Origin of the sequence: Nocardia brasiliensis NBRC 14402 (assembly GCF_000308475.2) — a bacterium.
Taxonomy (GTDB): domain Bacteria; phylum Actinomycetota; class Actinomycetes; order Mycobacteriales; family Mycobacteriaceae; genus Nocardia; species Nocardia brasiliensis.
On record NZ_BAFT02000023.1, the window covers coordinates 1 to 57,052 of the forward strand.

The window sequence follows — 57,052 nt, forward strand, 5'->3', positions numbered from 1 at the left end:
TGGACCGACCGCATCGAACCGCTGCCCGGCCTCGAACTGATCCACGTCGGCGGCCACATGCGCGGCAGCTCGGTCGCCCGCACCGCCGACGGCACCCTGCTCACCGGCGACACCGTCAGCGGCAGCCTCGCGCCCGGCTGGGTGACGTTCCAGCGCAACTTCCCCAAGCACGTGCCGCTCTCCCCCGCCGTCGTGCGGCGCATCGTCGACCGGCTGGACCAGTTCGAGTACGACCGGCTCTACACGCTGGGCGGCGACACCGTGGACCAGGACGCCAAACAGGCCGTGCACCGCTCCGCCGAACGCCATATCCGCTGGGTCAGCGGCGAATTCGACCACCTGACCTGACCCGCCCACGCGGCGCGCGGGCCGGTCCGGGGTCGGCTACGCGAGGGCGAAGCGGAGCAGGGCCTGCTTGTCGCCCTGCTTGATCTTGCCCTTGCGGTTGAGCACTTCCAGCTGCCAGTTCGCGCCGTTGCGGAACGCACGGGCGACGGCGTTCGCGTTGTCCGCGCCGAGCAGCGACGGCCAGATGTCGGCGACCTGCTGGCTGCTGCCACCGCTCGCGTCGTACACCTTGAAGCTGATGTTGTTGGCCTTCTCGAAGGAGCTGCCCTTCTTGAAAGCCGCGGCGACGAACACGATCGCGTCGATGCCGCCCGGCACGTCCGCGAACGTCACGTGCACCGTCTCGTCGTCGCCGGTGGCGGCGCCGGTCTGCTCGTCCCCGGAGTGCAGCACCGAGCCGTTGCCGAGCGGGTCCAGCGAATCGAGTCCGGCGAACCGAACCGGCTCGCTGCCCTGCATCAGGATGGCGATCAAATCGAGGTCGACGCCGCGCTTACGCCGCGCCCAGCCCAGTGCGCCGCCGCTGGTGCCCCCGGAAGGATCCCAGCTCACGCCGACACTCAGCTTGGTGACACCGGCAAGATCTGCGGCGCCGTCTTCTTTCTTGAGCGTGATCATAGGCTTCAGACTAGCGGCGGTTTCGTAAATCCAAGGGGGCGAGAAAGTCTCGTTCCGGCCGCGGACAGCACCACGAAAATGTGTGATACGCATCGGCTCTCAATACTTGGCTATTTACAAGAGCGAACCCACGAGAGTTCGGTAGAGGTATGGCCGATCCGTTGAAAGAACAGGAATTCGCCGCACGCGCAATGGAGCTGGTGCGCGCGGCCGCCGGACCGTATCTCGACAGCCTGCCGCAACGCCTGGTGCACGACGGCGCCGCCGATCCGCTGATCGATGAACTCACCGGCCCGCTACCCGAGCACGGCGACGGCACCCTGGCCGCTGTCGAACAACTGCTGCGGGTCGGCACCGAGGCGGCGGTGCACAGCGCCGGACCGCGCTTCTTCCACCTCGTGGTGGGCGGGGCGACACCCGCCGCGCTGGCCGGCGACTGGATCACCACTCTGCTGGACCAGAATGCGGGCCTCTGGGTCACTTCGCCGTTGGCCGCGCGCACCGAAACCGTGGTGCTCGGATGGCTCAAAGACCTTTTCGGCCTGCCCGCGGACTTCGGCGCGGTGCTCACGCCGAGCGCCACCTTCGCGAACCTCACCGGGCTCGCCGCGGCCCGCTACTGGTGGGCCGGGCGGCACGGGCACGACGTCGTCGCCGAGGGTTTGGCGGGACTGCCGCGGATGCCGGTGTTCACCAGCGGTCTCGTGCACGCCAGCACCCGTAAGGCGTTGCAGATACTCGGCTGCGGCCGGGATACGCTGCGCACCTTCGTCCGTGACGACGCGGGCCGGCTCGACCTACGGGCGCTGGAGCAAGCCCTGATCGAACTCGACGGGGCGCCCGCCGTACTCGTCGGCAACCTCGGCGAGGTGAACGCGGGCGATTGCGATCCGCTCGCGGACCTGGCCGAACTCGCCGAGAAGTACCGCGCCTGGTTCCACGTCGACGGCGCGTTCGGGCTGTTCGCCACCGTGTCACCGCGCACCGCGCAGCTCGCCGCGGGAGTGGAGCGGGCCGACTCGATCACCGCCGACGGTCACAAATGGCTCAATGTGCCGCAGGAGAGCGGATTCTCGTTCGTCAAGGACAAGTCCGTGCTCGGCAAGACCTTCGGCAGCTGGGGCGCGGACTACCTGCCGACCCTCGATGACGAACAGCTCAGCTACAACATGCACGGCCCCGAATCCTCCCGCCGCGCACGCGCGTTCCCGATCTGGGCCACGCTGCGCGCCTACGGCCGGACCGGGTATCGGGAGATGGTCGAACGTCACCTCGACGTGGCCGCGCATCTCGGCCTGGTGGTCGACGCGGCCGCCGACTTCGAGCTGCTGGCTCCGGTGCAGTTGTGCGTCACCTGTTTCCGCTACCGGCCACCCGGCGTCGCCGAAGCCGATCTCGATGATCTCAACGCTCGGCTCGGTGCGGCCGTTCTCGCGGACGGGCGGGTCTACGTGGGCACCACGAAATACCGTGGTGTGACCGCGTTGCGCCCGACTTTCGTCAACTGGCGCATCACCGAGCCCGAAGCGGATCTGCTGATCGAGGTGATCCGCGAACTCGGCCCCACGCTGTAATCGGCGAATCGCACTGCCGCCCTGAGCTGTTCGCCGAACTCAGGCGAGGAACTGGAGCGCCGAGGGCTCACCCCGGTGCAGCGCATCGGCGTGCGCGGCGACATTGAGTCCGTCGCTGAGAGTGGCTCCCGCAGCCAATTTCGCGACGAGCCTGGTCTCGGCCTCTTTGACGGCCGCGGCGTCGTCGAGCAGTGTCTCGATGCGGTCGGGGGCGACCACGATGACGCCTTCCTCGTCGGCGAGGATCAGATCACCGGGCACCACCGGAACGCCGCCGCAGGTCACCGGGATCTGCAACTCGCCGAGTTCGGTTGTGCTGCCTGCCATCGGGGTGACGAAGCGGCTGTAGATCGGCAGCGGGCAGGACCGGACGTAGGCGATATCGCGGTATCCGCCGTCGACGACGATGCCGCCGAGCTGACGAACGAGCGCACCCCGCGCGAACAACTCACCGGCGAAGGCGATCTCGCTGCCACCGCCGTCGACGACCAGCACATCGCCGGGCGCCGCGGTCTCGATCGCCCGGAGCACCGCGAAGAAGTCGCCGGTGCAGCGGACGGTGAACGCTGGACCGAAAATCCGCACGGCACCCGAACGGGGCCGAATCGCACTGTCCAGCACCCGCGTCGATTTATCGGCATCGCACAGCGCGGTGGTATCGACAGCACGGAATTTCTCGACAAGCTGGTCGGCCGGCATCGGTACCGCCCCTTCACGGGTAGGAATATGCAATTGACCTGACCTTACCCCGGCCGGGACGCGGCTACGGAAACCCCAGTGGTTCTTGCATATTGATGGTGTAGAGCTCGCCGAGATACCAGAACAAGACTCCCGTCGCGGGCTCCGCCTCGTCGACCACGCAATATTCGAGCCCGGTGAGCAGGATGGATCGCCGCTCGGTCAGGCACTGCACCGGCCCCCGCGTTTGGTCGTAGGCGCCCGCGACCGCGAACCGCTGTCCCGATATCGCAATTGTCTTGGGCCCGTTCCACAACCAATCCGGCCTGCCGAAAACGTACCAGTAGCAACCGAACGCGAAAGTGGCGGCGACAATGACGGTAGCCAGCAATCCTCGGGCCATGTTCGCCATCTCGCACCTTTCCCCGGGCCATGGATTCGCGCAAACAACTGGTTCGAGACGACGCCGGGAGATCATACGACGGGCACCGCCGCGATCCGCGGCGCCGAACGCTCCCGCAGGTCGGAGCGGCGTGCTGCGCCGGGTGCGCGCGCTCAGTCCGGGGCGAAGGCGCGCAGCACCGCGTCGACCAGGGCGTCGGCGAACGCCGCGTCGAGCGGGCCGGAACGCAGCAGCCAGCGCTGGGTGATCGGCGCGTACAGCAGGTCGAGGATCAGCTCGAGGTCGGCGTCCGCCCGTAGCTGCCCCACCTGCTGGGCGCTGCGCAGCCGATCCAGCTTCGCCGCCTTGATCGGCTGTTCCATCCGGTCCCGATAAGTTCGCGCCAGCTCCGGATCGTTGATGATCTCGAGGTTGAGCGCACGGATCGGCGCCTCGAACGCCGGGTCGGCGAACTCGGCGACCGTGGCGCGCAACACCGTTCGCAGATCCGCCGCCAGATCACCGGTGTCCGGCAACGCGATATCGCCGTCCGCGCCCTCGCTCAGCGCGGCCAGCGCGTCGAAAACCACCGCCCCTTTCGACGGCCACCACCGATAGATTGTCTGCTTCCCCACCCCCGCCCGCGCCGCGATCGCCTCGATCGACAACTTCCCGTACCCGACCTCCGAGATCAGCTCGTACGTCGCGGTCAGAATCGCACTCCGCGACCGCTCACTCCGCCGCCCCGGATCCGGCCCACCAGCTCCCGCCATCTCCCCACCCTACAGCGAAACGAGACGGTCCGTCTTGATTTGCGTGCTCAGGTCAGGGATTGGAGGGTGGTGTGCAGGCGGTCGAGGGCGGTGGCTATCCACGGGAGGGCGGTGGGGTCGGTGCTGGTCAGGGCTTGGCGGCGTTGGTCGGGAGTACTGCCGTAGAGGAGGCTGGTCGCGGCGCGGAAGCGTAGCGCGGTGGGGGTATCGCCGAAATGTGCGCCGGCCAGGACGCCGATGCCGAAATCGTCGAGCAGGTGATCGGCCAGGGCGACACCGGTTTCGATGCCGCGGCGAGCGAGTGCGGGCCGGAGGCTTTCCAGGTCCGGGTAGAGATAGAAGCCGGCCTGCGGTACGCGGCAAGCGATTCCGGCCTTGGTGAAGATCGCGTGGGCGGTGGTGGCGACGGCGGCGTGCAGTCGCCGGCTGGCCACGATGCGCTCGGTCACCACCGTCGGCGCCTCGAAGACGAACGTCGCCGCCGCCTGCATGGGGCCGGACAGGCAGGACCAGATTTCGCTGCCGAGTCCGCTGATCCGTTGCGCCAGTTGCTGTCCGGCGCGACCGGGCGGCGTGCGGAGGTATCCGATACGCCAGCCGCCGAGAGCCATCGACTTGCTCAGGCCGCCGGTCACGATGGTGCGCTGCGGCAGCAGCAGCGCCGGACTGCACAGTGTCGCAGGGTCATACGCGAGGTCACGATAGATCTCGTCGCAGAGAATCGTCAGCCCGTGCCGATCGGCGATCTCACACACCCGCCCCATGACGGCCGCGCCGGCCACCGTTCCCGTGGGATTGTCCGGCACGGTCAGGATGAGTATTCGCGGATCGGCGCCCTCGGCACGGGCGCTCGCGAGCGCCGCCTCGAGCAGGTCGGGGTCCGGCACGCCACCCACCTCACGGGGAATCGGCACCCCGATGGCACGCTTGCCGATCACCCCGATCTGCGCCGGATAACTCACCCACGACGGAATCGGCAGCACGACATCGCCCGGCAGCACCGCGATCGCGGCGAACAGCAACGCCTTACTCCCCGGCGCGAGCAGCACCTGCTCGGGACCCGTGGGCAGTCCGCCTCGCGAGAGATACGCTGCGGCAGCCGTCCGCGCGGGCATGGTCCCGGCCACAGGCGTATACGAATTCGCCGTCGCCCCTTCGGCCAGTGCCGCGGCGACTTCCGGCAGTACCGGCAGGCCGGCTTCGCCGAACCCGAGGTGCAGGATGTCGTCGCCGGCCGCCCGCCGGGCATTGATCTTCTCGTTCAGGGCCAGCGTGGCGGAGGGCGCAACGATCGCGTCCATCAGGCGTCCGCGATGGGCAGGCGGTATTCCCGGCGCACGCTGGTACCGAGTTTGCCGATGTGCGCGCCGTAGATATGGATCGAAATCACCGTTGTCGTACCGGTATTGCGCACCAGGTGGATATCTCCGGGCGGCGCGAAACCCACCGCCGTGCCTGCCGCGTTGGTCGCATCGGCCGCTACCACCAGCCGCGCGCTCGGTCCCGCACCGCGCAACTCGTACCGCTGTTCGGTCTCGGTGCCCTCGTAAACGCCTGCGACACACCAGGCTACGTGATCATGGATCGGGGTCTGCTGTCCCGGCCGCCAGACGATGGCCACCACCGAGAAGCTGCCGTCGTCCTCGGTGTGCACGAGGTGCTGCCGGTACCGCTGCGGATCACCCTCGCGGTACTGCTCGGGCAGCAGATCCGGCTGCCGCAAGAAGGGCTCGAGCCGTTCGGCGACGAGCCGGGCCGCCTCGGCGGGCGGACGTTCGAGCAGCACGACTTCCCTTACCGCGCAGACGAGATCGGCGAGCTGTGGCGTGCTGGGTGCGGCTGTGCTGGTCGTCATACGGACCAGGATGCGGTCGGCGGACCGGTGCGGTCTACTTAGACAATTTTGCCGATACCCAAGTATCACTTATAGATGGAACAGGGCGGCACACAACAGGTTTCATGTCAGTGTCATGGCGTTGGCGGCGCACTGGATGGCTTCCATCATCAGCTGGGTGACCGGGATCTTCTGATGACCCGATAGCGTGTACGCCGCCACCGTCCGCGAGTCCGCGGGAATCACCGGCCGGCTGACCACCTTCGGGTGCCGGATGAACGACTGCACCATGCTCGGCATCATCGCGACGCCGGTGCCCTCCGCCACCAGGCTCTGCACCGCGAGATTGTCGTCGGTGGTGAAATCGATGTGCGGTTCGAAACCCGCGGTCGCGCACGATTCGATGAAATGGCTTCGGCAGCGCACACATCCCGCGATCCAGCGTTCTTCAGCCAGCTGCGCCAGCTCGACCGTGCGGCGCCGGGCCAGCGCGTGCCCGCGGGGCAACAGCACGATCAGCGGGTCGTCGAGCAGCGAAACCTTGTACAGGTCATCGAATTCCGGCTGTTCACCCGCGTCATAGGTGAAAGCGAGGGTGATATCGCAGTCGCCGCGCCGCAATGCCTCCACCGATTCGGGCGGCTCCGCGTCGAACAGCTCGATCCGGATGCCCGGATGCCGCGACTTGATCGAGGCCACCGCCGACGGAACGAGCGTCGCGCACGCACTGGGGAACGCGCAGACCCGGACCCGCCCGGACTTGAGCCGGGTGATCGCCGTCATCTGCTGCTGCGCCGCCGAGATCGTGCCGAGAATCCCGGCCGCGTGCCTGGCCAGGATCTCGCCCGCGTCGGTCAGCCGCAAACCCCGGCCCACCCGGACGAACAGCGGCGTGCCCACCGAGCGTTCGAGCGCCTTCATCTGCTGGCTGATCGCGGGCTGCGTGTAACCGAGGTGCCGCGCCGCCGCGGCGAAGGAACCGGTCCGTACGACCTCGTCGAAAACCCGAATGTGCCGTGAGTCGAACATGGCCAAGAATAAGCATCGCTTTGCCCCTCAGAACAATCCATGCAGGCCGGATGCTACGACCTGCTCGCTCTGATCGCGGCCAGGCTGAAGTAGCCGAGCACACCGAACGCCGGGGCGACCCACCACAGCCACGTCGGGTACGGCCAAGCACCGTTACTGTCGAACGCTTGCCAGAGGAAAATCACGGCCCCCAGCACAAACCCGGCGAGGTATCCCTCGCTGCCGTCGGCCCCCAGCCGACGGTCGATCTCGAACCTGGCGGCCAGCGCCGCCAGCAACGGCAACGCGATGAGGACGAGTATGCCGTCGGGTTGATAGCCCGCGGGATGTCCCATGCCCGCGATGGCAATGAGGATCAGGCCGAACAACCACAGGCCGACGTCCACCGCGAGCCGTTTGGGAAGCACCCGCCAGGGCGAAATCGGTTCCTGTGTAACCCTTCTCGCGGGTGTCCTCCCGGTTCTGACCATGGCATCACGACGCTCAGTGATCGCCGGGTTGTCGAACAGGACCGAGAGTGGAACCAGATCGCTCGAAGCGAAGATCTCCGCGAACCCGGCGGGAACGCTGGCGCCGGCCGGCGGATTCGCGCCGGGCTGCACCGGCACGCCCATCCCCCACCGCCACGGTTCTCGCAGCTCACGCAACGGCATCGCGAGCTCGGTGGTGGTGAAGTCCGTATCGGCCCCGGAAACGACCAGTGTCGCGATACCGGAGCCCTGCGGACCGGTCAGCGCGAACCAGTACACGTTGCCGTGCTGTGGAAACTCCGCGAGCCACTCGTATTTCGGGCCCGCGGTCAGATAGGCCGGTGCGACCGCACTCAAAGCCTCGAAGGTTTCGACGATGCCCGCCCGCCCCCACACGAGGTTGCTGAACGCCGCGTGCGAGAACAACGTATAAGCGATCTGGCGCGGATCCTGGTCACCGGCACCCGGATTGGGCAGACCGACCTGCTGCTCGCGGTCGCTGCGCCCGGACATCATCGACGCCTTTGCGGCAGTTCGGCTTTCATCGCTGACTCCGATCGTGCGGTGACTGTTCCCACGTCCATGGTGGCAACCGTCACCGCACCTCGGTATCAGCCGTTCAGCCGACTACGGAGCGATCCGATGACACAACCAGGCGAGCGAGAGGGGGTAGCGGTAGTCGATTCCGCCGTGCCCCGCATCGAACAGCTCGAACTCGATGATCTCCGCGGGCACGTCGGCGGCGAGCAACGCGGCACGGAACGCCTGGCCGCCGATGTCGAGGTACCACTCGTCCCTGGTGCCGCCGTCGATCCAGATCCCGCGCAGACCGCGCAGGGCCTCCGCGTATTTCGGGACCATGCGGACGGGATCCCAATCCAGCCAACGCTCCCACGCCGCAGCGTCGAGCACCCCGGTAACCGGATCGAAAGGCAGGTCCACCGTGCCGTCTTCGCGCGCGGAGAAGCAGGCCGATACGCCCAGCAGGCCGAGCAGGTCGCTGTCCTCCGGTTTGGTGAAGGCGACGCGCGACCGGAAGTCGTCCCACCAGCGCTGGATATCCCCGTCATAGGCGCGCAGATGCCGCACCGCCTTGGCGAACTCCGGGATATAGCAGAACTCGTAGAGCGCGTCACCGGCGTGCGTGGCCAACGCGCCGAACAGATCCGGCCGCAGCATCGGTGTGATCATCGCGCCGAAGCCACCGCTCGACTTGCCTGTGATGGCCCGATGCGCCGCGCTCGGCAGGGTCCGATAGTGGGCGTCGACCCACGGCACCACTTCGTCGCACAGGTAGGTGTGGTACTTACCGGTGCCGGGCGAGTCGACGAATTGGCTACCGCCGTAAGCGGTCCAGGCGTCGACGAACACCACGATGGCCGGCGGCGCCGCGCCGTCGGCGAACACCCGGTCGGCTGTCTCCGGGAACGGCCGCCGGAACGGCTGCCGGTTGCGCCACATGGTGACGTCTCCCGTATAGCCCTGGATCACGTAAACGGCTGGATAACGCCGCTGCGGCTCGTCGTCGTAACCCGGTGGCAGATAGACCAGCACCGGCCGCTCATGTGGGTCGCCCAGCGGATTCCCTTGCAACACAGTGCTGTTGATCACCGATTCATCGATTCGTCCGGCCAGCTCAGCGGACCACGGCAGCATTCGACCTCCCAATGGAATACCTGCGTTACTTCCGATCAGAACCGTACTGCCGCCGCCGGACGAGCACACCGCAACGCGAAAACCAGTGGCAGGACGCCCACTTCAACGGCGCGAGCGCAGTCGGTTGGCGGCCGCCAGCACCGGCCCGCCCGCCACGGTGACGGCCGAACCCAGCCGGGTGTCGGTGGCCAGTATCCAGCGCACCGTCTGCATCGCCATGATCAGCACTTCACTGCCGCGCAGCCGCATGCCCGCCTCGAAATCGCGGACCGCCACCGGCAAATTCACGGTTCCGGCGGCAACCGCACCGAGTTGCTCGACCAGGCTCGCGGCGTCGCGAATGGCCGCTCCGGCACCCATCCCGGCCGTCGGCGGCGTCGCGTGCACGGCGTCCCCGAGCGCGGTGATCGGCCCGGCCGGCCACGGCGCGAGGTCCCGCGCCCGCGTCGACGCCGCGTTGAACCGGAACGCGGCGACACTGTCCGGATCGGCACGGGCGACGACCTCGAGCGTTCGCTCGCACCACCCGTGGTGCCGGAAGCGGTCCAGCAGCGCGGTCCGCACCGCGACGCCGCGCGCGGTCCGGATCGAATCGGTGGCCGCGGACTCGGGAAACATCGCTCCCCAGATGTAGGTCGGGCCGGTCGTGATCGCGGCTCGAAGCTCGGGTGCGTCGAGTACGGCGTTGCCCACCGGGTCGAGATAGCCGACGTACAGCGCTGAACCGCGTGGTCCCACCGCCAGCCCGGAGCGCGGTCCGAGGCGGAGCTGTTCAGCGGCGCCGAGGTCGTCGACCGAGGTCCGACCGGAAAAACCGATGACACCGGCGGGCGAGTTCGTCGGGCGACCGGCGAGATGGCGGGCCACCAGCGAGTGCGCGCCGTCCGCACCGACCAGCAGGTCGCCCGCGGCAGGCGGTTCGTCGGCGAAATTCGCCACCGGTCTGCCGTCCGCGCCGCGATCGACCCCGGTGACCGAGCGGCCGAGCCGCAGGTCCGCACCGACCGCGTCGGCCAGCACCGTCCGCAAGGTGATGCGATCGATGTCCACGCTCGGGTCGTCGCCGAGATCCCGGCCGTGGCCGAGCAACCGCCCACGCCGGTCCCACATCGCGTCTCGTTCGCGCAGCCGCAGCGCCGAAGCCGACGCCAGCACCCGCTCGAAGATCTCCGGCGCGACCAGGCCGCGCAGTGCCGCCTGTGCCCTGCCGTCCAGCGTGATGTGATAGCCGCCGGTCGCCGCCACATCCGTATCACGTTCGTAGACAACCACTTCGAACCCATTCCTCCGCAGACCGGCGGCCAGTGCCAACCCGCCGATCCCGCCGCCCACGACGATGATGCGCATCCTGTTTCGACTCCTCTACCTGCTGCCGGGCAACCTCGGAGGCGACGATCGCACCAGTACCGGCCATCGAGTGGCCACAATGGTGCGGTGGCCGATACCTCCCGGCGCGCACTGCGCCTGCTGTCCCTGCTCGCCGCGCGCCGCCGGTGGTCGCTGGACGAACTGGTCGCGCAGCTCGATGTCAGCGCGCGCACCGTCCGGCGCGATATCGAAACCCTGCGAGCGCTCGACTACCCGGTCACGACCGTGCACGGTCCCGCGGGCGGCTACGAACTGGGCACCGGCCACACGCTGCCGCCCCTGCTGTTCGACGACGAGCAGGCCTTGGCCGTCGCGGTAGCGCTACAGACCGCGCCTGGTTCGGTTTTCGGCCTCGGTGCCGACGCCGCCCGGGCACTGAAGACACTCGAACAGGTCATGCCCACGCGCCTGCGCACCGCGATGGAATCGCTGAAACTCACCAGACTCCAGAACTATTGGGAGTTTCCGGCCCCACCCATCGCCGCCGACGCGCTGAAAGTCGTCGGCAGCGCGGTCCGCAAACATCATCTGCTGACCGTCGAAGCGCTACGACCCGACGGCTCGCGCCCCCACCCCCGCGACCGGGACTTCACGCCCCCACGACGTATCGAGCCCCATCATCTCGTGGTCTGGGCCGGCCGGTGGTACCTCGTCGCCCACCACCCCGCCGACAGCACCTGGCGCGTACACCGCGTCGACCGACTCCACCTGCACACACCCCCCGGCCCCGCCTTCACCCCGCGCGGCCTCCCCGGCAACGACGTCGCCCACTTCGTCATGACCAGCCACAACCGCGGCGACACCCCCGCCGCCTGGAAATGCCTCGGATCCGCCCGCCTCGACCTCCCCACCGAAACCGTAGCCCGTTGGGCGCCAGGCGGTTCCGTCGTCGAACACCTCGACCCCCACCACTGCCGCCTCACCCTCGGCGCCTGGTCCTGGGCAGGTATCGCCGGCCTCCTCGCCACCTTCGACACCGAGCTGAGCGAGGTGGAGCCGCCGGAGTTGGTCGACGCCTGTCGTCGGCTTGCGCAGCGGTGGAGGGCAATTGGCAATTGAGCGGGTCTCCTCGATCGACCTCACGCCAGGTTTCCCGACCCGCGACCCTTGTCGTAAGCGTTACGAAAGCGCACCCCGGCCAGCTTCGCTACCCCGATGCGCCTACTGCCCGCGCTCAGACGTGATCACCTTCCGAGCCAGTGCTCCGGTGCAATACCGAGCGCGAGAACCCGCTGCGGGCCCGCAGCCATGACCGAAAACACCTGGTCACGGGCGGTACCACAGTAGTACCATTAGTAATATGGCGATGAATCTAAGACTGACCGACGACAACGAGAACGCCGTTCGCGACCAAGCCGAGCGGGAAGGCGTGAGCATGAACGCGCTCATCAACCGGGCCGTGGCCGAGTACGTCGCACGCTGGCAGCACCGCGACACTGTACGCACCGAGATCGGATTCGCTATCGCCGAGCATCGCGAACTGCTGGACAAGCTCAAGTGACCGAGGTCCGATACCTCGACCTCGAGGACGTACTCGAAATCGCGTCAGCAGCCACCGACGGCGCAGCCATCGTGCGCGATCCGGGTCTACTGCAAGCTGCCGTGTTCCGTTACCGCACTACAGTATTTGGTGAGGACGCGTACCCGACAGTGTTCGACAAGGCAGCGGCATTGCTCGAATCACTAGCGCGCAATCACGCGTTCGTAGACGGCAACAAACGAACCGCGTGGACCTCAGCCGTCGTGTTCCTTGGTATCAACGGCCATAGAGTCACCCTCCAAAACGCGCCACTGCTCGAAACCTATCCGTTCGTAATTGCAGTGGCGACGGGCGAACTCAACAGCATCGACGAGATCGCGATCCGACTGGCTAAGTTCACAAACGAGCAACAAAGACCGGTTTGACCCCAGATCTAGTCTGAACGCCACGGGCCAGTGGCCAATTCGGCTCATAGCTAGCGTCCGTTTCGACGGTGCACATGTTCGTTTTTGAGATCCGGTTGACGATGACGAAGTCGAATGCTGATCGACGCTCGGACGAGCCTGCGGTGTTACTCATCGAGTCGGCCTGGACCGCGTGGGAACGCATTCTGCAGGCACAACACCTGCCAGTGCATCGAGTAGCGGTACGTTGAGCCTGCGAGGATCCCCTTGAGCCTCACGCGGCGAGGGCCCCGAAGGCCACGCAGGCCGTTCCAAATCCGCGGGGGTATGCCACCCTCTCCGAATACTTGCGGCCACTGGCTCGAGCGGCGGCCTGCGAGACTACTCCTAATCTTCCGACCTTCTTCGCATAGCGCCTCAGAGGCACTGTGACACAACGCGATAGGCGTGAGACAGGTTCGAACTTCACTATCCCATCGACCCATTGGCAATTTTTGAGCATGCCCGAGTTGTGGCAGCGGCGATCAACGGATACGCCCGGATGCGTAACCGCGAGACTGCGGACGTGTTATCCCTGCGCACCGCCCATACTCCGCCCTTCCCTCACCCCCAACACCAAATTCCCCCCTCAAACCCCTGTACGCCATACGAATCCGAAATTCGTCCCCCCATCAACCGACACAAACCACAAATCCACCACCCCCAAACCCAACCGTCCAGGATCCAAACCATTGGCGCGGCAGCTGGACCCCGTATCGCGAGTCAACCATGGGTCACAGCAGCTCAGCACCACTACCGCTACCGGACCTCATCACAATCTCTTGGTCGTAGACAGCAACGGGCCATCAACATGATCATTGTGCCGCGTAAATCTTCGGGCCCCTCCGAAACCCAAACTCCACACACCCCGAGCAGCAAATGCGCCCCTGAAAATGAGTGAATATGCCTGGACCAGGCGAATTCAACTGTTGGTGCAGTGCACCTGCGGTTACTCCCCGAGCGCGCGGACTGGAATAAAAGCTGCTAGCTCACAAGGATCTCGGTGCCTATCGTATTCACGCAGCAGGGCGATATACCGGGGCTTGTCGAGTTCCCAATCATATTGCTCCACCACCTCACCGTCTTGAGCGGCGAAGAAGATGAGGTCAGCGAGCAGTCGAGTCGTCCGACCGTTCCCATCTGTGAACGGGTGAACTCTGACCGTCTCGGCGTGCACCGCGATACCTAGCTGTCGTGCGGTCCAATCATTCGTGTGCTCCCAACGGTAGCGAATGGTCCCCAACGAGTCGTGGAGTTCAACGGCAATCCGCTCCGGCGCAACGCCGATATTCAACTCCCGCAAGCGGAACTTCCCGGCCCATGCCCAGATGTCACCGTAGAGCCGGTTATGGAGTTCGCGCAGAAAATAGGCACTCAGCATCTCATCCAGGGTGAGCGTTTCATCGAGCACTGCGTTCAGCAGCGTCTCACTTGCTTCTTCCTGCACGGCCTGCTCGAGGTCATAAACGGCGGCCTTACTGACTGGCTCCCCGAGCAATTCCCGGATGTCTGGGAGCAGCGCATCTGCCTCATCGTCGGGGACCGGTGTCTCGCCATAGCCCGGCGTCAGATGCATCAGACCTGCGATCGCCGCTTCACCAAGAACTTCTCGACCCGCGCTGACCGCGTATAGCCAGCGGGCACGACACGGTTCTCGAGCCGTGCGGAAGCCTTGGTCGATCGGACAACGCCTCGCTTGACAGCCTCTTTGGACACTGCACGACGCTCCACGACCCGCACCTCCTATTCGTTCTGTGTTCTGCTCTCCGATGTTACCGACCGACTGCCTACAGGAATATCCCGGCATATCCAGTCTGACATCGACTCGACGGGCCGGGCGGTTTCCGCGCTGGACCGGTCCAGGGCGAGGCATAGAGACCAGCAGACGGATAGCGTCTGAGAGGGGGTCCGGAGGCGAGGCATGGGGACTGGCAACCGAGGAGGGGGCCGGGGCACGCCGTAGGGACTGGCAACAGGGAGGGGTCCGGGGCGAGGCATAGGGACCGGCATCCGGGAGCGGGTCCGGCGGCGAGGCATAGGGACCGGCATCCGGGAGGGGGTCCGGGGCGAAGCCCGCCGGGCGGGGTGTGGGGGTTGCACCCCCACAAACATGACGAAACGAGCAAGGCCCATGCTCTCCATGAGCATGGGCCTCGCACGAGTGAAGTGGAGCTGCCGGGAATCGAACCCGGGTCCTCCGCCGCGTCTCCAGGGCTTCTCCGTGTGCAGTTCGCTGTGTCTCTACTTGGATCTCCGAGTCTCGCGAACAAGCTCAGATGACGATCCCAGTCGCTGTTTGATTTTCCGTCCGGGTCCGCGACCGGCTCGGACGGTAAGTCCCTCTAGCTGATGCCAGTACCCGGGTCGAGGGACGAACCCGGACTGACAGAGACGACCTACTGCTTAGGCAGCGAGGGCGTACTCGCGCTGATTGGAATCGGCGCTTAATTGGTTGCAATGACGCTTACGGTGGTCTCTTGCCTGCACCGACACGCTTCCCCTAGATCTACGTACGCAGTCGAAACCGTTCAGCCCCGTACGTCCCAGCACCTTGCCGGGCTGTTCATATTAACACCGGCCGATGCCGGGTTCTTCCCATTATTCGGCGGGTGTCACGCCACCGCGATGAGTCCGACGGCGGTGAGCGCCAGCACCATCCCTACCTGCTGCAACCGTCCGACGCGCTCGCCGAGCAGCACCATGGCGAGCAGGACGGTCGCGGCGGGGTAGAGCGAGCCGAGCACGCTGACCAGCGAGAGCATGGAGCCGTGGAAGGCGTACAGCAGAGCTGCGTTGCTGATCACATCGAGGACGCTGATGTAGCAGGCGAGGCGGAGCGGTTCGCCGCGGAGCCGTTGGAATTGCCCGGCCGCGGCGGCGACCAGCCAGATCACCAGGCTGGCGGCGATGCGCTGCGCGAGCAGCGGCCACAGTCCGGCCGAGGCGGCGGTTTCGTGCAGGAACACGAAGGTGAACCCGTAGGCGACGCCGGAGCCGACGGTGAGCAGCGCGACCCGTTTGGTGAAGCGCAGTTCCCGGCCGCCGGTGATCTCCTCGGTTACCTCGTCCGGTGATTCGCGGCTGACCAGCAGCACCGCGACGAGCGCGAAGACGATGCCCGCGTATGCGAGCGGGCTGGGACGTTCGCCGATCATGAGGCCGATCAGCACCGGGATCCCGGCGACGAGCAGCGCGGTGAGCGGGGACACCACGGCCATCGGACCTGCGGCCAGCGCCGCGTAGAACCACCAGACGGCGAATCCGCTGGCGACACCGGCGGCGAGTCCCCACATCATCGAGGCCATGTCGATGTCCCCGGCGACGAACGGCAGCACCGCGAGGACCAGGACGACCGACAGTGGATAGGAGTAGATGACTACGCGCAGCGCGTTCACCCGCCGGGCCGCGACCCCACCGAAGAAGTCGCTGACGCCGTAACCCAGCGCAGCGACCAGCCCCAGCAGGACCGCCGTCAACGCATGCCTTTGATCCGCCGCCCTAGCTCGCGGGTGACCTCACGCTCTGCGGTGCGCTTCGCCATGTCCTGGCGCTTGTCGTAGTCCTGTTTGCCTTTGGCGAGGGCCAGTTCGACCTTCACCTTACCGTCGGAGAAGTACATGGACAGCGGGACCAGCGTCTGGTTGCCTTCCCGCGACTTGCCGACCAGGCGATCGATCTCACGCTTGTGCAGCAACAACTTCCGCACCCGGCGCGGGGAATGGTTGGTCCAGGTGCCGTGGCTGAACTCCGGGATGTGCAGCCCGCGCAGCCACACCTCGCCGTTGTCGACCGTCGCGAACGCGTCCACCAGCGAGGCTTTGCCCTCACGCAGGCTCTTGACCTCGGTACCAACCAGCGCGATCCCGGCCTCGTAGACGTCCAGGATCGTGTAGTTGTGCCGCGCCCGGCGATTGGTCGCGATGACCTTACGCCCCTGTTCCTTCATAACGATCAACCTTAAGTGACGCGGCAACCCGATTATTCCCAGGTTGTGGCGTGGCACTCAGCGATCAGCCACCAGGACGGAACAGCACCCAGACCGTGAACAGGGCGATGAAGGCGAGCACGAGCAACACCGTGGAGATCCGGGGTCTGCCCGGCCGCGGCGGTAGTCGGTGCCGCAACCACACGCTCTCCACACTGGGGTCGATGCCGCGGCCGACGATCGGCGGCGCATCGGGGGCCTCGGCGCTCGGGGAGCTGCCGGCCGCGTCGTCGTCCGGGCCATCACCGCTAGCCATAGCGAGCACGGTAACCCGGACGACGGCGACACGCCTCGATTACCGCGCGCCGCAACAGAGTTGGTACTCAGGCGAGACGTCGGGCGAAGGCCTCCCGCCCGGCGGAGGTGGCCGGGTCGACGGTGAATACTCGCAGGTCCGTACGGCTTTCAGTGAGGTCGAGGACCATGAAGCCGAGCTCGTGATAGTTCTCGAACAGCGCGGGGTGCCCGGCGCGTGGCGTGATCACGGGTTCGGCGCCGACGGTTTTGGCGGCCGCGCCGGACACGAGCTGGCGGGTGCCCTTGGAGCCGATGGTCGGCTCGAGCACCTGCAGCGAATGGTCGTGGCCGGACAGCAGGTACTGGCATGCGCCGAGCACGTGATCTTCGAAGAACCGCTTCACGTGGACGCCGTTGATCGGCTCGATCGGCAGGTTCTCGTAGTTTCCGGCGTCGCCGTGCGGCCCGTTGTTGAGGTACGGGTGGTGGGTGCAGGCGATCTTCCAGGTGGCGGTCGACTCCGCGAGCGCCCGATCCAGCCAGGCGCGCTGCTCGTTCATGAACTGACCGTCGACGGCCCAGTACGGCGAGAAGATCGGCGGCACATAGGCGGCGATCGGGTTGAGGTCGAGAACGAAGAACTCGACGACCGGGTTCTCCTCCGGCACCCGGACCGAGTAATACCGGCTGGGCATCCACCAGCGGGGCGAATTGGCGTGGTATTCGACCTCGTGGTTGCCGCGGAGCAACCAGCCACCGTCGCCGGGCAGCACGGAACTGGTGTCGTGGTTGCCGAGCACCATCAACCACGGGAAATCCAGTCCGGCATTGGGGTTTTCGAATTTGTCCGCGAACTGGCGGTCGGTGCCGCTGTTCGGGCCGCTCTCATAGATGTTGTCGCCGAGCCCGAGCGCCAGCGACACGGGTTCGCGGCGGTGGAACTCCCGCATCGCGTCGGCGACCGCCCACTGGGTGCGGGTTCCGGTGCCCGCGTCGCCGGTCACCAGCACCCGCAGCCTGCGCTCGGTCGGAAAGTCGAACTTGGTGACCCCGGGCGCCACCGGTACCGCCTGCGCGGGTGACAGACCGACCAGCGACGCACCCGCCGCGATGCCCGCCGCACCGGCCAGGAAACCCCGGCGGCCGAAGTTGTTGTCAGGCATCTGAAATCCTCCACGATCCGGCGCCCCGCCCCGGCACCTATCTTCGCCCATCGGGGCGCGTACGGCGATGCGGGGCGGGGCGAACCGGAACCGTGTCGCCTACTTCGCCGCTACGACCGGCTTCTTGCTGCGATCCAAGCCGAGCGCGTCGGAGATGGTGAAGAACATGTCCGTCTGATCGGTGAGGCCGACCACGTTCGCGGCGCGCGGGCCGTAGGCGGCGATGCGCAGCTGGGTGCCGGTGTGTTCCTGCGAACCGGCGACATCGGAGGTGCCGTAGGAGACGCCGATCTCGGCACCGTCCTTGGTGACGACCTTGCTGGTCAGCGCCGGGGACTTGGTCTCGAGCGGCACGATCTGGCTGCTGTGCGCGTGATCGGCGGTGACGATCACCAGGGTGTTGCCGTCGTTCTTCGCGAATTCGAGTGCGGCCTGCACGGCCTCGTCCAGGTCAACGGTCTCACCGATCTGGCCGCACGGGTTGGCGGCATGGTCCTGCTTGTCGATGGACGCGCCTTCGACCTGGAGGAAGAAGCCGTCCTTGCGATCCTTGAGCAGGTCGATCGCCTTGCGCGTCATGCTCGCCAGGTCGGGCACGGTGGCCGCGCGCTCCGGGTTCGGCCGACAGGTCTGCGCGGGCAGGCTCAGTCCGTTCGGGACCGCGGTGTCGCCGGCCCACCGAATCGGCATGTTGCCGGGCGAGAACAGGCCGAGCACCGGCGCGTCCTGGTCCGCCTTGGTGACACCGTCGAGGCCGGCCTTGTCCGAGACCAGGTTGTAGCCCCGGGCCTTGGCCTGGTCGCGCAGGGTCTGGCCCTGCCACTGGCCCGCGACCGCCTTCTGTTCGAAGCTCTTCGCGCCGCCACCCAGGGTGACGTCGGCGCGGGTGTTCAGCAGTTGCTCGCTGATCGAGCCCAGACCGCCGTTCTCCAGCGCGTTGGTCGGACATTTCGCGGTGGTCTCTTCCGGGCCGTAGCACTTGCGCTCGGTGACGTGCGCGGCCTGCACGGCCGGGGTGGCGTCCTGGATCTCGGCGGTGCTGACATTGCCGGTGGCCTTGCCGTTCGCCTTGGCGATCTCGGTGAGGTTGGTCTGCGGCTGACCCGCGAGGTCCACGCTGATCGCGCCGTTGTAGGTCTTCGTGCCGGTCGCCCAGGCGCTGGCGCTGGCCGCGGACTCGGTGACGTAATCCGGCTTGCCGGTCTTCTTGTCCAGCGAATAGTGCGTATATGAGCCGGTGAGCGGCAGCGCGTCGATGCCCTTGAAGTACCCGCCCGCGCCCTCGGCGACATTGCGCGCGAGCGTGATTTCGGAGTCGCCCATGCCGTCACCGATCAGCAGGATGACGTTCTTGGCCTGGTTGCCGTTGAGCGAGGCGCGCAGGGCCTCGGTGCGATCACCGGTGGTCCGGCGCGCGCCGCCGTTGTCGCTCAGCGTCCCTTGGGCTTTGGGGCTGATGAGCTCGCCGTTGCCCTGCTTCGTGGAGTCCGAGGATCCGCAGGCGGCCAGAACTCCGACGAGAACGGCGGCGCCCATGACTGCGCCCGCACGGAACCGGCGGGGCATGGAGCGCGACGAGACAGGGGGCATGAGCGAAAACTCCATTGTTCGTAGAGACATGGGATGTGCGGAGCTTTACGAGGTCTTCTGAACGAAAAGGACACAACGGGCAACCACTCGGTTACCAACCGCTGTCTTATACGCATGTCCGCATGCATGAATACGCCACGTCGTACACGAATACCGCTGTCACACAGGGAGTTTCCCGCGAGCCCGAGCCGTGGTCAGGCCCGCGGGACAAATGCCGGGAAGGTGCAGAATGTCACTCTCCGGCCAGTACCTCGAGCACTCCTTCGCCATACTTGGCCAGCTTGTTCTCGCCGACGCCGCCCACGCTCCCGAGTTCGGTCAGGCTCGATGGTTTGCGCGCCGCGATCTCGCGCAGCGTGGCGTCGTGGAACACGACGTAGGCCGGAACGCCCTGCTCCTTGGCGGTCGCCGCCCGCCATTCCCGCAACCGCTCGAACACCGGCACATCCGCGGGCGCCATATCGACCGCGGCCTTGGCCGCCTTCGCGGCACGGGCGGGTCTGGTGACCCGTTCCGGTTCGCGACGCAGCAGCACCTGGCGTCCGTCGAACAGCACCTCGTTGCTCGCTTCGGTCAGCGTCAGCACGCCGTAGTCGCCGTGCACGGCGAGCAGCCCACCGGCGAGCAATTGCCGCACCACGCCACGCCATTCGATATCGCGCAGATCGGTGCCGATCCCGAACACCTTCAGCTCGTGGTGATCGTGTTGCAGCACCTTGGGATTCTTCTTGCCGAGCAGGATGTCGACGATATGGCCCGCACCGAAGCTCTGGCCGCGTTCGCGCTTGAGCCGCAGCACCGTGGACAGGAGCTTCTGCGCCGGCACGGTGCCGTCCCAGGATTCCGGCGGCGTGAGGCAGGTATCGCAGTTGCCGCACGAAGCGCCCGGCTGATCGAAGTAGTTGAGCAGCTGTACCCGGCGGCAACTGACCGTCTCGCACAGTGCGAGCATCGCGTCCAGGTGCAGTTGTAGTTGCCGCCGATGAGCCGCGTCACCCTCGGACGAATCGATCATCTTGCGTTGCTGCACAACATCGTTGAGGCCGTACACCATCCAGGCCGTCGATGGCAGCCCGTCACGGCCCGCGCGACCGGTCTCCTGGTAGTAGCCCTCGACCGATTTCGGCAGGTCCAGGTGCGCGACGAAGCGCACATCCGGTTTGTCGATGCCCATGCCGAACGCGATGGTGGCGACCACGACCAGGCCGTCCTCGCGCAGGAAGCGCGCCTGGTTCTGCGCGCGGGTGCGGTTGTCCAGTCCGGCGTGATACGGCACCGCGCGAATACCGTTCTCGGTGAGGAAGGCAGCGGTCTTCTCCACGGAATTGCGCGACAGGCAGTAGACGATGCCCGCGTCGCCCGCGTGCTCGGTGTTGATGAACTCCAGCAGCTGACGATCCGGCTTGTTCTTCGGTTCGATCCGGTACTGGATATTCGGCCGGTCGAAGCTGGCGACGAACCGGCGGGCGGAGCCGAGGTCCAAGCGCTGCACGATCTCGTCCCGGGTCTTGCCGGTGGCGGTCGCGGTCAGCGCGATGCGCGGCACGTCCGGCCAGCGCTCGTGCAGCACCGACAGCGCCAGGTAGTCGGGCCGGAAGTCGTGGCCCCACTGCGAGACACAGTGCGCCTCGTCGATGGCGAACAGCGCGACTTTGCCCCGGTCGAACAGCTGTGCCGTCGATTCCAACCGCAATCGCTCCGGTGCCAGGTACAGCAGGTCGAGTTCGCCCGCGACGAACTGGGCCTCCACCGTGCGACGCTCGTCCGGGTACTGAGTCGAGTTCAAGAATCCGGCGCGCACGCCGAGCGCGCTGAGCGCGTCCACCTGATCCTGCATCAGCGCGATCAGCGGTGAGATCACCACACCGACACCCGGACGAACCAGCGCGGGGACCTGGTAGCAGAGCGACTTACCGCCACCGGTCGGCATGAGCACCAGCGCGTCACCACCCGCGACCACGTGTTCCACGATCTCGCGCTGATCGCCGCGGAAGCTGTCGTAACCGAAGACCCGGCGTAGAACCTCTTGCGCCGCACCGGATCCGGCGTCCACACCGGGTTCGGTGTCGGTCGCCACGGCCGCGAATGCATCGGGGGGAGTCACCCGGCCCATCCTACGAGTGCCCGCGCGCGGCGCCACCGGTACGTCGACCGATTCCCCAGCTCGGGTCTCGATTACTCCACCTGTGGACAAACCAGGATCCCCCGGCCCCGGGCCACCGCTCCGACCTGCGACCGCACCGAATCACCCGGAATTCGTCCGGATGAGCCGCCGACCCGCCCCTGTTAGGTTGGCGCACATGGCAATAGGGCTGGGGAGCAACCGAATCAGGACCGCCGTGTTCACGGTCGCACTCGCGGCGGGACTCGCCGCGGCCACGCCGACCGCGGCCGCGGCGCCGACGACGCCGCAGTGCGCGGACGGCTGGCAGGTGAGCACCGTGGTCGAGGGCGTGGGAAATCTGGAGAATCTCGACTCCGACGGCGCGGGCGGGTTCTACGTCACCGGCATCGTCGACGGGTTCCTCGCCCACGTCGACAGCGCCGGCCGTTTCGAGAAGCTGCTCACCGGACTGGACTTTCCCGCGGGCGTGCGGGTCGCGGGGCCGTACGTCTACTTCCTCACCGGCGACGGACTCACCGCCGCTCCGGGCACGCTGCAGCGCTACGAGATCGCGACCGGCACGGTGACCGAGTTGCTCACCGGGCTGAACGGCCCGAACGGCCTGCTGCTGCTACCCGACGGCGATCTGCTCTTCACCACCGTCGGCGTGAAGGCACCGCAGACCGGGATCGGCCGCTACCGCCCCTCGACCGGCGCATACACCCGAACCTGGTCCAGCCTGCCGCTCACCAACGGACTCGCGCTGGCGCCGGACGGGCGGTCGATCTACACCGATAACCTGACCATGCGGATCTTCCGCGTTCCGCTGGACGCACCGGAAAGCCCCGTCGTCATCGCCGGAATACCGAATCTGGTCACCCTTCCCGACGATATGGAAGCCACCCGCTCGGACACCCTGTTCGTCGCCGACCATGCGTTCGGCGCGATCAACAAGGTGGATACCCGCACCGGCGCAGCCTGCGCGATCATCACCGGACTGATCAAACCGGGCTCGACGCGTAACCCGCCCGACGGCACCACCTCCGTCCGGATCGCGCCCGACGGCGACTCCTGGGCGCTGTACTTCACCGCGATGGACGGCGCCCTGCGTCGCCTGCGCCCTCCCGCCGATATCGACCTCACCCCAGCTACCCCCACGCGGTAGAACAGATGTGCAGCACGCCGCAGTTCGGAAAGGAAGCAGCATGCCCGAACCCGCTCCCATGATCGCGGCCACCCGCGCCGACGCCGAAGACATCGCGCACCTGCGGGATCGCCTGGCCCGGTGGATGGTGGACAACGGCATCGACCAGTGGCATCCGGGCGAATACCCGGCCGAACTCGTCGCCGCCGAGGCGGACCGGGGCGAATGGTTCGTCTGGCGCGACGAGACGGGAACCCTGCTCGCCACGGTCCGACTCGTGTGGCGTGATCCGGATTTCTGGGGCGCGGACGACGACACCGAGGCCGGCTACATCCACGGCCTCATGGTCGCGCCGGAGCAGCGCGGTCGCGAACTCGGCAGCCGGATCATCCAGTTCTGCACCGACTACACCCTCGACCAGGGCGTCACCCTGCAACGCCTCGACACTGCCGCCAACAATCCGGTGCTCCGGAAGTACTACACCGCACAGGGTTTCACCGAACTCCGCGAAGTCCCGCTCCCGGCCCACTTCCACGGCAACATCAACGTCGTCCTGATGGAGCGCCTACTGACCCCGCCCGACGCCTGACGACGGACCGGCCGGTAACGGCTCAGGCTGATCAGTCCCGCAGCCGCGCCAACGTCTCGTCGTGCAGCAGAGCGTTGGTGGCGATCGCGTCGCCGCCGTGCGGGCCCGGGGTGCCGTCGAGCGAGGTGAAGCGGCCGCCGGCTTCGCGCACGAGGATGTCGAGGGCGGCCAGATCCCACAGGGACACTTCGGGTTCGGTGGCGATGTCGACGGCGCCCTCGGCGAGCAGGCAGTAGGTGAAGAAGTCGCCGTAGCCGCGGACTCGCCAGACGGCGTCGGTGAGGGCGAGGAACTTGTCCCGCAGGCCGCGTTCCTGCCAGCCGGACAGGCTGGAGAAGGCGAGGCTGGCGGCATCGAGTTCGCCGACCGCGGACACCGCGATCGGTGTCGGCGCCGCGGTGTCGACGCGATGCCAGGCGCCCGCGCCCGCTGCCGCCCACCAGCGCCGCGACAGCGCGGGCGCGCTCACCACGCCGACCACCGGGACACCGTCGTCCAGCAGCGAGATCAAGGTGGCCCAGATCGGCACCCCGCGTACGAAGTTCTTGGTGCCGTCGATCGGGTCGATCACCCACTGCCGCCCCTCGAATTCGACGTCGCCGCCGAACTCCTCCCCCAGCACCGCATCGCTCGGCCGCTGCTCGCTCAGCACCTGGCGGATCGCCTTCTCCACCGCCAGATCCGCGTCCGATACCGGCGTCAGATCCGGTTTGGCGTCCACCCGCAGGTCGAGCGCGCCGAACCGCGCCCGGGTGATCGCGTCGGCCTCGTCCGCCAACCGCAGGGCGAGTTCCAGGTCAGAGGAGTAGTCAGCCACGCACGCACCCTATCGGTCCCGGCATCGAGTGGGGCGACCGCGCGGGCAAGCTGTGCGCCGTCGACGTGGGTTCGCGCCTCGATCCACCGCCGAGCGCTCACCGGGCACGGCCAGGGCGAGCAGGAAGAAGACGAGCCCACGGTGAACCAGGCGGGCACAGGTTCCGTCAATCCCGAACCACGGGAAAGGCTCACGACACCGTGGCGGCGCGAGCCGCGCTCAATGCCTCGGCCCACCAGCGCAGTTGGTCGAGCAGGGCCTGCGCCGCCGCGGCGGGCTCTTCGGGATCACGCAGCTTGCCCTGCTCGTCGAACAGCAGGTAGTAGCGCGGGAACGAGACGTAGTTGCGCACCGTGTGCGCGTTGAGTTCGTTGAAGATCTGCCGCAGGTGCTCGATCGCGAGCAGCCCGCCGCTCAGCCCGCTGTATCCGACGAATCCGATTGCCTTGCTGTCCCATTGGGTGAAATGCCAGTCGATCGCGGCCTTCAGCGCGGCAGGGATGCTGCGGTTGTAGTCGGGCGTGACGATCACGAAGGCGTCGGCCTCGCTCAGCCGCCGGGTGAGATCCGCCATGCCTGCGGGACGCTCGGGATCCGGGTTCAGCGCGGGCGGCACCTCGGGCAGCGCCAGCGGAACATGCGCCTCGGCCAGGTCGATCACGTCCACCTCGAACGCCCCGTGGTTCCTGGCATGCTCGGTGAACCATTCCGCGACAACGGGTCCGAACCGTCCCTCCCGGACGCTGCCGATGATCACCGCGAGTTTCAAAGCCGACATCGTTTTCTCCTCCACAGTTCCAGCGACCGTCCGATCGCCGCGCTGACCAATCTGCTGGCCGTCGCGGCGGCCAGGGAGACCGTCGTGAGAGTGGTAGTGGCAGGGACACCCTCGGCCGGTGACCGCTTGTTACGTTCGACAGGTGAGCGACAACGAGCTGGGCCTGTACCTGCGCACCCGACGCGAGGCGGTCACCCCCGCCGAGGTCGGGCTGCCCACCGGGCCGCGCCGCCGCACGCCCGGGCTGCGCCGCGCTGAGCTGGCGATGTTGGCCGATGTGAGCGTGGAGTACATCACCCGCCTCGAACAGGGTCGCGACCGTCGCCCGTCACCGCAGGTGCTCTCGGCGCTCGCCGATGCGCTGCGGCTCACCCCGAGTGGCCGAATCCACCTGCACCGCCTCACGAAATCGGCCGACAGCGGGTTCACCTGTATGGGTGACGCGCAGCCGCCGCGCGAGGTGCGTCCCGCGGTGCGCGCCGTGCTCGACCGGCTCGAACCCGCGCCCGCGGTGGTGGTCAACCGGCTCACCGAGGTGCTCGCGCACACCGAGGGTTACCACCGGCTGATGGCGCCGACCGGCCTGTTCGACAGCACGCCGGCGAATCTCGCCCGGTTCGTGTTCACCGACCCGCGGGCCCGCACCGCGTACCCGGACTGGCACCACCTCGCCGATCACACGGTCGCCACGCTCAAGCACGGCCCGTTCCGCAACGACGCGCACATCGCGGTGCTCGCCGACGAACTCACCGTCACCGTCGGCCCGGAGTTCACCGAGCGGGTCGACACCGTGCCGAGCCTCCCTGCCGCCACGGGGATCAATCGTTTCGTGCACCCCGAGGCCGGAGCGCTGCGACTGGCCTACGAAACCCTGGAACTGTCCGCCGACGACGATCAGCGCTTGATCGTGCACCTGCCCGCGGACGACGCGACGGCGAGTGCCCTGGACACCCTGACCGGCCGCCGTCCCGGCGCATTGCGCGCGGTCTGAGCACTGCCGGACGACCGCCGGTCCCCGGCACGACCCGGCACGGCCGCACTGCTGCTTCGACAGTGACGCTGTACCAGTAGGCTTGAGCATCGTGCATCCTGACGTTTCCGCTGATCTCGCCGAACTCGACGCCACCCTCAAGACGGTCGAATCGGTCCTCGACATCGAGGAGCTGCGCCGACGTATCGACGAGCTCGAGCACCAAGCCGCAGACCCCGATTTGTGGAACGACCAGGACCACGCGCAGCAGGTGACCAGCGAGCTCTCGCACGCGCAAGGTGAGCTGCGCCGGGTCGAGGAATTGCGCCAGCGCCTCGACGACCTGCCGGTGCTCTACGAGCTGGCCGAGGGCGAAGAGGGCGAATCGCGCACCGCCGCGCTGGCCGATGCCGACGCCGAACGCGCCGCACTGCACGGTGACGTGGAGGCGATGGAGGTGCGCACCCTGCTGTCCGGCGAATACGACAAGCGCGACGCGCTGGTCAACATCCGCTCGGGCGCCGGTGGCGTGGACGCCGCCGACTGGGCCGAGATGCTGATGCGCATGTACATCCGCTGGGCTGATCGGCACAAGTACTCGGTGGAGGTCTACGACACCTCCTACGCCGAAGAGGCCGGCATCAAGAGCGCCACCTTCGCGGTGAAGACGCCCTACGCCTACGGCACGCTCTCGGTGGAGATGGGCACGCACCGTTTGGTGCGGATCAGCCCGTTCGACAACCAGGGCCGGCGCCAGACCTCCTTCGCCGAGGTCGAGGTGCTGCCCGTGGTCGAGACCACCGACCACATCGAGATCCCGGAAGGCGAGGTGCGCGTCGACGTGTACCGGTCCTCCGGGCCCGGCGGCCAGAGCGTCAACACCACCGACTCGGCGGTGCGCCTGACGCACATCCCGACCGGCATCGTGGTCACCTGCCAGAACGAGAAATCCCAACTCCAGAACAAGATTTCGGCGATGCGGGTGCTGCAGGCCAAGTTGCTCGAACGCAAGCGGCAGGAAGAGCGCGCCGAGATGGACGCGCTCAAGACCAACGAGGGCGCGTCCTGGGGCAACCAGATGCGCTCCTACGTGCTGCACCCGTACCAGATGGTCAAGGATCTGCGGACGAACTATGAGGTCAACAACCCGTCGGCGGTACTCGACGGTGACATCGACGGTTTCATCGAATCGGGTATCCGCTGGCGGATGCGCGAACAGGCCAGCTGACGCGAACTACCCAGTTAAGTCCGGCTTTTTGCTCATTAAGTCCGCCCGCTTGCGCGGAATCGGCGGGCGGACGCCGGTAACCTGTCTGGCGTGCGTCCAGTCGGAAGTTCCCTCGAGGTGTTGACCATGTCACTCGCGACGACCTCGGAGACCACGAACTGGCTGCGTTCCAATGGTCTCGAGATCGTGCTGCTGATTCTCGGCGCGGTGCTGTTCAGTCGATTCGCGACGTTTGTCCGGGATCGGATCACGCGCAAGATCGACGAGGGCTTCCGCGGCGGTGACGCGCTGGTGCGGTCCGAAGCGGCCAAGCATCGGCACGCGCTGGCGCAGGTGGTCACCTGGGTGGTGCTGACCATCGTCTATGTGCTGGTCGGCATGGAGGTGCTGCGCCGACTCGGTTTCGCGATCACCGGATTGGTCGCCCCGGCGGCGGTGCTCGGCGCCGCGCTCGGCTTCGGCGCGCAGCGCATCGTGCAGGACATCCTGGCCGGATTCTTCCTGATCACCGAGCGGCAGTACGGCTTCGGTGACGTAGTTCGCATCGCGGTGACTGGCTCCGCGGAGATGGCCGAGGGTACCGTCGAAGACGTCACGTTGCGGATCACCACATTGCGCAACTCGGACGGTGAAGTGATCACCGTGCCCAACGGGCAGATCGTGAAAGTGACGAATCTGTCGAAGGATTGGGCCCGCGCCGCCATCGACGTACCGGTGCCCGCGACGGCCGATATCACCAGGATCAACGAGATCCTGCACGACGTCGGTACAAAGGCGTACGAAGACGCTCGGCTGAAGCCACTGCTCCTCGACGAACCGTCGGTGATGGGTGTCGAGGATCTGACCGTTGACCAGATGAACATCCGAATGGTTGCCCGCACACTGCCAGGCAAACAATTCGAAGTCGGACGCGAACTGCGGGTGCGGGTAGCCGCAGCATTGCGCCGGGAGGGTATCAGTGAGACCACGTAGAACCATCTCGCTTCTGAAGGAGTCGGTGCGCCCCAGCACGCTCTTGAAGGAATCAGTACGACCGCGACGTTCCACCGCGATGCTGATGGCGGCGTGGGTCGCGACGCTCGTCCTGTACCTGTTCGTCAAACCGGACGACGCGATGGTGTCGCGCCCGGAACCGTTGAACACCGTTCCAGCAGCAGTGAATCCGGCGGTCGCCCCACCCCGCTGAGCCCCACCCCGCTGAGCCCGCCGGGATCACCCGGCCGGGTTCACGAGGTGCGCGCGTTGCCGAGCACGCTGACGCACATGTCGGCGCACTCGGCGGCGAGGGCGGCGGCGGTCAGGTCGAGCGTGCCGTCCAGCCAGCCTTCGATGAGTTGGTTGACGCCGCCGGTGACGAACAGCGCTGCGCGGCGGAGCCAGGCCGGGTCGGGGGTGCTGCCGAGCGCGGCGGGCGCGTGCGCGACCACGAGGTCGGCGATCATCGTGAGTACGTCGTGTCGGCGCCGCACCAGGGCCGGTAGGTCGCCGGGCTCGCTGGCGACGATGCGGTGGATGTGCCGATCACCGGCGACCGCCTCGAGAAATGCCTGGAGCGCGGTGCGGAGCTGGACCTCGGCCGGTCCAGCACTCGACACTCCCGCCTGCACGAGTACCGCGAGCAGTTGGTCGCGCACCTCGTCGGCGACGGCGGCCAGCAGTTCTTCCCGATTGGGGAAGTGCTCGTAGAAGTACCGATCGGTGAGCCCAGCGGCTTTGCACACGCCACGCACCGTCACCGCGGCGATCCCGGATTCGCCCCAGGTCGTGCGGGCGGCGGCGATCAGCCGAGCGCGACGCTCGGCGCTGCGGTCGGCGGCGCTGACACCGCCGTAGCTGCGCACGGCCTGGTTCGTCATTGACAACACTCTAGGCGGACTCCTACATTTGCGGACATACGTCATCAGATGACAGTCGTCATCAGATTTGCGATTCAAGGGAGAATCCAGATGACCAACGTGTCCAATGACCCCGCCTACCTTCAGGTCACTGCGCCACTGCTCGAGGAACTCGATTACCAGGTCACCCGGGTCGACGGACGGCTGCCGGAGGAGCTGCGGGGCACGCTGTATCGGATCGGGCCGGGCAAGCATCAGGTCGGACGTTCGTTGCTGCACAACGTGTTCGACGGCGACGGCATGATTTCGCAGTTCGTGCTCGACGGGTCGACGGTACGCTTCCGCAACCGTTACGTCCGCACCAGGCATTTCGAGCACGGGCAACGGTCGGATCGGATCCGCTATCGCGGGGTGGGCGGGCAGATTCCGGGCGGCCCACTGGCCAACATCGGCAGGCTCCCGGCGAACGTCGCCAACACCAACGTCGTCAACTATGACGGCGGGCTGCTCGCGCTGTGGGAACTCGGCAACCCGCACCGGATCGACCCCGACACCCTGGACACGTTGGGCCCCACCGATTTCGACGGCAGGCTCGGCTTCCTGGGCGCGTTCTCCGCGCACCCGAAGTGGGACCCCGCCACCGGCGCGATGTACAACTTCGGCCTGGACATCCTGCCCACCCCGCGCATCCGTACCTACCGCATCGACCGGAACGGGCGGTTACACCGGCTCGCGACCGTCCCACTGCTCGACCTGCCCTGGAATCACGACTTCGCGCTCACCGCAAGGTATCTGGTGTTCGTGCTCGACCCGATTCTGCCGAACATCCCGAAGATCGCGCTGGCTGCCCACTCGTTCATCGAGGCACTCGACTTCAAGCGCGCCAAAGGAACTCGTTTTCTGCTCGTCCCGAAGGACGGCGGCAGGGCGCGGATCGTGGAGCACGCAGCGCTACTTCATGTGCACCTCACCAACGCCTACGACGACGGCGACGACGTCGTGCTCGAGCTGGTGCGCTTGGACACCGAGTGGGACGAGTTCCGCCGCATGACCGGGATGGTCAACCGAGCCGACGCCGGGCGACCACAGTTTCCGGACTCCACCCTGATGCAGTACCGAATCACCAAGAGCGGCCGGGTCGTCGAGCGCCAACTCACCGACCGCTCCGGCGAGTTCCCGCAATACGACTGGCGCCGCGGCACCCGCGAACACCGATACACCTACCTCGCCGGCGCGGGCGGCCCCGCCGGACTGTTCGACTCCGTCGTCAAGATCGACCATCACACCGGCACGGTGCGCAGTTGCGAGCTGGGCGCGAGTTCGGTCGGTGAGCCCTTGTTCGTACCCCGCGCCCGCGACGCCGCCGAGGACGACGGGTGGCTGCTCGCCCTCAATCACGAACTCACCGAGGATCGTTCGCAGTTGCTGATTCTGGACGCCCGCGCGCCCGAGCGCGGACCGCTGGCCACCGCCTGGCTCGACCACCACATCCCGTGGGGTTTCCACGGCACATTCACCCGCCGCGTCGCCCGGCCCGGACCGAACACCTGACGCTCGAGCCGGACGCCCAGCCGCTCATATCGAACATGAGTTCGACTCGAGGTATCGTCGGCCCATGTCACAACCTTCGCGCCGGGAGTGGGCGACGTGGAATCTCGAACAGGTCCGTGACCAGCTGCTCGACGCGGCAGCGTTCGGCAAGCGGCTCCCACCTGAGCAGCTGGAACAGGCAGCAGGAAAGATCGGCGAGGGCCTGCGGGTGTTCCAGGAGCTGACCCGCGAGGCCGGCGAGTTCGGCGCGGCGGCGGGACGCGGCTGCACCGGCCGCGGCCAGCTCGGCCCGCGGGGCGAATCGCCGAACCGATAGCGACCGGATCGGACAGGTGCGTCCGTGCTCCCGTGGACCGGCCGCGGCAAGCGCTAGGATCGCTGGCGCGGGTTACCCCTGGTTAGCTGGAATTCGGCCGGTAGCGCGCCACCGCACGAGCCCCAGCCGAGGCCGACCGCTGGGCACCGATGTAGAGCAGTGCCACGATTGGAGCGAAATGCCCTGCCAGACAAGGCAAAAGCCGCCTGGACGAGCGGGTCTGCGATACCCCGTCAGGGGGCTGATGTGATCACCATGCGCAACGTCACCAAGTCGTACAAGACCTCGACGCGACCGGCGCTGGACAACATCAGCGTCGAAGTCGGCAAGGGCGAGTTCGTCTTCATCATCGGGCCTTCCGGTTCGGGCAAGTCGACCTTCATGCGGCTGCTGCTGAAAGAGGAGACCCCCACCGCGGGACAGATCCAGGTCGCCGACTTCCGGGTGGACAAGCTGCCCGGCCGCAAAGTGCCCAAGCTGCGCCAGCGGATGGGCTGCGTGTTCCAGGACTTCCGGCTGCTGCAGCAGAAGTCGGTGCACGACAATGTCGCGTTCGCGCTGGAGGTGATCGGCAAGCGACGCCAGTTCATCGAGCGCACCGTCCCCGAGGTGCTGGAGATGGTCGGGCTCGGCGGCAAAGCCGATCGACTACCGAGTGAGCTGTCCGGCGGCGAGCAGCAGCGCGTGGCGATCGCGCGCGCCTTCGTGAACCGGCCCCTCGTGCTGCTCGCCGACGAGCCCACCGGCAACCTCGACCCGGACACCAGCGGCGACATCATGATGCTGCTGGAGCGGATCAACCGGATCGGAACGACGGTGCTGATGGCCACCCACGACAACCACATCGTCGACGCGATGCGCCGGCGGGTGATCGAACTCGATCGGGGCCGGCTGGTGCGCGACGAGGCGACCGGCGTCTACGGGGTTGATCGCTGATGCGCGCGAGTTTCCTGTTCAGCGAGGTCTTCGCGGGCCTGCGCCGCAACGTCACCATGACGATCGCGATGATCCTGACCGTCGCGGTCTCGTTGACCATGCTCGGCGGTGGTCTGCTCGCGGTGCGGATCGCCGACAAGACCGAGCAGTACTTCCTGGATCGGCTCGAGGTGCGGCTGTACCTCACCGAGGACGTTTCGGCCAACGACCCGGACTGCTCACGGGATCCGTGCAAGACCCTGATGGCGGACCTGAAGGCGACCAAGGACGTGGAATCGGTCCAGTACCTCAGCCGCGACGACGCCGTGCGCGAAGCCAAGGAGAAGACCTTCAAGGACCAGCCCGAGCTGGCCAAATACGTCAGCGAGACGCCGCTGCCCGCGTCGCTGCGGGTGAAGATGAAGAACGCGGAACTGTATCCGCAGATCTACGAGAAGTTCTACGAGCGGCCCGGCGTCGGCCTGGTGCGCAACGACAAGGACATCGTGGACCGCCTGGTCAGCCTGTTCGACGGGTTGCGCAACGCCGCCTTCGGCCTCGCGGTGCTCCAGGCGCTGGCGGCGCTGCTGCTGATCGCGAACATGGTGCAGATCGCGGCCTTCACCCGCCGCACCGAGGTCGGCATCATGCGGTTGGTCGGCGCGACGCGCTGGTACACCCAGCTGCCGTTCCTGCTGGAGGCGGTGGTCGCGGCGCTCGCCGGATCGGTGGTCGCGGTGCTGGGTCTGCTCATCGCGCGGCCGCTGGTGATCGACCGGGCGCTCGGCGATCTGTTCTCCAGCAAGGTGTTTCCGCGGATCACCGGCGACGACATCGCGATGGTCGCGCTGGTGATCGCGCCGGTGGGTGTCATCTTCGCGGCGTTGACCGCGTACGGGACGCTGCGGTACTACGTGCGGGAGTAGCGCCGAACGCCACCGCGAGCCGGTCCGGGAACATCCTGGGCCGGCTCGCTGCGGTTCAGAAGACCTGCGCGGGTTGCGCTTCGCGGATCGTGGCCCGGGTGCGCACCAGCAGTTCCCGCTGTCGTTCGAGTTCGGCGATCCTGCTGTCCAGCTCACTGTGCCTGTTCGCCACGATGCCCAGGGACTTGTCGCAGGCTTGGATCCACCGCGCGTCCCCGTGATCCATGGCGCACGGCAGCAAGCCGCGGATGTCCTCGGTCGACAGTCCGGCCGCCAACATCTGCCTGAGGTAACCGACCTGTTCCGGCGCGTCTTCGGCATAAGACCGGTAGCCGAGCGAGTCACGCTGCGGCTCCAGCAGCCCCTGCTCCTCGTAATACCTGAGCAGGCGGGTACTCACTCCCGTGCGGCGGGCCAGTTCTCCGATCAACATATGAGCTCCCTCACCGCCTGCTTGCCTTCACACTCATGTGAATTCCTAACTTGGCCGGCATGACAGCAATTCCCTTGCAGACCACCGTCACCGGTTCCGGCCCCGGCCTCGTCCTCGCGCACGGCGCGGGCGGCACCATCGACACCAACTTCGGCACCCTGATCCCGGCGCTGGCCGCGACGCACACCGTGGTCGCCTCCGACTACCCGGGCGAGGACGTGCGACTCGACCTCGACGGCTTGGCAGACGCGCTCGTCGGTGCCGCGGTCGAAAGCGGCGTGGAAAAGTTCACCGTGCTCGGCTACTCGCTCGGCAGCACTGTGGCCGTGCGGGCCGCGGTACGACACCCCGATCGGGTGCGTGGCCTGATCCTGGCCGCCGGGTTCGCCAAGGCCGACCACCGGGCTCGCCTGGCCGTGCAGGTCTGGCAGGACCTGCTCGAGCGTGGGGAAGCCACCACTTTCTCCCGGCTGACGCTTTCGATGGCCTTCAGCGCGGCCTTCCTGAACGCTCTGTCTGCGGACGCGGTCGACGAAGCCGTCCGGGCCGGTGCCCTCACCATCCCGGGCGGCACCTGGCAGCAAGCCGACCTGGTCCAACGAGTCGACACCACACTGGACCTGCCGCGGCTCGAGGTGCCGACCCTGATCGTCAACGCGACCGAGGACCTCTTGGTCGACCCATCGAATTCGCGGTTCCTGGCCGACACCATCCCGGGAGCCGAGTACACCGAGATCGCGGCTGGTCACGTCCTCATGGCCGAACAGCCCGAGCAGTGGCGCAAGACGGTCGAGGAGTTCCTGGTTCGGCACAATCTTTGAGAGACCGGCACGGCTGACCCGTCCGACGGGTCAGCCCAGGTGCTTGGCGCGAACCCAGAGTTCGGACCACGGCGCGCGCGGGCTGCGGCAGATGAACAGTGGTTCGCCCTGCTCGTCGTTGTCGATGCCCAGTCCGTTGTCGATCCGGCCCGCCGGTCGGATCTCGGCGAAGATCTCGGCGAGGCGGTCGCGCTCGATACCGACGGCGAGGTATTCGGCGGTGCCGTCGCGTGGCGGCCCCCACCACCAGTACGAGTTGTGGCCGGAATGCGGCACGGGCAGGTGGTACGGGGCGCCGAAGCGTTCGATGGCGCCCGCCTCGCCGTAGTTGGCCGTGAGCACGGCGATATCGTCGCCCATGCTCGCGCGCACCGCGCCGACCTGACGGACGAATTCCGGCCAGCCGATCGTTTCGCCCGCGTCGTAATTGACCGCGAGGACCGGCGTGTCCTTCAGCACCGAGACGGGCAGCACCGGCAGGAACAGCACCGCACAGAGCGCCGCGTTGATCGCGACACCGAAACTCACTGCGGCCCAGCCGATCTTGCGCTCCCCCAGCCAGGTCGCGAGCGGCACGGCACCGGCCGCGAGCAGGATCGGATACATCGCGCCCAGGTAATAGGCTTTGCCACCGATCACGAAGAACAGCACGAGGAGCAGGCCGTAAGTGGCGGCGAACGCGCGATAGCGGTGGTCCCTGGCCAGCCGCCACAACCCGAAGAGCCACAGCGGCGCCAACACCGGGCCCATCAGCCCGAACTGCAAGAGCACGAACATGATCGGGGAATCCGAGGTGCCGGAGGAACCGCCCGCGATCGCCCGGCCCATCTCCCATTGCGGCCAGCCGTTGCGCGCCTGCCACCCCAGATAGGGCAGCCAGATCAGCACGGCGATGCCGATCGCGATCGGAAAGTACTTGGTGGCGAAGATCTTTCGCGGTCCGAGCAGGAGCAGCGAGACCACCAGCGCGGCGAGCGGGAAGATCAGCAGCAGCTTGTTCTGCAAACCCACGCCCACGACTACGCCGATCGCGATCCAAAGACGTGGGCCGCTGCACCACAACGATTTTCGCCGAGCCGTCGATTCGATGCCGTCTCGGCCCACGAGTTGCAGCACGAGTAGCGACAGCACCGACCACACGGCCAGATCGAACACCGCGGTGCTGAGCATATGCCCGGCGCCCATCAGCAGGGCCGAGCTCGCGACCGTCGCGGCGGCCAGCGCCTGCGCACCCCGGCCGCCGCCGAACTCCCGAGCGAGCAGTCCGGCGCAGACCACCACGAGGGTTGCCGCGAGCACGCCGGGCAGCCGCAGCAGGAGTAACGAATCAGGATCGATTGCCGCCATCAGCTCGGCCACCAGCGGAGTCAACGGGGGCTGATCCGGGTACCCCCACGAAAGATGCCGACCGGCCGCCAGGAAATACAACTCGTCCCGGTGATACCCGTAACGCGAGGCCAATGTGACAAGAACAACGACAAAGCACGCCGCAACGATGGGCACCCGTTCAGCGTGGCACAAACGCCGCCGTCGCGCGGGCGGTCCGGCGCCGCGCACCGCGGCCGGAGCTCATGCTGCCGAGCCGGTCACAGCGGCGTATGCTGCACCTCGACGCGGTTCTTACTGGGGAGTAAGATAGTCTTACTCAGGAGTAAGATAGCTGGGACAAGACCTCACCCCCACCCACCCGAGAAAACAGGTGATGATGAGCACTCGAGACAGCGCAACGAAGCGACGTCCAGACACGTCCGCGGTCGGCCTGAACCACCCCAAACGGGACTGGATGGGCGCGGCCATGCGGGTGATGACGACCCTCACCGGGTCGGAACTCGCCGAGAAGTACAACCTGCGCAAGCCGATCGAGCGAGTCACCTACGAGGGCACCAAGACCGGCTTCCGCACCCTCGGCGCCGCGACCCGCGCCTTCGCCAAGGTCACCGGTAACGGCCAGCCGAAGCGGCTCGCGCCCAACGAGGCGAAGAACAAGGACTTCTTCGACCTCACGCCGACCGACGAGCAGCAGATGATCACCGAGACGGTGAAGGAATTCGCCGCCGAGATCCTGCGCCCGGCCGCCTACGAGGCCGACGCGGCCGCCAAGGCGCCGCGCGATCTGCTCGAACGCGCCGCCGAACTGGGCATCACCCTGATCAACGTGCCCGAGGAGCTCGAAGGCGCCGCCTCCGAGCGCGGTGCGGTCACCAATTCCCTTGTGGCCGAGGCGCTTGCGCACGGCGACATGGGCCTGGCGCTGCCCATCCTCGCGCCGAGCGGTGTCGCGGTCGCCCTCTCCCAGTGGGGTACCGACGCCCAGCAGAAGACCTACCTGCCCGCCTTCACCGGCGAGAACGTGCCGCAGGCCTCGGTCGTGATCAGCGAGCCGCGCGCACTGTTCGATCCGTTCGCGTTGCAGACCAAGGCCGTTCGCTCCCCCAGTGGTTACCGGATCTCCGGCGTGAAGAGCCTGGTGCCCGCGGCCGCGGATGCCGAACTGTTCCTGATCGCCGCCGAACTCGACGGCCGCCCTGCGCTTTTCATCGTCCCGTCGGACGCGCCCGGCCTGGTGGTCGAGGCCGATCCGAGCATGGGCCTGCGCGCGGCCGGGCTCGGCCGCCTGCTGCTCGACAACGTCGCGGTCGGCACCGACGCGATCCTCGGTGACGGCGACGCCAAGCAGCGCGCCGAGGACTACGCCGACGCGGTCCGGCTGGCCCGCCTCGGCTGGGCCTCGCTCGCCGTCGGCACCGGCCAGGCCGTGCTGGACTACGTGATTCCGTACGTGAACGAGCGCGAAGCGTTCGGCGAGCCGATCTCGAACCGGCAGGCGGTCGCCTTCATGGTCGCCAACATCGCGATCGAGCTCGACGGGCTGCGGCTGGTCACCCTGCGTGGCGCCTCCCGCGCCGAACAGGGACTCTCCTTCGCCCGTGAGGCGTCACTGGCCCGAAAGCTGGCCACGGACAAGGGCATGCAGATCGGCCTCGACGGCGTGCAGCTGCTCGGCGGACACGGCTTCACCAAGGAACACCCGGTCGAGCGCTGGTACCGCGATCTGCGGGCCATCGGCGTCGCCGAAGGTGTCGTGCTCATCTAGTCGGCCCGTTCCTTACTTCAGGAGACCTCAACAATGATCAACCTCGAACTCCCCAAGAAGCTGCGGGCCAGCGCCAACCAGGCCCATCAGGTCGCGACCGAGATCTTCCGTCCGATCTCGCGCAAGTACGACCTCGCCGAGCACGAGTACCCGGTCGAGCTGGACACCATGGCCGCCATGGTCGAAGGCCTCGCCGACTCCGGCACGCAGAAGATCGGTGGCGCGGCCGGCGGTCGTGAAGACGACAGCGAGAGCAACGGGCACGCCACCGAACTGCTCGGAAACAGCAACGGCGGCAACATGTCCGCGCTGCTGAACGCCCTGGAAACCTCCTGGGGCGACGTCGGCCTGATGCTCTCGATCCCCTATCAGGGTCTGGGCAACGCGGCCATCGCGGCCGTCGCTACCGACGAGCAGCTGAAGCGGTTCGGCAAGGTGTGGGCCTCCATGGCGATCACCGAGCCGTCGTTCGGTTCCGACTCCGCCGCCGTCACCACCACCGCCGTGCTCGACGGCGACGAATGGGTGCTCAACGGCGAGAAGATCTTCGTGACCGCGGGCCAGCGCTCCACCCACATCGTGGTGTGGGCGTCGGTCGACCGCAGCCTCGGCCGCGCGGCGATCAAGTCGTTCGTGGTGCCGCGCGACGCTCCCGGTCTCTCGGTGGCCCGGCTCGAGCACAAGCTCGGCATCAAGGCCTCCGACACCGCGGTGCTGCTGCTGCAGGACTGCCGGATTCCGAAGGACAACATCCTCGGCAGCCCGGAAGTCAACGTGGAGAAGGGTTTTGCCGGGGTCATGCAGACCTTCGACAACACCCGGCCGATGGTCGCCGCGATGGCGGTCGGCGTCGCCCGTGCCGCGCTCGAGGAGCTGCGGGCCATCCTGACCGACGCCGGTGTCGAGATCTCCTACGACACCCCGCCGAACAACCAGCACGCCGCGGCCGCCGAATTCCTGCGCATGGAAGCCGATTACGAGTCCGCCTACCTGTTGTCGCTGCGCGCCGCGTGGATGGCCGACAACAAGAAGCCGAACTCGCTCGAGGCCTCGATGTCCAAGGCAAAGGCCGGCCGCACCGGTACCGACGTCTCGCTCAAGGCCGTCGAACTCGCGGGCGCCATCGGCTACTCGCAGCGCACCCTGCTGGAAAAGTGGGGCCGTGACTCGAAGATCCTCGATATCTTCGAAGGCACCCAGCAGATCCAGCAGCTCATCGTCGCCCGCCGCGTCCTCGGCAAGACGAGTGCGGAACTGAAGTAACAAGGCAGACAACGGAAAACCGGTGCGGGTCAGCTCCTCGACCCGCACCGGTTTCTGTTTCTCGGCTTTACGCCGCCTATAGGTCGTTTTCTGCGCAATGCTGTCAGCGTGCCCTCACCTGCACGGCGCAGCCCGTGAGCGCAGGCTGTCGTCGAATTTCGCCACAAGTGTGCGGGCGATGGGGTGTACAGTTGCGATTGTCACGCGAGTGATGCCGAGCGAGAGCCGCTGCTGGTGACAGCGGCCCCACCTGGTGGGTTACCTAATCCACACTCGGCGGACCAGGATGAGCGCCCCGGCGACTACGACAGCGGCCGTTACGCAGATGCCGTAATCGACCGGGGCCTTGCTCTTTTTGCGGCGATGTTTCGCCATTCCCCACCACCTCCTTCCTGGGCGCGATGTCGGACCATGTCCATCGCCCCTCGGAATGAGGTGGCCTCACCCTACGCGAACCTGCCGACCAGAAACGTTGGAACACCGGCGCTTTCGACACCGAAAAGCGACTTTCCACTCGAGGTTCCAGTTACGCCACACTTTTCAGTTCCAGAACGCACCACATACTCGGCTTCTGCACCGAACCCGCTGCGCAGTCCATTACCCGCGCGGACAACCTTGCGGCACCGGCGAATAGGCATACTGGTGGTGTGCAGGAACACCCCGATCAGGTACGGATCAACCTTCGGATTCACGACCAGCTCGGCGACCCGCCCAGTGACGACTGGACGCTCACCTTCGGCGGCCGCAGCGTCGACCAGGCCGAGGTGCGGGCGTTCATCGAAAGCCAGTTCCCCAAGCAGGACCAGTTCGTCTTGGACGAGCGGCGGTACCAATATGCCTGGGGCAGTTCGGCGATGGTGTGGTCCTTCGTCGTGGAGATGGCCCCGACGGTGGGATCCGTGATCGCCGCCGGGATAGCCGGCGGCGCCGCATGGGACGGGGTCAAAGGAATCGGGAAGCGACTGCCGAGCCTGTGGAGTGGCCCCGAGAGCGACGAGCCACTGGCGATCCCTGACGGATCCGCCAAGCGCGAGGCGATTCGGCTTGTGCGCGAACGTTATCGGCTCGAGCCCGACAGCGTGCTCACCCCTGTGAGCGTCACGTCCGATCTCGGGACATTGCGCTCCACCGTGGTTCTGCATTCGCGCACCGGAGTCGGTTACGAGGTGGAACTGCTACGAAACACAAGTGGCGTGAGCCTCGCAAGAATCACCGTGACCGAACCCGGCGCCTGAGACTCCGCGGGTGCGCGTATGGACTCCGTGAGCCCCACCAACGGCTTTCGGGCACCGCGCGAATGTGCTCGTTTCAGATTCGACGGTCGTGGGTGGTGCGGAATTCGCCCTGAATGTCGGGATTGTTGGGTTCCAGTTGGAATGTTCCGGAATGTCGCAGCGGGAAAAGGGCGTACGAGTTGGATAGTGGAACGGTTCGGTCAGGGGTGGTTGCGTAACGGCCGGTGTTTCTTGATCGACAATTGAGCGAATGTTTTCTCTCGAGCTGTACCAGAGACCTCAAGGAGAAACTGCACATGGAACGACCGAGTGTGATCCGTCGCCTCGCGACCGTTTTCGCCACCACGGCGGTTGTCGCGGGCGTTTTCGCCGGCAGTGCCGGTGCGGCACCGAGCACTGTCGATTGGGGCACGGCCGCGCAGCAGTTGCGCGCCGCGGCCGCGGGCAACGCGCAGGCCGAGCAGGCGGTGGATCGGCTGCTCGCTTCGGGGCAGCTGAACCAGGCCGCAGAGGTGGCGCTGCCCGCGCAGCCGTTCCAGATTCCGGCGCAGTCGGATATCGGCCGTGGTGACGGTCCCGGCGTGTACGGGTCCGGTATCGCACTCGGTCTCGACGGGTTCCGGTTCGGGTTCTTCGGCGGACCCGGCACCATCGCGCCGAACCAGGGTGGCGCGAAACTCGAAGTGCTGTGGATCAATCTGTCCAACGGCCGCAGCGGCACCGAGGTGCTGAACGAGCACAACGACGTCCTGGTGGACACCACTATTCGATCTCGGGCGCTGGACACCGGCCCGGGCATGATCGTCGCCGCGGTCTACGGCAGCCTGTGGCACCGCTGGTCGGTTCCGGTGAGCGACGCGAACCCGGACGGGTATCAGTACCAGCTGGGCACGATCTCGGTGCCGTCGTTCGGCGCGGTATACAACTGAGCAAACGACAGGACGGCCGTCGCGGCGTAGTCCGCGGCGGCCGTCGCGCACCCGAATGACCTCTTGTTCGGAACTACGTAGTTCCGTAGCTTTTGTGGCGTGAGTCTGGAAGAGCGGGTCTTGGAACTCGAACGGCGGCTCGACGGGCTGCTGCCCTTCGCGAACGGGAACGGGATCGAGGCGTCGTCGGACCGCTGGGCGGCCGCGCGCCTGCACGAGGAGTTCGCCGCGACCGACGAGCCGAACGGCGGCGTGCTGTTCGCGGGTTCGCTGCGACTGCCGACCGACGAGCAGTACAGCTGGCAGGCCACGTTCACCACCGGCGACCTGATCGAGGACGACTGGGCCGAGACCGCGGAATGCCTTGCCGCGCTGGGCAACCCGGTGCGGCTACGGCTGCTGCGGGAGATCATGGGCGGCCGCAGGACCGCCGCCGAACTGGTCGGTCTCGAAGGGGTCGGCACCTCGGGCCAGGTCTATCACCATCTGCGGCAGCTGGCCGCCGTCGGCTGGCTGCACACCGCCGGCCGCGGGCGTTTCGAGGTGCCCGCGGGCCGGGTGGTGCCGTTGCTGATCGCACTGGCCAGCGCGCGGCGCTGAACCCTAACTCAGGTCGCCGAGCTGTCCCGCGCAGAGCGCGAAGACGACCACGACGAGGGTGCGGATCAGCCGCACTGGTCACCGCACGAGCAGGCGCCGCCGGATTGGCAGCCACATTGGCAGCTCGGACCGCAGGTGCAGTCCGGCGCCGGTACCGAAGTCGAGCGAACAAGCCTGATGATCATCGTTGAATCAGCCTCCATTCTGGTGTTCGACTACCCCTTGCGTGCATCGAACGCGCAGCGGATGACCATGTCAAATAGCCGCCGGTCCGGCGGTCCGGCGACACGCCGGTTACCGAAATTCCTCCCACGAAATCCCCGAAATCCATCGGCCGGACCTCAATAGGGCGACCATGCCCGATTAATCCGGTTCAGTCTGTGACCGCGCCCACTGAGCACTGCTACGGTATGCCAAAAGTGGCCGTACCAGTTCGCTAGGTCGAGTGCCGACGCGAGGTTCTGTGGAGGTGTTTCGACATGAAGGTGGCGCACGCGCTCGAGGTCGTGAAGGCGCTGGGAGTGCTGCGGAAGCGCGGGGTCTCCGATCCGCGCAAACCGCTGGAAACGCTGCGGACGATGAAGGAATCGCAGATCTACGGGCCGCAGGCCACGCTGATCCGCCACGCCGCGCGCATCGCGCCGGACTCGCTCGCGCTGGCCGACGAAAAGGGTGAACTGACCTACGGCCAGATCGACAAGCAGTCGACCGCGATCGCGCGCGGACTGCACGCGGCCGGGCTCACCGAAGGTACCGTCGTCGGGGTGCTGGCCCGCGACCATCGCGGCCTGATCCTGTCCATGGTGGCCGCGAGCAAGGCCGGCGTGCGGGTGGCGCTGATGAACACCGGGTTCGCCAAGCCGCAGTTCGCCGAGGTGTGCCAGCGCGAGCAGGTCAAGGCGATGCTGCACGACAGCGAGTTCCTCGGCCTGCTCGACGCACTGCCCGCCGACCTGCCGCGCTACCTCACCTGGGTCGACGAGGGCACCGAATTGCCCGCGGGCGCACAGACTCTCGACGATCTGGTCGCGGCCAACTCCAGCGCGGAACTGGCCCCGCCGAGCAAGCCGGGCGGGTTCATCATCCTCACCAGCGGCACCACCGGCCTGCCGAAGGGCGCCACCCGCGCGAAGGTGTCGCCGCTGGCCACCGCGCAGTTCCTCGACCGCATCCCGTTCCCGTACCGGGGCGCGCAGGTGATCGTGTCGCCGATCTTCCACAGCACCGGGTTCGGCACCTGGCTCGTCGGCATGGCCATGGGCAACAAGATCGTGGTGCGCCGCCGCTTCGACGCCGAGGCCACGCTGAAGTTGATCGCCGATCACAAGGCGGAGATGCTCGTCGCGGTGCCGACCATGCTGCACCGGATGACGGAGCTGGATCCGGAGATCCGCGCCAAATACGACACCTCGTCGCTGAAGGTCATCCTGCTCGCGGGCTCGGCGCTGTCGCCGGAGCTCACCATGAAGGCCACCCAGGTGTTCGGGCCGGTGCTGTACAACCTGTACGGCTCGACCGAATGCTCGGTGGCGGCCATCGCGAACCCAGACGATCTGGCCATCGCGCCCGGCACGGTCGGCCGCGCGCCGGTCACCTGCGAGGTGCGCCTGTTCGACGACAACGACAAGCAGGTCACCGCGATCGGCACGACCGCGCGCATCTTCATCCGCAGCGGGACGCCGTTCGAGGGCTACACCGACGGCCGCAACAAGCAGATCATCGACGGCTTCATGTCCAGCGGTGACGTCGGCCACTTCGACGAGCACGGCCTGTTGATGGTGGACGGCCGCGACGACGACATGATCGTCTCCGGCGGCGAGAACGTCTTCCCGCAGGAGGTGGAGAACCTGCTGCTGGAGCGTCCGGACATCTTCGACGCCGCGGTGGTCGGTGTGGACGACGCCGAGTTCGGAAAGCGGTTGCGCGCCTTCGTGGTTCCCGAGCCGGGCCAGAATCCGGACGGCGAGGAGATCAAGGCCTACGTCAAGAACAACCTGGCCCGCTACAAGGTGCCGCGCGAGGTGGTGTTCCTCGACGACCTGCCGCGCAATCCGACCGGCAAACTGCTGCGGCGGGTGCTGGTGGAGTACGACACCACCGCCTGACGGTCATCGGCTGGTTACCCACCGGTAGGAGCTGTTGAGATACGTGACACATCCGGTTACAGATGGTTGCTATTGTTAGCGGCAGCACTGGATCCCGTAGTCGCGGTCCGCACCACCCACCGGCTCCCCGGGTGGGACCGCCGGAAGGTTGTTGTCGATGGTTGTCTCCTTCCCCGCGTTGAGCGGCACTGCCCGCAAGGCCGGAACTCTCGCTCTCGGCGTTAATGTCATGGTCAAGCGGCATCTGTTCAATCCGCTCCGGCTCGATCAGGCCGTGCGCTCGGCGATCAACGTGACCAAGCTCGGACCGTTCGCCGGTGTCGCCATGCATGCCGCACAGACTCGGCCCAACGCGGGGGCGATCGTCGACGAGGCCGGTGAGCTGACCTTCGGCGAGCTGAACGAGCAGTCGAACGCGCTGGCCCGCGGCCTGGCGACACAGGGCGTGCGGCCGGGCGACGTGGTGGCGGTGCTGGCGCGCGATCACCGCGGGATGGTGTTGAGCCTGCTCGCCGCGGGCAAGCTCGGCGTGCGCACGGTGCTGATGAACACCGGGTTCGCCAAGCCGCAGTTCGCCGATGTCGCCGAGCGCGAAAAGGTGAAGGCGGTGCTGCACGACAGCGAGTTCCTGGACCTGATGAGCGCGATTCCGGCCGCTATCCCGCGGATCCTCACCTGGGTCGACGCCAAGGACAACGCCGATCCGGCGATCCCGACCATCGCCTCGCTCATCGCGGGCGAATCCACCGCACCGCTGCCCGCGCCCGCGAAGCCGGGCGGCATGGTCATCCTGACCAGCGGCACCACCGGCACGCCGAAGGGCGCGCCGCGGGACCGGGTGAGCCCGTTCGCCTCGGCCCAGTTCGTCGACCGGGTGCCGTTGCCGCACAACGGCACCATGATCATGGCCGCGCCGATCTTCCACGGCACCGGGCTGTCCCAGTTCACCCTCGGTATCGCGCTCGGCAACCGGGTGGTCTTCCAGCAGCGCCGGTTCGATCCGGAGCTGACGCTGCAGAACATCGTCAAGTACCGCGCCGACTCGCTGGTGGTCGTGCCGACCATGTTGCAGCGCATCCTCGATCTGGACGAGGAGGTGCTGGCCAAGTACAACCCCCGCACCATCAAGGTGATCTTCGCGGCGGGCTCGGCCATCGCCCCCGACGTGGTGACCCGAACGCTGGACTACTTCGGCGACACCCTTTACAACCTGTACGGTTCCACCGAGTGCGCGGTGATGACCGTTGCGACGCCGGAGGATCTGCGCAAAGCGCCGACCACCGCGGGCAAGGCGCCGGTCGGGATCAAGATCGTGCTGCTGGACGAGAACCGCAAGCCGATCACGAAGCCGAATGTCACCGGCACCATCTTCGTCGACAACGGTTTCGCGTTCACCGGCTACACCGACGGCCGCACCAAGGAGGTCGTCGACGGCATGATGTCCAGCGGCGACGTCGGCCATTTCGACGCCGACGGGCTGCTCTACATCGACGGCCGCGACGACGACATGATCGTCTCCGGCGGCGAGAACGTCTTCCCGCTCGAGGTGGAGAACCTGATCGCCGGACGCGAGGACATCTTCGAGGCCGCCGTGGTGGGCGTCGACGATCGCGAGTTCGGCAAGCGCCTGCGCGCCTTCGTCGTGCCCGGCCCCGACTCCAAGCGGGACGCCCAGGAGATCAAGGACTTCGTCAAGGCGAACCTGGCCCGATACAAGGTCCCCCGCGAGGTGATCTTCCTCGACGAACTCCCGCGCAACGCCACCGGCAAACTGCTGCGCAAACCGCTCATCGAGATGGACGTCGACGCGAGCTGAGCAGGTAGCCGACGGCTGGTCCACAGTTGCTTCCCCGGTTGTCCGGCGGGGAAAAGCGTGCAATCCGTCGGCTACTATCAGCGAGTGAACAACGAGTTCGACCGGGCTGCTGCGGGACAACGCAGCGCCGTCGCGCGGGTGCGCGGCGCTTCGGCCGGAGCGATCTCGGGCACCATTTCCGTTGCGGCACATGGCTGGGCGTCCGGCGGTATGCCGCCGAGCGGCACCACCCTCACCCTGCTCGCCGGCACCGCCGCCCTGATCGGAGCGCTGGTCGCCGGACTCGCGCCGCTGCGCGACACCGCGACCGGTCTGGTCGCCGCCCTGGTCGCCGGACAGTTGCTCGGCCACGTGACGATGGGTCTGGGTTCGGGGCATCTGCATCACGGCGATGCCCAGCTGACCCCGACCATGCTCACCGCCCACATACTCGCGGCCGTCGCCGCGGCCGCCGTGATCCGCGGCGCGGAAACCGCCTACCGGGCCGGCACCGCGGTGTTGCGCCGTGCGCTGCCGCTGCGCCGTGCGCTGCCGTTCCTGCCGGAACCCGCGCCGCTGCGCATCACCCACCGCGACCGAATCATCCTGCGCGTCTTCGCCGCCGAATCGCTGCGCACCCGCGCCCCACCCGTCGCCATCGCTTACTGATCACCTCGTCACGCCGACCGACCGGTCGCGTGTACACGTGTGTCCCGGCACACCGCCGACGCCCCTTCGGCGCGTAGCAGCATTCGCTCGCTGTATCCCCGCGACCCAGCTCGGCTTTCCGTGGCGGTGCCCGGACAGCGCTATGTCTTTTTGTCGACCCTGCACTCGGCTGCGTGCGGCGCCTCTTGGCCGGCCGCACCGCCAGAACGCGGGTCACCCGAACTTCAGAATCGAAAAATCGTGAGCACAACAGAAATAACGACGGACACCGGAACGCCGGCGGCCGTACCCGATTCCACGCCGACCCGGTCCGGCCGACCCAAGCCCGCGGCCCGCAACGGGCTCAACGCACTCGCGATGCGACTGCACTTCTACGCCGGCATCTTCGTCGCACCGTTCATCCTCATCGCCGCGGTCACCGGCGCGCTCTACGCGATCTCGCCGACCCTGGAATCGATCGTGTCACGGGACCTGCTGACCGTGGAATCCACCGGCGGCGCACCCAAGCCGCTGTCCGAGCAGGTCGGGGCCGCCGTCGCGACCCAGCCGAATCTCACGCTGAACGCGGTCTCCCCCGCGGCGGGCGCCGAGGACACCACCAGGGTGCTGTTCGCCGATCCCACCCTGGGCGAGTCCGAGCGGCGCGCGGTGTTCGTCGATCCGTATACCGCTCAGCCGGTGGGTGATTCGGTCGTCTACGGCAGTTCGGGGGCACTCCCGCTGCGCACCTGGATCGACCGCCTGCACCGCGATCTGCACCTCGGCGAACCCGGCCGGCTCTACAGCGAGCTGGCCGCGTCGTGGCTGTGGGTGATCGCACTGGCCGGTCTGGTCGTCTGGCTGCGCCGGGTACGCGCACGCAGGCAACGGAATTCGGCGCGCTGGCTGTTCGCGCCGGACCGGTCGCAGCAGGGCCGCGGCCGCACCGTGAACTGGCACGGCTCGGTCGGCATGTGGGTGCTGCCGATCATTCTCCTGCTCTCGGCTACGGGGATGACCTGGTCGACCTACGCGGGCGAGAACATCACCGAGATTCGCCAGCAGCTCAGCTGGACCACACCCGCGGTCACCACCACACTGCCGGGAGCCGTTGCGCCCGCGCATGATCCGGGTGGCGATCACCACGCCGGGCACACCGCCGCGCCCGCGCCCACCGACGTGTCCGATCGGATCGTCCAGCTCGATCAGGTCTACCGGACGGCGCGCGCCAACGGCCTCACCCAGGCCGTCGAGATCAGCATCCCGGCCGAACCCACCCAGGCGTTCGCGGTGAAGGAACGGCGGATGCCGGGCACGTACACCGTGGACGCGGTCGCCGTGGACGGCGCCACCGGCGCGGTAACCGATCGGCTCGCGTACGCCGATTGGCCGCTGATGGCCAAGCTCACCAATTGGGGCATTCAGTTCCACATGGGTCTGCTGTTCGGTCTGCTCAACCAGTTGCTGCTGCTCGCGGCGATGATCGGACTGATCACCGTGCTGGTACGCGGTTATCTCATGTGGTGGCGCAGGCGGCCGACCCGCGGCGGCGCGGGGCGGATCCCGCTGGGCCGGGCCCCGAGGCGTGGCGCACTGCGCCGGTCCTCGCCCTGGCCGGCCGTGCCGCTGGTCCTGGTCGCGGTACTGGTCGGCTGGTTCGCCCCGCTGGTCGGACTCAGCCTGCTCGCGTTCCTGGTCGTCGACGTGCTCGTCGGTCTGCGGGCTCGGCTACGCGCGGCGTAACCGGCTCGCCTCGGGTTTCCTCCCCGGATGACACGGTCCGGCCGCATGCGGTCGGGCCGTCTCGACCGGAGAGGAAACCCGGTGCACCCCGAGTGGGCTGGTGTTGTCGCGGGACTCGGGGTGCGACGAGCCGAGCGTCGAGTGTCGGCGCATGGCATCTACCTCCATTTCTTGTCGGATTATCGGGTCAGGTGGATCAGGCTTTGAGCCTGGCGATGAACGCCTGCAGGTTGGTCAGCAGCCGCTCGACCTTCTGCTCGGGATTCAGGTTCTCCCGGTACCGGTTGCCCAGCGCGGGGGTCTTCTTGCCGCGCGCGTACAGCGAACAGTTCAGATCGGTGCACATGTAGGTGCCGATCGTGTTGCCGTTGCGCCCGGACGGGCCGGCCTTGGCCGCGGTCAGCAGGGAAACCCCGCTACCGGTGTGCGTGGTCAGGCAGATCGAGCACATCTGTGCCCGGCCGGACCCACCGGTTTCGTAGCGCAGCGCGACGCCGATCAGCTCGTCGTCCTGCGGGACGACCAGATAGCACCGGCCCGGCAGCGACGGATCCGACCAGCCGAGGAAATCGAGGTCGTCCCAGGGACGCTCGTCGAGTTCGCGCGGTACCGGCAGCCGCTTGGCTTCGGACTTGGAACAGTTGATGAACGACGATCGGATCTCGCGTTCGGTCACTGGTTTCATGGCATGGCACTCCGTTTCCATCTCGTTGGTGTGAAACCGAGGAGACGTTACGTTCGCTAACGGCCCGGCGACAAACGTATTTCGCCGGAAAGACCCGTTGACCTGCCCGCTGTGAAGATCGTCACCGACCGCCGAAACCCCGCCGGACCTGGTCCGGCGGGACTTTCCGTTACGGCGTGTCCGACGGTTCTTCTTCGATCTCGGCCGCCGGCGCCTGCTCGGGCACCGCGACCGGGCGCAGCATCGCCCACGCGAGGAACAGCACAGCCACCACGGCCATGCCGATCCCGGCCCAGAGGTTGACGTTGACGCCGCCGGTCTTGGCCTGCTCGGCGGCGGTGTTGTGCACCAGTCCGGTGATGACCAGGATGACGCCGTAGCTGCCGAGGAGGGCGCCGACGATGGTGCGGATGTCGAAAAGCATTGCGGCTCCTTATCCGACGACGATGTTGAGAACGATGACGAGCACCAGGGCGATACCCGCGAGCAGCACCGGACGCTGGTACCAGGGCAGCGACGCCTCGTCGGGATCGGTGCGCACCTCCTTGGGCGTCTCCGAGTAGACCAGGCCGACGAGTTCGGCGACCGGTTTCGGCCTGGTCACCTGGGTGACCAGCACGCTCACCACGATGTCGACCACGAAGGCGACGCCCGCGGCCACGAAACTCGCGCCCTGGCCCGACAATTCGAACACCTTGGTCTCGTGCAGGATGAAAACGACGATGGCGGAACCGGTTCCGCACACCAGGCCCATCCAGCCCGCCGCCGGGGTCATCCGTTTCCAGAACATGCCGAGGATGAAGGTCGCGAACAACGGCGCGTTGAAGAAACTGAACAGGGTCTGCAGATAGTCCATCATGTTGCTGAAACTCGACGCGATGAACGAAGTGAAGATCGCCGCGACGGTCGCACCGACGGTCGCCCAGCGTCCGATATTCAGGTAGTACCCGTCCGGCCGATCCTTGCGCACATATTGCTGCCACAGGTCGTAGCTGAAAACAGTATTGAACGCGGAGATATTGGCGGCCATACCCGCCATGAACGCGGCGAGCAGACCGGCCAGACCCACGCCGAGCAGTCCGTTCGGCAACACGTCTTTCATCAGATACAGCAGCGCCTGGTTATAGGTGGTGTCGCCACTGAAGTCCGGATCCGCCGCCTTGGCCGCCTTGTATTCGCTCATCTGCGGCACCAGCACGGCGCTGATCATGCCGGGGATCACCACGATCAGCGGAATGAACATCTTCGGGTAGGCGCCGATGATCGGCGTACGCCGGGCCGCCGAGATGGAGTGCGTGGCCAGCGCCCGCTGCACCTCGACGAAGTTGGTGGTCCAGTAGCCGAACGAGAGCACGAACCCGAGCCCGAACACGATGCCGATCACCGACAGGATGTTGCTGCTGAAGCCGCTGAGCGCGTTACCGGGCCACGAGTCCAGCTGCGCGCCACCACCCGGTGAGGCGGTCACCTTGTCCCGCAATCCATCCCAGCCGCCGACCTTGTGCAGGCCGACCAGCGTGAGCGGCAGCAGCGCGGCCACGATGACGAAGAACTGCAGCACCTCGTTGTAGATCGCGGCGGACAGGCCGCCGAGGGTGATGTAGGACAGCACGATCACCGCCGCGATCACCACCGACACCCACAGCGGCCAGCCGAGCAGCACGTTCAGGATGGTGCCGAGCAGATACAGGTTGACGCCCGCGATCAGCACCTGGGCGACGGCGAAGCTGAGCGCGTTCACCAGGTGCGCGCCGGTGCCGAACCGCCTGCGCATGAATTCGGGGACGCTGCGCACCTTGGAGCCGTAGTAGAACGGCATCATCACCACGCCGAGGAACAGCATGGCCGGGACCGCGCCGATCCAGAAGTAGTGGAAGGTCGGGAACCCGTACTGGGCGCCGTTGGCCGACATTCCCATGATCTCGACCGCGCCGAGATTGGCGGAGATGAACGCGAGACCGGTCACCCAGGCGGGCAGCGACCGCCCGGACAGGAAGAAGTCGATGCTGGACGAGACGCGCTGTCTGGCCAGTAAGCCGATGCCGAGTACGAAGACGAAGTAGAGCGCCACCAAGGCGTAGTCGACCGGGTCCGCATCGAGTCGCAGCGTGGTCGAGGCCTCGAAGTGGGTGGACATCCGTGGCTCGGCGGCGAGCAGCACGGAGGTCAGAACGGGTGAATCGGCAAGCGGCACAGCGTCCCTCCTGGCGGTAAACCTGGCGTCGAGCGGGATCCTTCGTGGTACGAGATCGTGCGTCTACGGGTACTGCGTGGCGCGCGAGTCCCTCGTCGCCGGCCGAATGGTGTCGGCCGACACCCACTCTGCGTGATTGTGCCTCACTCGCGGGCCACAATCGTGCACAAACAACTCGGTCGCCTCGCTCAGTCGATCCGGTGCGCGCCGGCCGCCGGGCCGACGACGAAGGTGCGCGGCTCGGCAAAGCCCGAGTCCGCGAACCGTTTCCGCGTGGCGTCCACCACGGCGGCGGTGTGCGCGCGGTCGACGAGCGCGATCGCGCTGCCGCCGAATCCACCGCCGACCATGCGCGCGCCGTGCGCCCCGGCCGCGCGCGCGGCGGCGACGGCGGTGTCCAGCGCGGGTGTGGACACCTCGAAATCGTCGCGCAGCGACGCGTGCGCCGCGGAGAGCAGCGGTCCGATCACGCGCGGATCCACACCGCTGCGCAATTCTTCGGCAACCCGCAGGACGCGCGCGTTCTCCGTCACGACATGTCGCGCGCGGCGGCGCAACACCGGATCGGCGAGCCGTTCCACGTCGGCCACCGCCGCGACATCACGCAGCGCCGGCACACCGAGTTCGGTGGCGGCGGCTTCGCATTGGGCGCGGCGCTCGGCGTAGCCGCCGTCGACCAATTCGTGCGGCTGCCCCGTGTCGATCACCAACAGCTCCAACCCGAATCGGTCCAGATCGAATGGAATCTGTTCGTAGGCAACGATGTTCGCATCGTCGTCGGCGAGGAAGCCGCGGATGTCGAGGAACAGCGCGTGCCCGGCGGTGCACATGATCGAGGCGGACTGATCCAGCAAACCGGTGGGCGCGCCGACGTAGTCGTTCTCCGCGGCGCGGGCCAGTTCGATCAGCGCGCGATCGGTGACGGCGGGCGCGAACAGGTCCCGCAGCGCGATGGCCACCGCGCAGGACAGCGCGGCCGAGGAGGACAGCCCCGCCCCGATCGGTACAGCGCCGTCCAGCACGAGGTCGACCCCGCCGACGGCGTGCCCGCGCCGCACGAACTCGGCGACCACCCCGAGCGGATACCGCGCCCAGCCCGGCACCCGGTCGCGCTGGGCGGCCAGTTCCGCCACCGCGACCAGCACGGTCTCGCCCGGCCGCTGCCGGGACGTGACCCGCACCCGCTGGTCCGGGCGCAGCCGGGCCGCGCACTCGACCACCAGCGGCAGTGCGATCGGCAACACGAACCCGTCGTTGTAGTCGGTGTGTTCGCCGATGATGTTGACCCGTCCCGGCGCCGCCCACGTCTGCACTGGTCCCTCGCTGTCTGTCGTGTCCACACCTACCCGTCCGGCCCACGTTACGAGACACGCCGTCGTAGCACTGGTTTCGGCCGTCGGAGGTGCGCGATTCCCCTTTGTGACGCAGAGTCGATTTTGTCGCATTACCGGCCTGCAAATTGGGCCGGGCTTTTTGGGAGGGCACTATGATTCACACCACCCCGCGCAGCGGTCCAGTGGGGCGGCGCGGCCGCCTGGTCGGACTGCCATGGATAGATCGGCTACGTCCACCCCTGGGCAGGCCGGTCGCCGGGGCGCCGTTGACGATCGAGATCGGTGCCGCGACCGGGGCAGGCCCGACAGCCATGTCGGCCTTCGACGCAGCGCTGCGCGAACTGGGAGTAGGTGATGCCAACTTGATCCGGCTGTCGTCGGTGATTCCGCCCGGGGCGGCGTTGGCACGCACCGGCCGCGTGCGTAAACCGATACCGTGGGGCGATCGTCTCTATTGCGTGTACGCGGTGCAGCATGCGCACGAGCCCGGCGCGACCGCGGCGGCGGGCATCGGCTGGGTGCTGCGCGACGACGGTTCCGGCGCGGGCCTGTTCGTCGAGCACGAGGCCGAGACCACCGCGGAGGTCACCGCGCTGATCCGGTCCAGCCTCGACGACATGACCCGGCATCGACCGGAAACCTTCGGCCCGATTCAACTGTGCACGACCGAGACCACCGCCGACGGCGGGCCGACCTGCGCGCTGGTGCTCGCGGCGTATCACACCACCCCGTGGGGGTTCCAGCGATGAACGACGTGCACATCACCATCGACACCAAGGTGCCCGACGACCAGATCGACCAGTTCTACGAACTGTACGAGGACGCGTTCGGCCCGCTGCGCACCAAGGCCATCGCCAGACAGGTGTTGCACCGTGAGGAATTCCGCGCCGAAATGATCGACGCCCGGGTACAGAAACACGTGGCCAGAACCGCTTTCGGCGAGCCGATCGGGGTGACCACGCTGACCAGACATCTCGACACCGTGCCGTGGATCAGTCCGGAATACTTCGCGGCCCGGTATCCTGAACATGCGGCGCGGGACGCGATCTTCTACATCGGTTTTACCCTCGTTACGCCAAGAGCGCGGCAAGGGGTCGCATTCCATGCCATGATCGAATCAGTTGCCCAGGTTTTGATAGCCGAACGCGCTGTGTTCGGTTGGGACATGTGCTCGTACAACAACACTCGGCCCTGGTTCACCGGCCATATCAAGTCGGTGCTCGACGAGTTGGAGCTCGAGGTTGCGGTGGAGGATACGCAGACCTACTACGCGGCCTGGTTCACCGGGGACGGAGCGACCAAGGGGGGCTGATGACAGTCAGCGAAGGGCCGCGGTCAGCAGGGCGGCAGCAATTCCGAACACGGTGGTACGCACTGCTTCTCGGGGGAAGCGCGGCCGCGATCATGGTGCACGTCGCGGTCGAGTCACTGGTGCTGACCTACCTGACGATGGCGATCATCCTGGCGGGCACGCTCGCCATGATCGGCATCGGCCTGTGGATGCACCGCCCGGCGCGGCCGCTGCCCTGGTATCTGCTGTCGGCCTCGTCGGTACTCTCGGCCACGGGCAGCGCGCTGCGCGAGACGTCCGAGCACGGCTTGCATCCGATCGACGACGCGTTCACCCTGCTCGGCTACCTGACCGTCGGACTCGCGGCCCTGATCTGGTTGCGCCCCCGGCAGGTCCGCGGCAACTACGACCTGGTGCTCGACTCCGGGTTGATCGGGCTCGGCGCGCTGCTCGCGTCCTGGACCTTCCTGATCTCCCCCATCCTGCGCACCCACGACAACACCATGAACACCATGGTGGCCGCCACCTATCCGGTGCTGGACGCCTTGCTGTTGACGCTGATCGCGCATTCGGTGGCCACCTCGACCCGCTCGGAAACCTCGCTGCGGCTGGTGCACATCGGGCTGATCGCCGCGCTCATCGGCGACCTCGGCTACAGCATGCAGGCCGCGGGCACGATCGCGGTCAGCCGCGACATGCTGATGGCGCCGCTGCTGGCCGCGTACGCGACCGGCGGCGTCGCGGCGCTGCACCCGACGATGGTCGGCCCGGGCAACCCGCGCCGGATCCACCCGCACCACTCCCGGCAGCGGGCCAGCTTCATCGCGGTCGCCCTGATCGTCGCGTCGCTGGTGCCGGTGGTCGGGTCCTCGCTCGGCCTGCTCGATCGCGTGGTGGTCTCGTCGCTGTTCGCGCTGCTGCTCATCGGGGTGCTGGTGCGCAGCGAGCGGGCCATCGTGCGTAGCTCGCGCAGTGAGCGGCGCGCCCAGCACCAGGCCGATCACGACATGCTCACCGGGCTGCTCAACCGCTCCGCGCTGTTACGCGCGCTCAATCGCAACAGCGAGCGGTGGGCCGAACAACCGCTCTGCCTGCTCTTCATCGATCTCGACGGCTTCAAGATGGTCAACGACAGCTACGGACACGCGGTGGGTGACGAGCTGATCGCGAACGCCGCCTCGCGCATCCGGCGCGTGGTGCTGCGCGACGACGTGGTCGCCCGCTACGGCGGCGACGAATTCGTGGTGCTCTCCCCGCTCGGCCGGCAGGAGGCCGCGACCCTGGCCGAACGCCTGCTCGGCGCGTTCGTGCGGCCGTTCGAGCTGAGCGCGGGCGAAATCCCGATCACCGCGAGCATCGGCATCGCGTGTGGTTCGCCGCGCAGCACCGACTCCACCATCTACGACCTCATCCGGGACGCCGATTCGGCCATGTACCACGCGAAGGAATACTCGCTCGGCTACGCGTTCCACGACGACGCGCGGCACGCGCCCGATACCGTGCGGCACGCCGGGGCCGATACCGTGCGGCACGCTCCGACCGAGAGCGGGCGGCGGATCTGGCACGCGAGCACCAGATCCACCAGCACCGCGGTCTGATGGTCTACACCGTCGACCGCACCGGGCGGCCGCGGCCCCAGGGACCTGTCTAGTCGGCCAGTTCCTCGAGCAGCCGCCGGGCCGCTTCCAGTTCGGCCTGCAGCGCTTGCACCTTGGCCTCCTGGGCTTCCCGCGCGGCATCGAGAATGCCGGCCACCACGTCGGCCACCTCGGGGTGCAGGATCTTGGCGGCCTGCGCCACCGCGGAACTGGGCACCGCGAGACCGCGCACCGCGCGCTTCTTGCCGCTGACCACGTCCACGGACCATTCGCCGTCGGCGGTACCGGTCAGCGTGACCGTGACCTCGGGCGTCTTCGCCTTCGGCCGGGCCGCCGCCTTGGCGGGCTTCGCGCCGGCCGGACTCGGCTTGGGCGCGGGCGCCTTGCTCGCGCCGCTGTCCTGTTCCTCCGATTCCGGCGTGCTCGCAACGGGTTTCGGGACCACCGGGGGCGGGGTGACGGAACTGGCGGGGGTGGGTGTCGCGGTGCTCGTCAAGGTCGACGGCTGGGTCACGGGTGTTTCCTTCCTGGTTGTCGACTTCGGCTGGGCGGTGGAAACAGGCGCCGCACCTCGCTGCGGCTTGGTCAACGTCACTTCTGTCGGAGAAAAGGACAGTACATCCTTCGAGCCGGTGGGCCGGACCTGCAGGAAGTCTCCGTCGGCTGGATCGCCGAGCGCGATCACTTTTCCCGACCGTCCTTCCGGCACGCCCACCGCGGCGGCGGTGAACCACACCATGGGCGGCTTGCCGCCGGCGATTTCGGTGGCAATCCGCTGAATCTCGCTGTCCGACAATGGCTTGGGCTTGGTTCTGGTCGACGGCATTGATGACTCCGAGCAATATTCGTGGATGGCTGCGTGCACAGATGATGCCGCACCGCACCGACAGATTTGCAGGCCACCGGGAAATCGAGGCCGGGAACACGACGCAGCGCCGGGTCAGCGAACCCGGAGCTACGCCGCGGCGAGCCGGTCGGATCGCCTTACCGCTCAGTGTTTTCGGCGGGCGTCAGCTCCGGTCGGGCGGCGCCTGCAGCGCCGGGAACCAGATATCGGCGAGCACCTCCGCGGCGCGCTCCGCGGACACGTTGATGGTGCCCTGGACGGCCCAGCGGGTGAAGAAGCGTTCGAGTTGGGCGACAAGCAGTTCCACCCGCAGCCGCGCCTCGTCCGCGCGGTCGGCGGGCCAGCGGGCGAGGTAGGAGGTCATCGCGTTGGGCAGCGCCATGATCCCGTCGCGCGCGATCTCGCGGAACTCCGACTCCAGCGCGGTGGCCTCGTCCCAGGCCGGCAGCAGGTCCTTGTGCTCGTGGAACCAGGCGATCGCCCGGGTCACCCAGGCGACGAACTCGGCCCGCGAACCGGTGTCGAGCACCCGGTCCAGATCCTCGTAGAAATGCAGCGCGCTCGGGGCCGTGCCCTGTTCGGCGATCGCGCGCAGCACCTCCTGCTTGGAGTTGAAGTGCAGGTAGAAGGTGGCGCGACTGCAACCGACGGCGGCGGCGATGTCGTCCACCCGCACCGCGGCGTAGCCCCGCTCGGTGAACAGCTCCTTGGCGCGGGCCAGCAGGCGAGCCCTGGTCTGCTGCTTCTGTTCGTCCCGCAGGTTGCTGCCCGCCGGGCTCGGGTTGGTGCGCAACGGCTACCCCATGTCGGTCGAATGCTGTGCTGACGTGCGTCTTTCGCTGCTCGAGTGTACTGAAGAGAAAGTTCACCGCGTCTCACTAGACAATACGTCATTCACTAGACGCAATGTCTAGCGAGTGTTACCTTGTTGCCTACGTCACTCCGGTCGCCACGGCGCCGGACGGTTCCGCCGCCGCGGCGCCACCGCAGGTGGGTGACGTCCCGCTCAGCACGAGGACACTGAATGACTCCAACCGAACTCCCCCGCGTCGGCGTGATCGGTGCGGGCCCGTCCGGGATCACCGCCGCCAAACGATTGCAGGACCACGGCATCCCGTTCGATTGCTTCGAAGCCTCCGACGAGGTCGGCGGCAATTGGTATTTCAAGAACCCGAACGGCATGTCGGCGTGTTATCAATCGCTGCACATAGATACGAGCAAATTCCGGCTCGCCTTCGAGGATTTCCCGGTGCCCGCGAATTGGCCGGACTTTCCGCACCATTCGCAGTTGTTCCAGTACTTCAAGGACTACGTCGATCATTTCGGGTTGCGCGAGAAGATACTTTTCGACACCGTGGTGACCGCCGCCGAACGGGCGCCCGACGGCAGCTGGCTGGTGACGAGCAATGACGGCCACACCCGCCGCTACGACGCGTTGATCGTGTGCAACGGGCACCACTGGGATCCGAATCTGCCCGACTATCCCGGGGAATTCGACGGCGTGCTGCTGCACAGCCACGCCTACAACGACCCGTTCGATCCGGTGGACATGCGCGGCAAGCGGGTCGTGGTCGTCGGAATGGGCAACTCCGGACTCGATATCGCCTCGGAGCTGTCCCAGCGCTTCCTCGCCGCG

At 67.2% G+C, this 57,052-nt stretch carries 57 protein-coding genes and 1 other RNA gene (1 of these 58 cut by a window edge); 29 read left to right on the top strand and 29 right to left on the bottom strand.

The window, feature by feature from the left end:
* The coding region (locus TY25_RS43180; protein WP_042254426.1) for an MBL fold metallo-hydrolase at positions 1-348 on the top strand (348 nt) is incomplete at its 5' end.
* 36 nt (positions 349-384) lie between these two features.
* Here the strand turns inward: TY25_RS43180 and TY25_RS04980 are convergent.
* Complete coding sequence (locus TY25_RS04980; RefSeq protein ID WP_014987608.1) at positions 385-966, bottom strand: TerD family protein; 582 nt, start codon at positions 964-966, stop codon at positions 385-387.
* Positions 967-1,115: 149 nt separating this feature from the next.
* Between TY25_RS04980 and TY25_RS04985 the strand changes: the two genes are divergently transcribed.
* Positions 1,116-2,540: a pyridoxal phosphate-dependent decarboxylase family protein gene (locus tag TY25_RS04985; RefSeq protein WP_042254429.1), complete on the top strand. Its 1,425-nt coding sequence runs from the start codon at positions 1,116-1,118 to the stop codon at positions 2,538-2,540.
* Between the two features lie 39 nt (positions 2,541-2,579).
* Here TY25_RS04985 and TY25_RS04990 read toward each other — a convergent pair whose 3' ends face one another.
* From TY25_RS04990 to TY25_RS05030, 9 genes are all read right to left on the bottom strand, one after another.
* Entirely contained in the window at positions 2,580-3,239 is a 660-nt protein-coding gene (locus TY25_RS04990; RefSeq protein ID WP_042254431.1) for an RraA family protein, read from the bottom strand.
* Between the two features lie 64 nt (positions 3,240-3,303).
* Positions 3,304-3,630 carry a hypothetical protein gene (locus tag TY25_RS04995; protein WP_042254432.1) on the bottom strand — a complete coding sequence of 109 codons (327 nt, stop codon included), beginning with the start codon at positions 3,628-3,630 and terminating at the stop codon, positions 3,304-3,306.
* Between the two features lie 143 nt (positions 3,631-3,773).
* On the bottom strand, positions 3,774-4,373 hold the full coding sequence (locus TY25_RS05000) for a TetR/AcrR family transcriptional regulator (RefSeq protein WP_042254434.1): 600 nt from the start codon (positions 4,371-4,373) through the stop codon (positions 3,774-3,776).
* A 47-nt stretch (positions 4,374-4,420) separates the two neighbouring features.
* Positions 4,421-5,674: a pyridoxal phosphate-dependent aminotransferase gene (locus tag TY25_RS05005; RefSeq protein ID WP_042254437.1), complete on the bottom strand. Its 1,254-nt coding sequence runs from the start codon at positions 5,672-5,674 to the stop codon at positions 4,421-4,423.
* Positions 5,674-6,228 carry a cysteine dioxygenase family protein gene (locus TY25_RS05010; protein WP_042254439.1) on the bottom strand — a complete coding sequence of 185 codons (555 nt, stop codon included), beginning with the start codon at positions 6,226-6,228 and terminating at the stop codon, positions 5,674-5,676. The genes TY25_RS05005 and TY25_RS05010 overlap by 1 nt, the downstream gene beginning before the upstream one ends.
* A 102-nt stretch (positions 6,229-6,330) precedes the next feature.
* Complete coding sequence (locus TY25_RS05015) at positions 6,331-7,236, bottom strand: LysR family transcriptional regulator (protein WP_042254441.1); 906 nt, start codon at positions 7,234-7,236, stop codon at positions 6,331-6,333.
* Between the two features lie 53 nt (positions 7,237-7,289).
* Positions 7,290-8,219 carry a hypothetical protein gene (locus tag TY25_RS05020; RefSeq protein WP_042254443.1) on the bottom strand — a complete coding sequence of 310 codons (930 nt, stop codon included), beginning with the start codon at positions 8,217-8,219 and terminating at the stop codon, positions 7,290-7,292.
* Between the two features lie 114 nt (positions 8,220-8,333).
* Complete coding sequence (locus TY25_RS05025) at positions 8,334-9,362, bottom strand: alpha/beta hydrolase (RefSeq protein ID WP_042254445.1); 1,029 nt, start codon at positions 9,360-9,362, stop codon at positions 8,334-8,336.
* Positions 9,363-9,464: 102 nt separating this feature from the next.
* Positions 9,465-10,709 carry an FAD-dependent oxidoreductase gene (locus TY25_RS05030; RefSeq protein ID WP_042254447.1) on the bottom strand — a complete coding sequence of 415 codons (1,245 nt, stop codon included), beginning with the start codon at positions 10,707-10,709 and terminating at the stop codon, positions 9,465-9,467.
* Positions 10,710-10,796: 87 nt separating this feature from the next.
* Between TY25_RS05030 and TY25_RS05035 the strand changes: the two genes are divergently transcribed.
* The 3 genes from TY25_RS05035 (at position 10,797) to TY25_RS05045 (ending at position 12,635) form a co-directional block, all read left to right on the top strand.
* Positions 10,797-11,789, top strand: coding sequence for a helix-turn-helix transcriptional regulator (locus TY25_RS05035; RefSeq protein WP_042254449.1), 993 nt, complete (start codon positions 10,797-10,799; stop codon positions 11,787-11,789).
* Between the two features lie 241 nt (positions 11,790-12,030).
* Positions 12,031-12,231 carry a hypothetical protein gene (locus TY25_RS05040; RefSeq protein WP_042254451.1) on the top strand — a complete coding sequence of 67 codons (201 nt, stop codon included), beginning with the start codon at positions 12,031-12,033 and terminating at the stop codon, positions 12,229-12,231.
* Complete coding sequence (locus TY25_RS05045) at positions 12,228-12,635, top strand: type II toxin-antitoxin system death-on-curing family toxin (RefSeq protein WP_042254453.1); 408 nt, start codon at positions 12,228-12,230, stop codon at positions 12,633-12,635. Before TY25_RS05040 ends, TY25_RS05045 begins: the two co-directional genes overlap by 4 nt.
* Positions 12,636-13,602: 967 nt before the next feature.
* On the opposite strand, the gene TY25_RS05050 is transcribed toward TY25_RS05045, so the two are convergent.
* The 8 genes from TY25_RS05050 to recQ all read right to left on the bottom strand — a co-directional run bounded on the left by TY25_RS05050 (position 13,603) and on the right by recQ (position 21,732).
* Entirely contained in the window at positions 13,603-14,229 is a 627-nt protein-coding gene (locus TY25_RS05050; protein WP_042254455.1) for a Fic family protein, read from the bottom strand.
* A 588-nt stretch (positions 14,230-14,817) separates the two neighbouring features.
* Positions 14,818-15,189: a transfer-messenger RNA gene (gene ssrA / locus TY25_RS41145) on the bottom strand.
* A gap of 76 nt (positions 15,190-15,265) precedes the next feature.
* Positions 15,266-16,129: a DMT family transporter gene (locus TY25_RS05055; protein ID WP_172595812.1), complete on the bottom strand. Its 864-nt coding sequence runs from the start codon at positions 16,127-16,129 to the stop codon at positions 15,266-15,268.
* Positions 16,126-16,599 carry an SsrA-binding protein SmpB gene (smpB, locus tag TY25_RS05060; protein ID WP_014987624.1) on the bottom strand — a complete coding sequence of 158 codons (474 nt, stop codon included), beginning with the start codon at positions 16,597-16,599 and terminating at the stop codon, positions 16,126-16,128. Before smpB ends, TY25_RS05055 begins: the two co-directional genes overlap by 4 nt.
* A gap of 64 nt (positions 16,600-16,663) precedes the next feature.
* Positions 16,664-16,894, bottom strand: coding sequence for a WLR motif membrane protein (locus TY25_RS05065; protein WP_042254457.1), 231 nt, complete (start codon positions 16,892-16,894; stop codon positions 16,664-16,666).
* A gap of 67 nt (positions 16,895-16,961) precedes the next feature.
* A complete protein-coding gene (locus TY25_RS05070; RefSeq protein WP_042254459.1) occupies positions 16,962-18,038 on the bottom strand; it encodes a metallophosphoesterase in 1,077 nt (358 codons plus the stop codon).
* Positions 18,039-18,137: 99 nt separating this feature from the next.
* Positions 18,138-19,574 carry an alkaline phosphatase gene (gene phoA / locus TY25_RS05075; protein WP_088607143.1) on the bottom strand — a complete coding sequence of 479 codons (1,437 nt, stop codon included), beginning with the start codon at positions 19,572-19,574 and terminating at the stop codon, positions 18,138-18,140.
* Between the two features lie 286 nt (positions 19,575-19,860).
* Positions 19,861-21,732, bottom strand: coding sequence for a DNA helicase RecQ (gene recQ, locus TY25_RS05080; protein ID WP_088607304.1), 1,872 nt, complete (start codon positions 21,730-21,732; stop codon positions 19,861-19,863).
* Positions 21,733-21,928: 196 nt separating this feature from the next.
* Between recQ and TY25_RS05085 the strand changes: the two genes are divergently transcribed.
* The gene (locus TY25_RS05085; RefSeq protein ID WP_042254466.1) at positions 21,929-22,897 is read left to right on the top strand and encodes an SMP-30/gluconolactonase/LRE family protein; all 969 of its coding nucleotides are present in this window, start codon (positions 21,929-21,931) and stop codon (positions 22,895-22,897) included.
* 40 nt (positions 22,898-22,937) lie between these two features.
* Positions 22,938-23,465: a GNAT family N-acetyltransferase gene (locus TY25_RS05090; protein ID WP_042254468.1), complete on the top strand. Its 528-nt coding sequence runs from the start codon at positions 22,938-22,940 to the stop codon at positions 23,463-23,465.
* 31 nt (positions 23,466-23,496) lie between these two features.
* Here the strand turns inward: TY25_RS05090 and hisN are convergent, their stop codons facing one another.
* Both hisN and TY25_RS05100 read right to left on the bottom strand, forming a co-directional pair.
* Positions 23,497-24,282 carry a histidinol-phosphatase gene (hisN, locus tag TY25_RS05095; protein ID WP_042254470.1) on the bottom strand — a complete coding sequence of 262 codons (786 nt, stop codon included), beginning with the start codon at positions 24,280-24,282 and terminating at the stop codon, positions 23,497-23,499.
* A gap of 190 nt (positions 24,283-24,472) precedes the next feature.
* Positions 24,473-25,060: an NADPH-dependent FMN reductase gene (locus TY25_RS05100; protein ID WP_042254572.1), complete on the bottom strand. Its 588-nt coding sequence runs from the start codon at positions 25,058-25,060 to the stop codon at positions 24,473-24,475.
* 142 nt (positions 25,061-25,202) lie between these two features.
* Between TY25_RS05100 and TY25_RS05105 the strand changes: the two genes are divergently transcribed.
* The 4 genes from TY25_RS05105 (at position 25,203) to TY25_RS42420 (ending at position 28,444) form a co-directional block, all read left to right on the top strand.
* Positions 25,203-26,051, top strand: coding sequence for a helix-turn-helix domain-containing protein (locus tag TY25_RS05105; protein WP_042254472.1), 849 nt, complete (start codon positions 25,203-25,205; stop codon positions 26,049-26,051).
* A gap of 91 nt (positions 26,052-26,142) precedes the next feature.
* Positions 26,143-27,258, top strand: a complete 1,116-nt coding sequence (gene prfB / locus TY25_RS05110; RefSeq protein WP_042254573.1) for a peptide chain release factor 2 — start codon at positions 26,143-26,145, stop codon at positions 27,256-27,258.
* A gap of 126 nt (positions 27,259-27,384) precedes the next feature.
* Positions 27,385-28,230, top strand: coding sequence for a mechanosensitive ion channel family protein (locus TY25_RS05115; protein WP_029897564.1), 846 nt, complete (start codon positions 27,385-27,387; stop codon positions 28,228-28,230).
* A 25-nt stretch (positions 28,231-28,255) separates the two neighbouring features.
* Complete coding sequence (locus TY25_RS42420) at positions 28,256-28,444, top strand: WLR motif membrane protein (RefSeq protein ID WP_146154154.1); 189 nt, start codon at positions 28,256-28,258, stop codon at positions 28,442-28,444.
* Between the two features lie 40 nt (positions 28,445-28,484).
* Here the strand turns inward: TY25_RS42420 and TY25_RS05120 are convergent, their stop codons facing one another.
* Positions 28,485-29,114 carry a TetR/AcrR family transcriptional regulator gene (locus TY25_RS05120; RefSeq protein ID WP_042254473.1) on the bottom strand — a complete coding sequence of 210 codons (630 nt, stop codon included), beginning with the start codon at positions 29,112-29,114 and terminating at the stop codon, positions 28,485-28,487.
* 90 nt (positions 29,115-29,204) lie between these two features.
* Between TY25_RS05120 and TY25_RS05125 the strand changes: the two genes are divergently transcribed.
* The 4 genes from TY25_RS05125 (at position 29,205) to ftsX (ending at position 32,801) form a co-directional block, all read left to right on the top strand.
* Entirely contained in the window at positions 29,205-30,644 is a 1,440-nt protein-coding gene (locus TY25_RS05125; RefSeq protein ID WP_042254475.1) for a carotenoid oxygenase family protein, read from the top strand.
* Between the two features lie 64 nt (positions 30,645-30,708).
* Positions 30,709-30,960, top strand: a complete 252-nt coding sequence (locus tag TY25_RS05130; protein ID WP_042254477.1) for a DUF6374 family protein — start codon at positions 30,709-30,711, stop codon at positions 30,958-30,960.
* Positions 30,961-31,206: 246 nt separating this feature from the next.
* Positions 31,207-31,896 (top strand): cell division ATP-binding protein FtsE, encoded by a 690-nt coding sequence (ftsE, locus tag TY25_RS05135; protein WP_042254478.1) that lies wholly within the window; start codon positions 31,207-31,209, stop codon positions 31,894-31,896.
* The gene (gene ftsX, locus TY25_RS05140; protein ID WP_014987640.1) at positions 31,896-32,801 is read left to right on the top strand and encodes a permease-like cell division protein FtsX; all 906 of its coding nucleotides are present in this window, start codon (positions 31,896-31,898) and stop codon (positions 32,799-32,801) included. Before ftsE ends, ftsX begins: the two co-directional genes overlap by 1 nt.
* A gap of 55 nt (positions 32,802-32,856) precedes the next feature.
* On the opposite strand, the gene TY25_RS05145 is transcribed toward ftsX, so the two are convergent.
* Complete coding sequence (locus TY25_RS05145; RefSeq protein WP_042254480.1) at positions 32,857-33,234, bottom strand: MerR family transcriptional regulator; 378 nt, start codon at positions 33,232-33,234, stop codon at positions 32,857-32,859.
* Positions 33,235-33,293: 59 nt separating this feature from the next.
* Here TY25_RS05145 and TY25_RS05150 point away from each other — a divergent pair, with 59 nt between their 5' ends.
* Positions 33,294-34,055 (top strand): alpha/beta fold hydrolase, encoded by a 762-nt coding sequence (locus tag TY25_RS05150; RefSeq protein WP_042254482.1) that lies wholly within the window; start codon positions 33,294-33,296, stop codon positions 34,053-34,055.
* A 30-nt stretch (positions 34,056-34,085) separates the two neighbouring features.
* Here the strand turns inward: TY25_RS05150 and TY25_RS05155 are convergent, their stop codons facing one another.
* On the bottom strand, positions 34,086-35,558 hold the full coding sequence (locus TY25_RS05155) for a glycosyltransferase family 39 protein (RefSeq protein WP_226887201.1): 1,473 nt from the start codon (positions 35,556-35,558) through the stop codon (positions 34,086-34,088).
* Between the two features lie 196 nt (positions 35,559-35,754).
* Between TY25_RS05155 and TY25_RS05160 the strand changes: the two genes are divergently transcribed.
* From TY25_RS05160 to TY25_RS05200, 9 genes are all read left to right on the top strand, one after another.
* Positions 35,755-37,149, top strand: coding sequence for an acyl-CoA dehydrogenase family protein (locus TY25_RS05160; RefSeq protein ID WP_081868673.1), 1,395 nt, complete (start codon positions 35,755-35,757; stop codon positions 37,147-37,149).
* Between the two features lie 33 nt (positions 37,150-37,182).
* Positions 37,183-38,412, top strand: coding sequence for an acyl-CoA dehydrogenase family protein (locus TY25_RS05165; protein WP_042254488.1), 1,230 nt, complete (start codon positions 37,183-37,185; stop codon positions 38,410-38,412).
* A gap of 647 nt (positions 38,413-39,059) precedes the next feature.
* On the top strand, positions 39,060-39,647 hold the full coding sequence (locus TY25_RS05170; RefSeq protein ID WP_042254489.1) for a hypothetical protein: 588 nt from the start codon (positions 39,060-39,062) through the stop codon (positions 39,645-39,647).
* Positions 39,648-39,943: 296 nt separating this feature from the next.
* The gene (locus TY25_RS05175; protein ID WP_042254492.1) at positions 39,944-40,576 is read left to right on the top strand and encodes a hypothetical protein; all 633 of its coding nucleotides are present in this window, start codon (positions 39,944-39,946) and stop codon (positions 40,574-40,576) included.
* A 99-nt stretch (positions 40,577-40,675) separates the two neighbouring features.
* Positions 40,676-41,176 carry an ArsR/SmtB family transcription factor gene (locus TY25_RS05180; RefSeq protein WP_042254493.1) on the top strand — a complete coding sequence of 167 codons (501 nt, stop codon included), beginning with the start codon at positions 40,676-40,678 and terminating at the stop codon, positions 41,174-41,176.
* Between the two features lie 479 nt (positions 41,177-41,655).
* A complete protein-coding gene (locus tag TY25_RS05185) occupies positions 41,656-43,281 on the top strand; it encodes an acyl-CoA synthetase (RefSeq protein ID WP_052382810.1) in 1,626 nt (541 codons plus the stop codon).
* A gap of 157 nt (positions 43,282-43,438) precedes the next feature.
* Positions 43,439-45,097, top strand: a complete 1,659-nt coding sequence (locus TY25_RS05190; protein WP_042254495.1) for an acyl-CoA synthetase — start codon at positions 43,439-43,441, stop codon at positions 45,095-45,097.
* Positions 45,098-45,181: 84 nt separating this feature from the next.
* Positions 45,182-45,745, top strand: coding sequence for a hypothetical protein (locus TY25_RS05195; RefSeq protein ID WP_226887200.1), 564 nt, complete (start codon positions 45,182-45,184; stop codon positions 45,743-45,745).
* Between the two features lie 240 nt (positions 45,746-45,985).
* Entirely contained in the window at positions 45,986-47,467 is a 1,482-nt protein-coding gene (locus TY25_RS05200; protein WP_042254497.1) for a PepSY-associated TM helix domain-containing protein, read from the top strand.
* 196 nt (positions 47,468-47,663) lie between these two features.
* Here TY25_RS05200 and TY25_RS05205 read toward each other — a convergent pair whose 3' ends face one another.
* From TY25_RS05205 to galK, 4 genes are all read right to left on the bottom strand, one after another.
* Positions 47,664-48,152, bottom strand: coding sequence for an FBP domain-containing protein (locus TY25_RS05205; RefSeq protein WP_014987655.1), 489 nt, complete (start codon positions 48,150-48,152; stop codon positions 47,664-47,666).
* Positions 48,153-48,321: 169 nt separating this feature from the next.
* Positions 48,322-48,576, bottom strand: coding sequence for a hypothetical protein (locus tag TY25_RS05210; RefSeq protein ID WP_042254499.1), 255 nt, complete (start codon positions 48,574-48,576; stop codon positions 48,322-48,324).
* 9 nt (positions 48,577-48,585) lie between these two features.
* Entirely contained in the window at positions 48,586-50,289 is a 1,704-nt protein-coding gene (locus tag TY25_RS05215) for a sodium:solute symporter family protein (RefSeq protein WP_042254577.1), read from the bottom strand.
* 245 nt (positions 50,290-50,534) lie between these two features.
* The gene (gene galK / locus TY25_RS05220; protein ID WP_063602701.1) at positions 50,535-51,659 is read right to left on the bottom strand and encodes a galactokinase; all 1,125 of its coding nucleotides are present in this window, start codon (positions 51,657-51,659) and stop codon (positions 50,535-50,537) included.
* Positions 51,660-51,832: 173 nt separating this feature from the next.
* Between galK and TY25_RS05225 the strand changes: the two genes are divergently transcribed.
* The 3 genes from TY25_RS05225 to TY25_RS05235 are packed head-to-tail and all read left to right on the top strand — an operon-like array spanning position 51,833 to position 54,569.
* Positions 51,833-52,429, top strand: a complete 597-nt coding sequence (locus TY25_RS05225) for a pyruvoyl-dependent arginine decarboxylase (RefSeq protein WP_226887199.1) — start codon at positions 51,833-51,835, stop codon at positions 52,427-52,429.
* Positions 52,426-52,992, top strand: a complete 567-nt coding sequence (locus TY25_RS05230; RefSeq protein WP_042254503.1) for a hypothetical protein — start codon at positions 52,426-52,428, stop codon at positions 52,990-52,992. The genes TY25_RS05225 and TY25_RS05230 overlap by 4 nt, the downstream gene beginning before the upstream one ends.
* Positions 52,992-54,569: a GGDEF domain-containing protein gene (locus TY25_RS05235; protein WP_226887198.1), complete on the top strand. Its 1,578-nt coding sequence runs from the start codon at positions 52,992-52,994 to the stop codon at positions 54,567-54,569. The genes TY25_RS05230 and TY25_RS05235 overlap by 1 nt, the downstream gene beginning before the upstream one ends.
* Positions 54,570-54,618: 49 nt before the next feature.
* Here TY25_RS05235 and TY25_RS05240 read toward each other — a convergent pair whose 3' ends face one another.
* The gene (locus TY25_RS05240; protein WP_042254507.1) at positions 54,619-55,395 is read right to left on the bottom strand and encodes a DUF6319 family protein; all 777 of its coding nucleotides are present in this window, start codon (positions 55,393-55,395) and stop codon (positions 54,619-54,621) included.
* A gap of 184 nt (positions 55,396-55,579) precedes the next feature.
* A complete protein-coding gene (locus TY25_RS05245) occupies positions 55,580-56,209 on the bottom strand; it encodes a TetR/AcrR family transcriptional regulator (RefSeq protein WP_042254509.1) in 630 nt (209 codons plus the stop codon).
* A gap of 231 nt (positions 56,210-56,440) precedes the next feature.
* Here TY25_RS05245 and TY25_RS05250 point away from each other — a divergent pair, with 231 nt between their 5' ends.
* On the top strand, positions 56,441-57,052 hold the beginning of the coding sequence (locus tag TY25_RS05250) for a flavin-containing monooxygenase (RefSeq protein ID WP_042254510.1). 756 nt of this gene lie beyond the right edge of the window; only the first 612 of its 1,368 coding nucleotides appear in the window; its start codon is at positions 56,441-56,443; the stop codon falls past the right edge of the window.

Bases quoted from the DNA above. Each gene is read 5' to 3' on its own strand.
- TY25_RS04985 (WP_042254429.1), top strand. From the start codon at position 1,116: ATGGCCGATCCGTTGAAAGAACAGGAATTCGCCGCACGCGCAATGGAG.
- TY25_RS05005 (WP_042254437.1), bottom strand. From the start codon at position 5,674: ATGGACGCGATCGTTGCGCCCTCCGCCACGCTGGCCCTGAACGAGAAG.
- TY25_RS05210 (WP_042254499.1), bottom strand. From the start codon at position 48,576: ATGCTTTTCGACATCCGCACCATCGTCGGCGCCCTCCTCGGCAGCTAC.
- TY25_RS05030 (WP_042254447.1), bottom strand. From the start codon at position 10,709: ATGCGCATCATCGTCGTGGGCGGCGGGATCGGCGGGTTGGCACTGGCC.
- TY25_RS05215 (WP_042254577.1), bottom strand. From the start codon at position 50,289: ATGTCCACCCACTTCGAGGCCTCGACCACGCTGCGACTCGATGCGGAC.
- TY25_RS05020 (WP_042254443.1), bottom strand. From the start codon at position 8,219: ATGTCCGGGCGCAGCGACCGCGAGCAGCAGGTCGGTCTGCCCAATCCG.
- TY25_RS04990 (WP_042254431.1), bottom strand. From the start codon at position 3,239: ATGCCGGCCGACCAGCTTGTCGAGAAATTCCGTGCTGTCGATACCACC.
- ftsX (WP_014987640.1), top strand. From the start codon at position 31,896: ATGCGCGCGAGTTTCCTGTTCAGCGAGGTCTTCGCGGGCCTGCGCCGC.
- TY25_RS05085 (WP_042254466.1), top strand. From the start codon at position 21,929: ATGGCAATAGGGCTGGGGAGCAACCGAATCAGGACCGCCGTGTTCACG.
- TY25_RS05185 (WP_052382810.1), top strand. From the start codon at position 41,656: ATGAAGGTGGCGCACGCGCTCGAGGTCGTGAAGGCGCTGGGAGTGCTG.
- TY25_RS05225 (WP_226887199.1), top strand. From the start codon at position 51,833: ATGATTCACACCACCCCGCGCAGCGGTCCAGTGGGGCGGCGCGGCCGC.
- TY25_RS05235 (WP_226887198.1), top strand. From the start codon at position 52,992: ATGACAGTCAGCGAAGGGCCGCGGTCAGCAGGGCGGCAGCAATTCCGA.
- phoA (WP_088607143.1), bottom strand. From the start codon at position 19,574: ATGGGCGCCGCCGTTCTCGTCGGAGTTCTGGCCGCCTGCGGATCCTCG.
- TY25_RS05130 (WP_042254477.1), top strand. From the start codon at position 30,709: ATGTCACAACCTTCGCGCCGGGAGTGGGCGACGTGGAATCTCGAACAG.
- TY25_RS05230 (WP_042254503.1), top strand. From the start codon at position 52,426: ATGAACGACGTGCACATCACCATCGACACCAAGGTGCCCGACGACCAG.
- TY25_RS05190 (WP_042254495.1), top strand. From the start codon at position 43,439: ATGGTTGTCTCCTTCCCCGCGTTGAGCGGCACTGCCCGCAAGGCCGGA.
- TY25_RS04980 (WP_014987608.1), bottom strand. From the start codon at position 966: ATGATCACGCTCAAGAAAGAAGACGGCGCCGCAGATCTTGCCGGTGTC.
- TY25_RS05065 (WP_042254457.1), bottom strand. From the start codon at position 16,894: ATGGCTAGCGGTGATGGCCCGGACGACGACGCGGCCGGCAGCTCCCCG.
- TY25_RS05100 (WP_042254572.1), bottom strand. From the start codon at position 25,060: ATGTCGGCTTTGAAACTCGCGGTGATCATCGGCAGCGTCCGGGAGGGA.
- TY25_RS05150 (WP_042254482.1), top strand. From the start codon at position 33,294: ATGACAGCAATTCCCTTGCAGACCACCGTCACCGGTTCCGGCCCCGGC.
- TY25_RS04995 (WP_042254432.1), bottom strand. From the start codon at position 3,630: ATGGCGAACATGGCCCGAGGATTGCTGGCTACCGTCATTGTCGCCGCC.
- TY25_RS05115 (WP_029897564.1), top strand. From the start codon at position 27,385: ATGTCACTCGCGACGACCTCGGAGACCACGAACTGGCTGCGTTCCAAT.
- TY25_RS05015 (WP_042254441.1), bottom strand. From the start codon at position 7,236: ATGTTCGACTCACGGCACATTCGGGTTTTCGACGAGGTCGTACGGACC.
- TY25_RS05070 (WP_042254459.1), bottom strand. From the start codon at position 18,038: ATGCCTGACAACAACTTCGGCCGCCGGGGTTTCCTGGCCGGTGCGGCG.
- TY25_RS05000 (WP_042254434.1), bottom strand. From the start codon at position 4,373: ATGGCGGGAGCTGGTGGGCCGGATCCGGGGCGGCGGAGTGAGCGGTCG.
- TY25_RS05040 (WP_042254451.1), top strand. From the start codon at position 12,031: ATGGCGATGAATCTAAGACTGACCGACGACAACGAGAACGCCGTTCGC.
- TY25_RS05050 (WP_042254455.1), bottom strand. From the start codon at position 14,229: ATGCATCTGACGCCGGGCTATGGCGAGACACCGGTCCCCGACGATGAG.
- smpB (WP_014987624.1), bottom strand. From the start codon at position 16,599: ATGAAGGAACAGGGGCGTAAGGTCATCGCGACCAATCGCCGGGCGCGG.
- TY25_RS05205 (WP_014987655.1), bottom strand. From the start codon at position 48,152: ATGAAACCAGTGACCGAACGCGAGATCCGATCGTCGTTCATCAACTGT.
- TY25_RS05090 (WP_042254468.1), top strand. From the start codon at position 22,938: ATGCCCGAACCCGCTCCCATGATCGCGGCCACCCGCGCCGACGCCGAA.
- TY25_RS05025 (WP_042254445.1), bottom strand. From the start codon at position 9,362: ATGCTGCCGTGGTCCGCTGAGCTGGCCGGACGAATCGATGAATCGGTG.
- TY25_RS05125 (WP_042254475.1), top strand. From the start codon at position 29,205: ATGACCAACGTGTCCAATGACCCCGCCTACCTTCAGGTCACTGCGCCA.
- TY25_RS05145 (WP_042254480.1), bottom strand. From the start codon at position 33,234: ATGTTGATCGGAGAACTGGCCCGCCGCACGGGAGTGAGTACCCGCCTG.
- TY25_RS05010 (WP_042254439.1), bottom strand. From the start codon at position 6,228: ATGACGACCAGCACAGCCGCACCCAGCACGCCACAGCTCGCCGATCTC.
- TY25_RS05165 (WP_042254488.1), top strand. From the start codon at position 37,183: ATGATCAACCTCGAACTCCCCAAGAAGCTGCGGGCCAGCGCCAACCAG.
- TY25_RS05240 (WP_042254507.1), bottom strand. From the start codon at position 55,395: ATGCCGTCGACCAGAACCAAGCCCAAGCCATTGTCGGACAGCGAGATT.
- TY25_RS05120 (WP_042254473.1), bottom strand. From the start codon at position 29,114: ATGACGAACCAGGCCGTGCGCAGCTACGGCGGTGTCAGCGCCGCCGAC.
- TY25_RS05175 (WP_042254492.1), top strand. From the start codon at position 39,944: ATGGAACGACCGAGTGTGATCCGTCGCCTCGCGACCGTTTTCGCCACC.